This is a genomic window from Empedobacter sp. UBA5036 (genome assembly GCF_002415215.1).
GTDB classification, from domain to species: domain Bacteria; phylum Bacteroidota; class Bacteroidia; order Flavobacteriales; family Weeksellaceae; genus Empedobacter; species Empedobacter falsenii_B.
Genome location: NZ_DICC01000052.1, coordinates 1 through 57,671, shown reverse-complemented (window position 1 = coordinate 57,671; position 57,671 = coordinate 1). Strand labels below are relative to the sequence as shown.

The 57,671-nt window shown below is 32.9% G+C and carries 47 protein-coding genes (1 of these 47 running past the window's edge); 14 read left to right on the top strand and 33 right to left on the bottom strand.

Annotated elements, in window-relative coordinates; genetic code table 11:
• From B4J88_RS09450 to mfd, 18 genes are all read right to left on the bottom strand, one after another.
• On the bottom strand, window positions 1-454 hold the 5' end (the start) of the coding sequence (locus tag B4J88_RS09450; RefSeq protein WP_291067425.1) for a M1 family metallopeptidase. The gene continues 1,400 nt to the left of window position 1, outside the view; the window shows 454 of its 1,854 coding nt (coding positions 1-454); the start codon lies at window positions 452-454; the stop codon falls past the left edge of the window.
• A 549-nt stretch (window positions 455-1,003) separates the two neighbouring features.
• Window positions 1,004-1,651 carry a DUF6266 family protein gene (locus B4J88_RS09445; RefSeq protein WP_219034520.1) on the bottom strand — a complete coding sequence of 216 codons (648 nt, stop codon included), beginning with the start codon at window positions 1,649-1,651 and terminating at the stop codon, window positions 1,004-1,006.
• A 441-nt stretch (window positions 1,652-2,092) separates the two neighbouring features.
• Window positions 2,093-2,302 (bottom strand): helix-turn-helix domain-containing protein, encoded by a 210-nt coding sequence (locus B4J88_RS09440; RefSeq protein WP_219034519.1) that lies wholly within the window; start codon window positions 2,300-2,302, stop codon window positions 2,093-2,095.
• 272 nt (window positions 2,303-2,574) lie between these two features.
• Window positions 2,575-3,963, bottom strand: coding sequence for an NADH-quinone oxidoreductase subunit N (locus B4J88_RS09435; RefSeq protein ID WP_038333340.1), 1,389 nt, complete (start codon window positions 3,961-3,963; stop codon window positions 2,575-2,577).
• A gap of 20 nt (window positions 3,964-3,983) precedes the next feature.
• Window positions 3,984-5,402: a complex I subunit 4 family protein gene (locus tag B4J88_RS09430; RefSeq protein ID WP_038333343.1), complete on the bottom strand. Its 1,419-nt coding sequence runs from the start codon at window positions 5,400-5,402 to the stop codon at window positions 3,984-3,986.
• Between the two features lie 7 nt (window positions 5,403-5,409).
• Entirely contained in the window at window positions 5,410-7,302 is a 1,893-nt protein-coding gene (gene nuoL / locus B4J88_RS09425) for an NADH-quinone oxidoreductase subunit L (protein WP_180905457.1), read from the bottom strand.
• 2 nt (window positions 7,303-7,304) lie between these two features.
• Window positions 7,305-7,631 carry an NADH-quinone oxidoreductase subunit NuoK gene (gene nuoK, locus B4J88_RS09420; protein ID WP_026357457.1) on the bottom strand — a complete coding sequence of 109 codons (327 nt, stop codon included), beginning with the start codon at window positions 7,629-7,631 and terminating at the stop codon, window positions 7,305-7,307.
• Window positions 7,632-7,647: 16 nt separating this feature from the next.
• The gene (locus B4J88_RS09415) at window positions 7,648-8,166 is read right to left on the bottom strand and encodes an NADH-quinone oxidoreductase subunit J (RefSeq protein ID WP_180905458.1); all 519 of its coding nucleotides are present in this window, start codon (window positions 8,164-8,166) and stop codon (window positions 7,648-7,650) included.
• On the bottom strand, window positions 8,166-8,666 hold the full coding sequence (gene nuoI / locus B4J88_RS09410) for an NADH-quinone oxidoreductase subunit NuoI (protein WP_038333352.1): 501 nt from the start codon (window positions 8,664-8,666) through the stop codon (window positions 8,166-8,168). Before nuoI ends, B4J88_RS09415 begins: the two co-directional genes overlap by 1 nt.
• Before the next feature lie 22 nt (window positions 8,667-8,688).
• A complete protein-coding gene (nuoH, locus tag B4J88_RS09405; protein WP_038333358.1) occupies window positions 8,689-9,738 on the bottom strand; it encodes an NADH-quinone oxidoreductase subunit NuoH in 1,050 nt (349 codons plus the stop codon).
• A gap of 24 nt (window positions 9,739-9,762) precedes the next feature.
• Window positions 9,763-10,845, bottom strand: a complete 1,083-nt coding sequence (locus B4J88_RS09400) for a 2Fe-2S iron-sulfur cluster-binding protein (protein ID WP_115002357.1) — start codon at window positions 10,843-10,845, stop codon at window positions 9,763-9,765.
• A 7-nt stretch (window positions 10,846-10,852) separates the two neighbouring features.
• The gene (gene nuoF, locus B4J88_RS09395) at window positions 10,853-12,211 is read right to left on the bottom strand and encodes an NADH-quinone oxidoreductase subunit NuoF (RefSeq protein ID WP_115002289.1); all 1,359 of its coding nucleotides are present in this window, start codon (window positions 12,209-12,211) and stop codon (window positions 10,853-10,855) included.
• Entirely contained in the window at window positions 12,211-12,702 is a 492-nt protein-coding gene (gene nuoE / locus B4J88_RS09390; RefSeq protein WP_115002287.1) for a complex I 24 kDa subunit family protein, read from the bottom strand. Before nuoE ends, nuoF begins: the two co-directional genes overlap by 1 nt.
• A 15-nt stretch (window positions 12,703-12,717) precedes the next feature.
• Window positions 12,718-13,959, bottom strand: a complete 1,242-nt coding sequence (locus B4J88_RS09385) for an NADH-quinone oxidoreductase subunit D (protein WP_038333370.1) — start codon at window positions 13,957-13,959, stop codon at window positions 12,718-12,720.
• 2 nt (window positions 13,960-13,961) lie between these two features.
• Window positions 13,962-14,501 (bottom strand): NADH-quinone oxidoreductase subunit C, encoded by a 540-nt coding sequence (locus tag B4J88_RS09380; RefSeq protein ID WP_038333373.1) that lies wholly within the window; start codon window positions 14,499-14,501, stop codon window positions 13,962-13,964.
• Between the two features lie 9 nt (window positions 14,502-14,510).
• Window positions 14,511-15,083: an NADH-quinone oxidoreductase subunit B gene (locus tag B4J88_RS09375; protein ID WP_038333376.1), complete on the bottom strand. Its 573-nt coding sequence runs from the start codon at window positions 15,081-15,083 to the stop codon at window positions 14,511-14,513.
• A 29-nt stretch (window positions 15,084-15,112) separates the two neighbouring features.
• Entirely contained in the window at window positions 15,113-15,478 is a 366-nt protein-coding gene (locus B4J88_RS09370) for an NADH-quinone oxidoreductase subunit A (protein WP_115002285.1), read from the bottom strand.
• A 227-nt stretch (window positions 15,479-15,705) separates the two neighbouring features.
• Window positions 15,706-19,074: a transcription-repair coupling factor gene (gene mfd / locus B4J88_RS09365; protein ID WP_291067419.1), complete on the bottom strand. Its 3,369-nt coding sequence runs from the start codon at window positions 19,072-19,074 to the stop codon at window positions 15,706-15,708.
• A gap of 482 nt (window positions 19,075-19,556) precedes the next feature.
• Between mfd and ilvD the strand changes: the two genes are divergently transcribed.
• From ilvD to ilvA, 5 genes are read left to right on the top strand one after another with little or no spacing between them, the layout of a single operon-like run.
• Window positions 19,557-21,248 (top strand): dihydroxy-acid dehydratase, encoded by a 1,692-nt coding sequence (ilvD, locus tag B4J88_RS09360; protein WP_221854713.1) that lies wholly within the window; start codon window positions 19,557-19,559, stop codon window positions 21,246-21,248.
• Complete coding sequence (ilvB, locus tag B4J88_RS09355; protein ID WP_219034513.1) at window positions 21,181-22,941, top strand: biosynthetic-type acetolactate synthase large subunit; 1,761 nt, start codon at window positions 21,181-21,183, stop codon at window positions 22,939-22,941. Before ilvD ends, ilvB begins: the two co-directional genes overlap by 68 nt.
• A gap of 6 nt (window positions 22,942-22,947) precedes the next feature.
• A complete protein-coding gene (ilvN, locus tag B4J88_RS09350) occupies window positions 22,948-23,541 on the top strand; it encodes an acetolactate synthase small subunit (RefSeq protein WP_180905464.1) in 594 nt (197 codons plus the stop codon).
• A 41-nt stretch (window positions 23,542-23,582) separates the two neighbouring features.
• Window positions 23,583-25,064, top strand: a complete 1,482-nt coding sequence (ilvC, locus tag B4J88_RS09345) for a ketol-acid reductoisomerase (RefSeq protein ID WP_221854716.1) — start codon at window positions 23,583-23,585, stop codon at window positions 25,062-25,064.
• A gap of 34 nt (window positions 25,065-25,098) precedes the next feature.
• Complete coding sequence (gene ilvA / locus B4J88_RS09340) at window positions 25,099-26,382, top strand: threonine ammonia-lyase IlvA (RefSeq protein WP_125348893.1); 1,284 nt, start codon at window positions 25,099-25,101, stop codon at window positions 26,380-26,382.
• 73 nt (window positions 26,383-26,455) lie between these two features.
• Here ilvA and thrC read toward each other — a convergent pair whose 3' ends face one another.
• From thrC to B4J88_RS09315, 5 genes are all read right to left on the bottom strand, one after another.
• Window positions 26,456-27,763, bottom strand: coding sequence for a threonine synthase (gene thrC / locus B4J88_RS09335; protein ID WP_291067417.1), 1,308 nt, complete (start codon window positions 27,761-27,763; stop codon window positions 26,456-26,458).
• Window positions 27,764-27,765: 2 nt separating this feature from the next.
• Window positions 27,766-28,749, bottom strand: a complete 984-nt coding sequence (locus B4J88_RS09330) for a homoserine kinase (protein ID WP_291067416.1) — start codon at window positions 28,747-28,749, stop codon at window positions 27,766-27,768.
• A 3-nt stretch (window positions 28,750-28,752) separates the two neighbouring features.
• Window positions 28,753-31,206, bottom strand: a complete 2,454-nt coding sequence (gene thrA / locus B4J88_RS09325) for a bifunctional aspartate kinase/homoserine dehydrogenase I (RefSeq protein ID WP_221854720.1) — start codon at window positions 31,204-31,206, stop codon at window positions 28,753-28,755.
• Between the two features lie 216 nt (window positions 31,207-31,422).
• Window positions 31,423-31,851 (bottom strand): hypothetical protein, encoded by a 429-nt coding sequence (locus B4J88_RS09320; protein ID WP_147280028.1) that lies wholly within the window; start codon window positions 31,849-31,851, stop codon window positions 31,423-31,425.
• Between the two features lie 154 nt (window positions 31,852-32,005).
• Window positions 32,006-32,797, bottom strand: coding sequence for a DUF2797 domain-containing protein (locus B4J88_RS09315; protein ID WP_291067414.1), 792 nt, complete (start codon window positions 32,795-32,797; stop codon window positions 32,006-32,008).
• A gap of 52 nt (window positions 32,798-32,849) precedes the next feature.
• On the opposite strand from B4J88_RS09315, the gene B4J88_RS09310 reads away from it, so the two are divergent.
• From B4J88_RS09310 to B4J88_RS09295, 4 genes are all read left to right on the top strand, one after another.
• Entirely contained in the window at window positions 32,850-34,361 is a 1,512-nt protein-coding gene (locus B4J88_RS09310) for a GH3 auxin-responsive promoter family protein (RefSeq protein ID WP_291067412.1), read from the top strand.
• 180 nt (window positions 34,362-34,541) lie between these two features.
• Window positions 34,542-37,013, top strand: coding sequence for a phosphoenolpyruvate carboxylase (locus tag B4J88_RS09305; RefSeq protein WP_291067410.1), 2,472 nt, complete (start codon window positions 34,542-34,544; stop codon window positions 37,011-37,013).
• Window positions 37,014-37,043: 30 nt separating this feature from the next.
• The gene (ruvC, locus tag B4J88_RS09300) at window positions 37,044-37,592 is read left to right on the top strand and encodes a crossover junction endodeoxyribonuclease RuvC (protein ID WP_038336282.1); all 549 of its coding nucleotides are present in this window, start codon (window positions 37,044-37,046) and stop codon (window positions 37,590-37,592) included.
• Between the two features lie 54 nt (window positions 37,593-37,646).
• The gene (locus B4J88_RS09295; protein ID WP_291067407.1) at window positions 37,647-38,705 is read left to right on the top strand and encodes a glutaminyl-peptide cyclotransferase; all 1,059 of its coding nucleotides are present in this window, start codon (window positions 37,647-37,649) and stop codon (window positions 38,703-38,705) included.
• Window positions 38,706-38,811: 106 nt separating this feature from the next.
• On the opposite strand, the gene B4J88_RS09290 is transcribed toward B4J88_RS09295, so the two are convergent.
• The 4 genes from B4J88_RS09290 to B4J88_RS09275 all read right to left on the bottom strand — a co-directional run bounded on the left by B4J88_RS09290 (window position 38,812) and on the right by B4J88_RS09275 (window position 41,509).
• Window positions 38,812-39,309: a hemerythrin domain-containing protein gene (locus B4J88_RS09290; protein ID WP_221854727.1), complete on the bottom strand. Its 498-nt coding sequence runs from the start codon at window positions 39,307-39,309 to the stop codon at window positions 38,812-38,814.
• Between the two features lie 60 nt (window positions 39,310-39,369).
• Window positions 39,370-39,804 (bottom strand): RrF2 family transcriptional regulator, encoded by a 435-nt coding sequence (locus tag B4J88_RS09285; RefSeq protein WP_038336279.1) that lies wholly within the window; start codon window positions 39,802-39,804, stop codon window positions 39,370-39,372.
• Window positions 39,805-39,943: 139 nt separating this feature from the next.
• Entirely contained in the window at window positions 39,944-40,528 is a 585-nt protein-coding gene (locus B4J88_RS09280) for a 50S ribosomal protein L25/general stress protein Ctc (RefSeq protein ID WP_038336278.1), read from the bottom strand.
• A 45-nt stretch (window positions 40,529-40,573) separates the two neighbouring features.
• A complete protein-coding gene (locus B4J88_RS09275; RefSeq protein ID WP_038336277.1) occupies window positions 40,574-41,509 on the bottom strand; it encodes a ribose-phosphate pyrophosphokinase in 936 nt (311 codons plus the stop codon).
• A 222-nt stretch (window positions 41,510-41,731) separates the two neighbouring features.
• Between B4J88_RS09275 and B4J88_RS09270 the strand changes: the two genes are divergently transcribed.
• The 4 genes from B4J88_RS09270 (at window position 41,732) to B4J88_RS09255 (ending at window position 48,182) form a co-directional block, all read left to right on the top strand.
• Complete coding sequence (locus tag B4J88_RS09270) at window positions 41,732-42,994, top strand: OmpA family protein (RefSeq protein WP_291067405.1); 1,263 nt, start codon at window positions 41,732-41,734, stop codon at window positions 42,992-42,994.
• A 106-nt stretch (window positions 42,995-43,100) separates the two neighbouring features.
• Window positions 43,101-45,041, top strand: a complete 1,941-nt coding sequence (locus B4J88_RS09265; RefSeq protein WP_291067403.1) for a polysaccharide biosynthesis protein — start codon at window positions 43,101-43,103, stop codon at window positions 45,039-45,041.
• Complete coding sequence (locus B4J88_RS09260; RefSeq protein ID WP_125348880.1) at window positions 45,031-45,792, top strand: polysaccharide biosynthesis/export family protein; 762 nt, start codon at window positions 45,031-45,033, stop codon at window positions 45,790-45,792. The genes B4J88_RS09265 and B4J88_RS09260 overlap by 11 nt, the downstream gene beginning before the upstream one ends.
• Before the next feature lie 2 nt (window positions 45,793-45,794).
• Window positions 45,795-48,182 carry a GumC family protein gene (locus B4J88_RS09255; RefSeq protein ID WP_291067401.1) on the top strand — a complete coding sequence of 796 codons (2,388 nt, stop codon included), beginning with the start codon at window positions 45,795-45,797 and terminating at the stop codon, window positions 48,180-48,182.
• Window positions 48,183-48,238: 56 nt separating this feature from the next.
• Here the strand turns inward: B4J88_RS09255 and B4J88_RS09250 are convergent, their stop codons facing one another.
• Window positions 48,239-48,934, bottom strand: a complete 696-nt coding sequence (locus B4J88_RS09250) for a hypothetical protein (RefSeq protein ID WP_291067399.1) — start codon at window positions 48,932-48,934, stop codon at window positions 48,239-48,241.
• Window positions 48,935-49,120: 186 nt separating this feature from the next.
• Between B4J88_RS09250 and B4J88_RS09245 the strand changes: the two genes are divergently transcribed.
• Complete coding sequence (locus B4J88_RS09245; RefSeq protein ID WP_125348877.1) at window positions 49,121-49,972, top strand: HAEPLYID family protein; 852 nt, start codon at window positions 49,121-49,123, stop codon at window positions 49,970-49,972.
• A gap of 137 nt (window positions 49,973-50,109) precedes the next feature.
• On the opposite strand, the gene B4J88_RS09240 is transcribed toward B4J88_RS09245, so the two are convergent.
• The 5 genes from B4J88_RS09240 to B4J88_RS09220 all read right to left on the bottom strand — a co-directional run.
• A complete protein-coding gene (locus tag B4J88_RS09240; protein ID WP_291067396.1) occupies window positions 50,110-53,304 on the bottom strand; it encodes a DEAD/DEAH box helicase family protein in 3,195 nt (1,064 codons plus the stop codon).
• 5 nt (window positions 53,305-53,309) lie between these two features.
• On the bottom strand, window positions 53,310-53,744 hold the full coding sequence (locus B4J88_RS09235) for a hypothetical protein (protein WP_286474575.1): 435 nt from the start codon (window positions 53,742-53,744) through the stop codon (window positions 53,310-53,312).
• Window positions 53,745-53,749: 5 nt separating this feature from the next.
• On the bottom strand, window positions 53,750-54,190 hold the full coding sequence (locus B4J88_RS09230; RefSeq protein ID WP_286474573.1) for a helix-turn-helix transcriptional regulator: 441 nt from the start codon (window positions 54,188-54,190) through the stop codon (window positions 53,750-53,752).
• A gap of 1 nt (window position 54,191) precedes the next feature.
• Window positions 54,192-54,719 (bottom strand): hypothetical protein, encoded by a 528-nt coding sequence (locus B4J88_RS09225; RefSeq protein ID WP_286474569.1) that lies wholly within the window; start codon window positions 54,717-54,719, stop codon window positions 54,192-54,194.
• 34 nt (window positions 54,720-54,753) lie between these two features.
• Window positions 54,754-57,671, bottom strand: a 2,918-nt coding sequence (locus tag B4J88_RS09220) for a DNA methyltransferase (protein ID WP_291067393.1), incomplete at its 5' end; no start/stop codon positions are given.

Here is a 57,671-nt window from a genome sequence, read left to right as displayed (position 1 = left end):
TTTGTCCTTCTGCAATTGGTTTTGCTAATGTAACTTCTAAGATTGTTCCGTCTACTTTATATGAAACGGCTTTACCATCTTGTTTAAGAGATGTTACTTTTTGATAACCAATTTGATCTGGTTTTAATTCAGAAATACGGCTAACATATTTAGGATTTTCTTTTGTTCCGATATTTGTTGCCATTCTTTTATCAGGATCTGAAATGTTTTGTAAACGATTATCCATCATACTTCCTGGTTGAAAAGCATTAAAATATAAATGAAAATAAACTTTATTCAGGCTTTGACCTGAATTGTTGGTGTATTTCAATTGCATTTTTCCATCGTATTGATATGATTTTTCTTTCATATCAACATCTATTTTATAATCTACCTTTTGTTGCCAATATCCTTTACGTTGTGCAAAAGCTAATTGAACCAAACATAAGCAGATTAGTAAAGTGAATTTTCTCATTTCTAACTAATCATTAAACTTTAACTTCAAAAATACAAAAAAGATTGAGATTAAGGTGAAGGTTGGGGGTTGGTTGTTTTTATTTAGTTAACAACCTTCTGTTACTTTTTTTATTCATTGAATATCTATTTTAATTAATTGGTATTCATATGCCCTTCGGGGAACAGTCAAAAAAAGTAACCAAAAAAGACTTGGCTGTAAATCGATTGGACTAAAAATGGTTTTCGCTTCGCTAAAGATTTTAAAAACTCTACGAGCTAAAATCTTTTTAACGCTGCTCTTCAATCATTTTCTTAACGTCATCGATTTAATGCCAATTTTTTGATTTGGAATTTGATTAGAAAATAATGTGAAGCTGAAATGAATTTAGCTTGATAAGTTAGGGTTTACACTCTTCTATGCCCTCTCGAGAGGGATTTTTTTTTGTGTCTTTGGTGAAGTTTTTTCTTTTGATAAAAAAAGAAAAACCGTTTGTATCTTGGACATCAACTTATGTGATTTGTTATGATATAAACGGTTTTTTCTCTCTTTTCTGAATCATAGTCAATGTTAGTTTACTATGATTTTTCCTACGTAAACAGAATTAGATGCAAATAGGTTTTCTGGATTGACAAAGGCAATCCATATATGTAATTCTTTACCTTGATATCTTGGTAATAAACTTAGTTGATATGTTAAGTCTACACGGATTGCATTGGTTTGAAAAAACTGGGTTCCTACATTAAGGTCGTTGTCTTCTGCAAGTAATGCCACCATGTAATCTGTTTCGCCATTAGAGCCCATGGAGTTGTTTTCCCAATCGATCTGAATTGTTAACGGAGTTGGAGAACTGATGGCTAAGGGTTGTAGATCTATTCCTTTTCCTTTTGAAAATTGAATTTGATGATAATTAGGTAGTATTTGTAAATTATCCATATCACAGACTAATGCATTCATGACATTGCTCATTGCAGAATTGTATGTGGAACGTAATCCTACTTTTGTTCCGAAAAATGCTTTTGCATATTCTTTGTAACTCGCAAGAAATAAGACTGATTTGTTGAAACGTTCTTTGATTAATGCTTGTTTTGGAGTTGGTGCTTTTGATAATTTTTTAGGACGAATGCGTGATATTTCGTAACCGTTGACATTTGCGACTACTATTCGACCTGTACGACCGGATGTACCTGAAATGATACTGTCAATAACTTTACCCATACTTTTTGGTTTTAAATGTTTTACTTGATTTTTAATTTCTATGGTGAAGTTCGTAATGGATATCCGTATTAATTCAATTATTGCATACAAATGGAAACATTTGGAATGATTTGCAATGCTTTGGAATGAAATGTACTTATTTGTATTCGTCTGTATATTTCTGTGGTTGTGCTGTGGTTGTTCTGTTGATAAGTACCGCAGCGCTTCGGTGTTTGTTCGGTGTTTGTGTGGTTGTAGTGGTTTTGTTTTACATTTGATTTACACTCTCCTGACCTCTTTCAAACGGGGAAGTTTTTCTTTTTGGTTAAATCTTCTGTCTCTTTTTTTGTCTAAAAAAGGATTCAAAAAAAGAATTGGTTGTTAATTGTTATCTTTAATGATGATCTTATTGAGTATTATTAAATTTATTATAAATAAAAAGAGGCTTAAAAGCCTCTTGATTTATTTGAGTAATTGATTGATTATTGCTTGGTAAACTTCGTGTCTTAAGTAGACGTTTCGACCAAAATAATTGTAGGCTTTTAAAAGGTTTTTCTTTCTGTAATTGTATAATGTACTTTTGCAAATTTTTAGGTATTGCAATACATCCTCCTCTTCCATTAGGTACAAATCTAAAGAACTAATGTTTCCTTCTGCAAATGCTTGTTGCATTTTATTGATTTCTTCTGCTAATTGTTGAAACTAATTGACTGAGTTAAACGCTTGACTTTTCATCTGAAGAATCGTAAGATTTACTCTAAAGATAAATTGATTATCGAAATGATTTTATGGGTTTTAACTTTATTTATCAATAATGTGTTGTTGATAAGTTAGGGTTTACACTCTTTGCAAAATAATCCCATATAAAAAAAGCTCGTGTCAAGTACTTGACACGAGCTTTTAAATAATAAATAATAAAAAACTATATAATAATCATTCTACAATTACCACATTGGCGTTTGCAAAAATGAAGATAATATTCCTGGAAAAATTCCCATCACAATTAAGATTACCATTCCGATGATTAAAAGGAAATTCGTTAATCCATCTTGTGTTTTTAATTTGTTTTTCCCTTTTTTGAAATACATGTAGTTGATGATTTTGAAGTAATAATACATACTCAAAACTGCCATAACCAATGCAATTACAATCAAAAATAGGTTTTTATCGTTTGTTCCTCCAATACTTAATGCCATAAATTTTGCGAAGAAACCTCCTGTTAATGGAATACCTGCTAATGAAATTAACGAAATTGTCATGGCTGCAGCTAAAACTGGATTTGCTTTTCCTAAACCAATGAAACTTTCAAATTTTGGATTTTTGAATTGATCAATCGTATAGAAAATAATGAAATTCGCAACCGAATAAGCAATCGTATAGAACATCAAAGCCTCTTTAGAAGCTGAATTGATGTTGAACAAAACAAATAACATGAAACCTGCTTGCGCGATTGATGAATAAGCCATCAAACGTTTGACAGATTTTTGAGAAACTGCTCCGAAGTTTCCGATAAATAACGTCAAAATGATGATTGACGCAAATAATAAACGGTAATATTCGGCATATTCTACATTTGTTGGGAATGATTTTAAGACTAAAATAAATCCTAAAAATGATCCTCCTTTGATGATTGTCGACATAAACGATGTAAACACAGTTGGTGTTCCGTCGTAAACGTCTGGTGTCCACGCATGGAAAGGAGCTGCAGAAACTTTGAAACAAAATGCAAAGATGATTAGACACCATCCTGCGTAATAAATTGTTTCGAAATCTTTGTTATAGTTCACCAATTGATCAACCATAAAAGTTCCTGTTGCGCCATACAAAAACGTTACACCCAACATCAAAATCCCTGTTGAGAAAGCTCCCATCAAGAAATATTTTACAGAAGCTTCTGTACTTCTAAGACTTTCTTTGTTTGTTCCTGCAATAATGTACATTGGAATTGACATTAATTCGATTCCTAAGAACATAATTACTAAGTTATGGAATTGTGCTAAAACTGCGATTCCTGTAAAAGAGAAGAAAATTAAGGCATAATATTCTGCCACATGTTTTCCTACTTTTCCAAACGAATCTTTGTTCAACAATAAGTAAAAAATTGCCAATCCCGCCAATGCGATAAAGAACGAAACGCCGTAAAGCGACTGTCCAATCATGTTATCGAATTTTCCTGCGAACATTGAGCAACCTTTCAAATCAAAAATTCCTCCTACAATCATTCCGAAAAACAGAACAACAGAAAGTATATTTAAGGCACGATTATTTTTGATGTAGAATCCACTAAACATCAAAATAATACCTGAAAGTGCTGATAAAATAATCGTATTCATATCTATTTATTCAAAAATGATTAATGTGCTAATAAATTAAAAATTGGTGTTGGATAAACTCCTAAGATAATCACAATGATTGCGATTACTGATAAAACTGCAATTGGTCCAAAACCTCCTTTTTGAGCATCTTTTTGTTTGATGTTTTTCACTTCTCCAAACAATAATGCGCTTGATAATCTCAACGTATAAACGGCAGATAAAATAACACCTAAACAAGCTACAACACATAAAACTGGATTGTGTGTAAACAATGCTGAAAGCATCATAAACTCTCCGATGAATGAACTTGTCAATGGTAATGCAACGTTTGCTAAACCGAATATCATGAATAAGATAGATAATGTTGGATCAACTTTCGCTAAACCACCAATCGATTTGATATCTGTCAAATCATATTTTCTTTCCATAATATCTACACATAACCATAATCCTAAAACAACTAAACCATGTGAAAACATTTGAAAATAAGCTCCTGTTACACCATTTGCTAATTCTGAAAATATTGAAACGAAGATTAAAGCCAAGTGAGCAATCGAGCTATATGCAATAATCTTCTTTACATTTTTTGCACTCAATGCGATTAACGAAGCGTAAACTAATCCGAAAATTGCGATATACGTAATGTATTTGAACAATTCTGAAATTGTTGGGAACATTCCCAAATACCAAGTAACCACTGCAAATAATCCCATTTTCGCCATCAAAGCTGAAAGTACAACTGTTAATGGAGTTGGAGATGTTTTGTAGATGGTTGGTTGCCATGTGTGAAATGGAAAGATTGGAATTTTAATCACAAAAGCGATTAAGAATAACAATGCCAACGCTGTATTTGTTGAATAATGCGGTCCTGTAACTTGTACAACATCTGTTAATAAAAATGATGCTGGTTGTAAGAAAAATCCGATGTAAATAATTCCTCCTAACATAAACATCGATCCTAAAATCGTGTATAAGAAGAATGTCATATTTGCGCGAATTTTGTCTTTTCCAATTCCGAATAATCCGATTAAGAAATAAACTGGAATTAAAACAACTTCCCAGAAGAAATAGAATAAAATTAAATCTTCTGCTAAGAAAACTCCGTTTAATCCTGCTAAAGTGATTAGCAATAACCCATAGAATGTATTGCTATATTTTTGTTTTGTTGTTGATAAATAAACAAAAAGAGCTAAGTAAGTAAGGTTAGTTAATAAAATCATTAATCCTCCCAAACCTTGAGCATTTAACGCGAAATAAGTTTTAACGCTGTTGAAATTGAACCATTGTGTTTGAAACGTTAACTCGTTGTTTCCTCCTTTGCAAGTGATAAACAAGTACAACGCCAACAACGCTCCACCAACGAATGCTCCTAACCATCTTTGTGGTTTTTGACCTTGCATTAATAGCATAAAAACTCCTACTATTAATGGTAAAATGATAAATAAAGATAAAAGCATTACTAACCTATTTTGAAATTAAATACCCCATAAAAAAGATTGCGATACCTGCCACGATTCCAACAACCATTAGCATAATATAGAATCCTACATTTCCGTTTTGTAGCTGACGTACATTTTTTGATGCGCGACCAGAAACAGTTCCAACTCCTAAAACAAAAGCTGCAATTCCTGCTTTTTCTACATATTTTTTCAAGACATCACCTAACTCGAACAATGGTTTTACAATTGCATTGTCGTATAATTCGTCGATGTACCATTTATCCTCAAAGAATTTTGCAATTCCAGTTGCTTCACCATCTACATGATTTGTGTATTTCTTGATGGCATAATAAATTGCGCCAAGCACACAAAGTAATAAAGCTCCCATCATCATCCATTCTGTTGCATGAGAAACATGATGAGCTTCTCCGATTGATACAACTCCACTTAAGAAAGTTTGAAGTTTGTGTCCGTCTTGCATAAACAACGCTGGAATTCCTACATAACCTGCAAAAACAGAAAGAACTGCTAAGATGATTAATGGAATTGTCATTGCTGCTGGACTTTCGTGCGGATGAGCATCTTTATCTCTTAAATCTCCTAAGAAAGTCATCGCGTATAAACGGAACATGTAGAATGCTGTCATCACAGAAACGATAAATCCGATTCCGTAAACAACTGGATTAGAAACAAACATTCCTAATAACATTTCGTCTTTCGAGAAGAAACCTGATAATCCTGGAATACCAGCGATTGCCAAACATCCAATCAAGAAAGTGATATGTGTAATTTTCATGTATTTCTTCAATCCCCCCATTTTGCGCATATCTTGCTCGTGGTGCATTCCGTGAATCACAGAACCTGCTCCTAAGAATAATAATGCTTTGAAAAATGCGTGCGTCATTACGTGGAAAACTGCTGCGATATACGCTCCAGAACCAATTGCTGCGAACATTAATCCTAATTGAGAAACTGTAGAATAAGCCAATACTTTTTTGATATCGTTTTGGCGCATTGCAATAGTTGCAGTAACAAAAGCTGTTGCAATTCCTACGTACTGAATAACTTGTAATGTGATCGGTGCTGCCGAAAATAATTCGTTGCAACGTGTAATCATAAAAATACCTGCCGTTACCATTGTTGCAGCGTGAATAAGTGCTGAAACTGGCGTTGGTCCTGCCATCGCATCTGGTAACCAAGTGAACAATGGTAATTGAGCCGATTTACCCGTTGCTGCTAAGAATAACAATAATGTGATTCCTGTTAATACAAAACCTGTAAATGCAGATGAATCAATTGCTAATTGGCTGAATACTTTTACATATTCTAACGTTCCAAATTCTTTGAAAATCCAAAACATCGCCAATAAAAATCCAACATCTCCGATACGGTTCATGATGAAGGCTTTCTTCGCTGCTTTGATATATTCTGGATTTGTAAACCAAAAACCAATTAACAAGAATGAACATAATCCTACTCCTTCCCATCCAATAAACATCATTACAAAATTGTTTCCCATAACAAGAATCAACATGAAGAAGATGAATAAATTTAGGTAAGAAAAGAATTTTGCAAATCCTTTGTCTTCGCTCATGTAAGCCGAGCTATACACGTGAATTAAAAATCCAACTCCTGTAATAATTAACAAGAACAAACTCGTTAATGCATCAATTTGAAATGCAAACGGAACTTGTAAAGTTGGAATATTGATAATATCAAATGCCTTAAAAATTAATGGTTGTGCATCTGCTCCTGATGGAACTGACATAAAAACCATGATTGATAAAATGAAACTTGCCAAAACTGCTCCACTTCCAATGAAAGTCACTAAGCTTTTAGAAAGTACATTTCGTCCTAAACCGTTAATTAAAAATCCGATGAATGGAATCAAAGGAATTAACCATATATACTGCTCCATTCTTAACCTTTTAAACGATTTAACACATTAATATCTACCGAGTATACTTTGCGGAACAATAAAATTATCACTGATAATCCTACAGCAACCTCAGCCGCAGCCACAACCATAATAAAGAATACTAAAAGTTGTGCATCTGTTCCTTTTTCTAATGCTGGATTTGCGTGATAGTGCATTTTTGAGAACGCTACTAACAACAAATTCACAGAATTTAACATCAATTCTATACACATAAAAATGACAATTGCGTTACGACGAATCATTACGCCAGCCATTCCTATTCCGAATAGGATTAATGATAAAGTAATATAATAACTGATTGGTAACATCTTTTACTTTTTATATTTAATCCAATAATTCTTCGTCCTTTTTCGATAACATCACCGCTCCAATCATTGCAGAAATAAACAAAATACTGCTCAACTCGAATGGTAAAACATATTCTGAATACAACAATGATCCTAAATTGTGAATCAATCCTAAATCACCTGTTCCCATTTCTACAGCTGTGTTTGCAGAAGCTTGATTTTGTGAGAAAATACTAATTGTCAAGGCAATAAATAATAAAGAGATTAAACTCGCTGCTAATATTTTTGCTGGTCGACCAAATGATTTCTTTTCACTATTCAAGTTCATCAACATCACCACGAATAAGAACAATACCATAATTGCTCCGGCATAGACAATGACGTTTACAATTGCCAAAAACTGTGCGTTTAGCAATACATAATGTCCGCTGATGCAGAAGAATGTTACGATTAAATATAAAATGGAATGTACAGGATTTTTACTGAACACCATTAGTAGCGCACTTAACACCGTTAAGCTCGACAAAACATAGAATAAAATGATAGGTAATTCCATTAATTTGTAGCTTTTTTCGGGATTAATAAATCTTCTTTCGAATAGATAAAGTTTTGACGTTTGAAACTTGCTGGTGGAACTGTTTGCGATAAATAAACAGCATCTTTTGGACAAGCTTCTTCACAGAATCCACAGAAAATACAACGTAACATGTTAATTTCATATTTCGCTGCATACTTTTCTTCACGGTAAAGGTTTTCTTCACCAGGAAGTCTTTCTGCCGCTTCCATTGTAATCGCTTCTGCTGGACAAGCCAAAGCACAAAGTCCACAAGCCGTACAATTTTCGCGATCTTCTTCGTCTCTATTCAAAACGTGTAATCCTCTAAATACAGGACTAAACGGTCTTTGTTTTTCTGGATAACTAATTGTTGCTTTCTTCGAAAAGAAGTGCTTCAATGTAATCATCAACCCTTTTGCGATAGAAATCAAATAGATACTTTCCCAAAAAGTAAGGGGTTTACGTTCTACTTGTTTTACTCTATTTGTAATTGGTTTCATACTTTTAATGATTTTGATGATTCTACTTGTTTAATAATAAAATCACTAAGCCTGTAATTAACATATTGATTAATGCTAAAGGCAATAATTTTTTCCAACCTAAATCCATTAATTGGTCATATCTGAAACGAGGAATCGTCCAACGCACCCACATATAGAAGAAGATGAAGAAACAAGCTTTACCGAATAATGAAAGGAAATTAAGAATTGCCGTTCCATTCACTCCGATAGAGTTTACTAATGTTGCATCGTCTACAAATGGGATATCGTATCCACCAAAATATAAGGTAGAAATTACTACAGAACTGATAAACATGTTGATGTATTCTGCGAATAAGAAGAATCCCATCTTCATCGAAGAATATTCTGAGTGATAACCTCCAATTAACTCATTTTCTGCTTCTGGTAAATCGAACGGAGTACGGTTAGTTTCTGCGAACGAACAAACCAAGAAAATAATAAATCCTAATGGTTGTAATAAGATAAACCACGCATGCTCTTGTTGATAATGTACAATATCACTCAATTTTAAAGAACCTGTCATCATCAAAATTGTGATTAACACGATTCCCATCGGTAATTCGTACGAAATAATCTGCGAAGCTGCACGCAAACCTCCCATTAAAGAGTATTTGTTGTTCGATGCCCAAGCACCAATCATAATTCCATAAACACCTAAACTTAATACACCTAAAATGTATAAAAATCCGATGTTAACATCTGCAATTTGAGGAACAACTACACGATCTCCAATCTCGAAAGCTGTCGACCATGGAATAACTGCACCTGTCATACAAGCTACAATCATTGCCAAAGATGGACCTAAGATGAATAAAAATTTATTCGAATCTTTTGGTGTAATTTCCTCTTTCGAGAATAATTTTAAACCATCGGCAAGCGGTTGTAATAAACCAAAAATACCTGCACGGTTTGGTCCGATACGATCTTGTAAGAATGCTGCAACTTTACGCTCAGCCCAAGTAGAGTACATGGCAACAACTAATGCAAAACCAATCATTACGCCTACTAAAGCTAACTTTTCTAATGCATCAGCAATAAATTCTTCTGTCATTTTGTTAATTTTATTTACGAATGATTAATCTTTAAAATCTTTACTTGTTGCTGGTCCATCAATTTTAGATAAATCACGATTTGGTTCATTTACTTCTGAAACCGAGTGAATATCTAATAAAATCTTTGGATCGCGTTTGATTACTTTCGGAAGTGTTTCTTTTGGCTCCACTTTATTCTCAAAGTAATGACCTTGACGAACAACAGAATCTTTAGAAATTTCTGATGGTTTTTCTAACGTCCAATCGTTGATATCTTTTTTATCGAAACGACATGTGTTACAAATCCAATCTTTTACTTCGTTAAATTCATCTTTGCGAGCTGTTACACGGAAAACTTCGTTTCCACGGAACCACACTTGTGCTTTACCAGAACAAGTCGGACAATCGCGATGTGCATCAACTGGTTTCAAGAACCAAACACGATTTTTGAAACGGAACGTTTTATCTGTTAGAGCTCCAACTGGACAAACATCAATAATATTTCCGATGAATTCGTTATCTAAACTTTTGTTGATATGAGTTGAAATTTCTGCGTGATCTCCACGATTCATTACACCATGCTCACGACAACCTGTGATTTGATCCGCAGTTTTTACACAACGATAGCATAAAATGCATCGGTTCATGTTCAACTGAATATTTGGACCTAAATCTTCTTTTGGGAATGTACGACGATCAAATTCGTAACGCGTTGCTTCTGCTCCGTGCTCGTAACTTAAATCTTGTAACTTACATTCTCCTGCCTGATCACATACTGGACAATCTAAAGGATGGTTGATTAATAATAATTCAACAATACCTTTACGTGCCTCAACTGTACGCTCAGACGTTTTATTGCCTACAACCATTCCGTCCATAACTGTTGTACGACAAGACGGAACCAATTTTGGCATTGGACGAGGATCTGCTTCACTTCCTTTTGATACTTCTACCAAACATGTTCTACAGTTTCCTCCTGTATTTTCTAATTTACCGTAGTAACACATCGCTGGAGGTGCTACTTCTTTACCAACCATACGAGCGGCTTGAAGGATCGTTGTTCCCGCAGGTACTTCAATCGTTTCGTTATCGATGGTAACTTTAAATAATGGTGTTTCTTCTGCCATCTTCGTATTAATTTGCGGTTTCTTTAATTTCGATTGGATCAGCATAATGTGCTAAACCAAAATTACGCATCAAACATTCTTCCGGATTATTAATATGCCATTCAAACTCATCACGGAAGTGACGAATTGCCGCTGCTACTGGCCAAGCCGCTGCATCTCCTAATGGACAAATTGTATTTCCTTCGATTTTACGTTGAACATCCCATAACAATTCGATGTCAGACATTTTTCCTTTTCCTTCATCGATTCGTTTCAAGATTTTTTCCATCCAACCTGTTCCTTCACGACAAGGTGAACATTGTCCACACGATTCGTGACGATAGAAACGAGCTAATGTATACGTGTGGTAAACAACATCTTGATCTTCATCTAAAACAATAAATCCTCCGGAACCCATCATTGTTCCTGTTTGGAAACCTCCTTCTGATAAACTTTCGTAATTCATGTAACGAGGTTTACCTTCTGCAGTTTTTAACAATAAGTTTGCTGGAACAATTGGCACAGAACTTCCTCCAGGAATACATGCTTTAAGGCGTTTTCCATTTGGAATACCTCCACAATATTCGTCTGAATAAATAAATTCTTCAACCGTAATTGTCATATCAATTTCATAAACGCCTGGTTTATTAATATTACCACAAGCTGAAATTAATTTTGTTCCTGTTGAACGTCCAACTCCAATTTTAGAATATGCTTCTCCTCCAATCTCAATAATTGGAACAATAGCTGCAATTGTTTCTACATTGTTTACAACCGTTGGTCTTCCCCATAAACCTTTAACAGCTGGGAAAGGTGGTTTTAGACGTGGATTTCCACGTTTACCCTCTAACGATTCTAACAATGCCGTTTCCTCTCCACAGATATAAGCTCCACCTCCACGTTGAACATAAATTTCGCAATCGAAACCTGTTCCTTGAATGTTTTTACCTAACCAACCAGCAGCTTTTGCTTCGTCGATTGCTTCTTCTAAAATTTCTGCAACCCACGCATATTCTCCACGGATATAAATAAATGATGTATTAGAACCTAAACAGAATGATGAAATCAGAACTCCTTCAATTAATAAATGAGGAATATATTCCATCAAGAAACGGTCTTTGAACGTTCCTGGTTCAGATTCGTCTGCATTTACCACTAAGTGTCTTGGAACACCTTCTGGCTTTGCCAAAAAGCTCCATTTCATTCCAGTTGGGAAACCTGCACCACCACGACCTCTTAAACCAGAAGTTTTTACTTCTTCTAAGATTTCATCAGTTGTCATTTTAAATGCTTTTTCAGCATTTGCATAACCACCGTTTTCGCGGTAAGCTTGATACTGACGAATTCCTGGAACATCAATATTTTTTAACAGTAATTTTTGTCCCATTATGCTAATTTTTTCAATTCCTCGATTAATTCGTCTACTTTCTCGATCGTTAAATTCTCACGATACGTTTTTCCTAACTGTAGCATTGGCGCGTAACCACATGCTCCTAAACATTCGGCTGGTTTTAATGTAAATAAACCATCTGCCGAAGTTCCACCAGCTTCAATATTTAATTTTGTTTTGATGTGTTCAATAATTTTGTCTGAACCTCTTAACATACAAGGTCCTGTTTGACAAACTTCTAACACAAATTTCCCTACAGGATTTAAGTTAAACATCGAATAAAATGAAGCTACTTCGTAAACTTCTACTGGTAAAATTTCTAATACTTCTGCAACATAATCTAAATGAGGAGTGTCTAACCAACCACCAAACTCAGCTTGTGCGACATGAAGTAAAGGAATCAATGCACTTTGTTTTTTATCCGATGGATAACGTGCAATGATTTTATCTACTTTTTGTTGTGTTTCTTCTGAAAATTGAATTGCCATTTTTAATAATTTTTATTAAGCATCTAATTCTCCAGCAATCAAATTCAAACTACTCATTGTGATAATGGCATCTGAAATCATTGATCCTTCAATCAATTCTGGATAAGCTTGATAATAAATGAAACAAGGTCTACGGAAATGTAAACGGTATGGCGAACGTCCACCATCAGAAACGAAATAATAACCCAACTCACCATTTGCAGCTTCGATTGAATTATAAATTTCTCCTTTTGGCATATCTACCTCTCCCATAATAATTTTGAAGTGATAGATTAACGCTTCCATTTTTGTGTAAACATCTTTCTTTAGTGGTAAATAAAAGTCTGGAGCATCAGCATGATATTGCGTTGCTTCTTCTCCTTCTAATGCATCAATTTTTGCAATTGCTTGTTTAATGATACTTAAACTTTGCCACATTTCTTGACCACGAACTAAGAATCTATCGTAACAATCTCCCGTTGTACCAACTGGAATATCGAATTCGAATTCTTCGTAACGAGAATATGGTTTCGCTACACGAACATCATAATCTACACCAGCCGCACGTAAATTTGGTCCTGTGAAACCATAATTTAATGCACGTTCAGCCGAAATTCCTCCTACTCCTTGCGTACGATCCATAAAAATACGGTTACGTAAAAATAAGTTTTCAAACTCTGTTAAGACATCTGGAAACTCTCTCACGAAACGATGGATTTTTGTCCAAGCAACTTCAGAAAAATCACGTTCGAAACCACCGATACGACCAATATTTGTTGTTAAACGAGAACCACAAATTTCTTCGTAAATCTCATAAATCAACTCGCGGTATTTCATCATATAAAGGAATCCTGTAAATGCTCCTGTATCAACACCCATAATCGAGTTACATACAATATGATCTGCCATACGAGCCAATTCCATAATGATAACACGCAAATAAGAAACACGTTTTGGAACTTCAATTCCAACGAATTTCTCAACTGTCATGTGCCAACCTAAGTTATTTAACGGCGCCGAACAATAGTTCAATCGGTCTGTTAAAGGTGTAATTTGGTACAAAGGTTTGCGTTCAGCAATTTTCTCAAAAGCACGGTGAATATACCCAACTGTAGGAACCGCAGATTTGATGATTTCACCATCAATCTCTAAAATATTTTGAAATACCCCATGTGTTGCAGGATGCGTAGGTCCTAAGTTTAAGGTAATTGTGCTTTTTTCTAACGAACCATCTGGAAGATCAAGATGCTTTAATTTTTTAGTTTTCTCTTTTCCCATGGTTAATTTGCTTTTACATTAAAACCTCCGTAATTAAAATCTCCACCACGACCAAACATATCGTCGTCTTTGTCTTTACGTGTTTGATCCTCTAATGGGAACTCTTTGCGTAACGGATGATAATCCATTTCTGGAACATTCATGACACGAATTAAATTTGGATGTCCTACAAAATCAACTCCATAGAAATCATACGCCTCGCGCTCTAACCAGTTAGCTGTTTCGAATAATTTAGTTGCGGTAAAAATCGAAGGTTTTTCGATTGGTAAAGCAAATTTTAATCGAACCTCAACTCCTTCATATAGATTATAAACTAAATAGGTTACAACCAATTCTTCTCCAACATTATTAGGATAATGAATAGCAGTTAAATCCTTCAAAAATTTGAAAGATAATTGCTCATCATCATATAAATATTGTAAAATCTTTAGATTGAAATCTTTGTTAGCGTATAAAGTCAATACACCGAAATGCTCTTCGTATCCGTATATATTTTCTTGAAACTTCTGAACCAAACGGTCTTTTATAAATGAATTGTCCATTATTTCAACTTATTTAATTCCATAACTTGCTAAAAGTTGTTGATATTCTTCGCTACTTCTGCGACGAACACTTTCGCTCTCTACCAACTCCTGAATACGCATTACACCATCGATAATTGCTTCTGGACGAGGCGGACAACCTGGCACATATACGTCTACTGGAATTACTTCATCAATTCCTTGTAAGACCGAATATGTATCAAAAATTCCTCCCGAACTTGCACAAGCGCCAACAGCAATCACCCAACGAGGTTCTGCCATTTGGATGTAAACTTGCTTCAGAACTGGTGCCATTTTTTTAGAAATTGTACCCATTACCATCAACAAATCGCACTGACGAGGCGTAAAAGCCAAACGCTCAGATCCAAAACGTGCCAAATCGTATGTCGAACCCATAGTCGCCATAAACTCGATTCCGCAACAACTTGTCGCAAATGGTAAAGGCCAAATAGAGTTTTTACGCGCTAATCCAACTACTTTTGATAGTTGCATCGCCATAAAACCTTCACCTTCAAAACCTCCTGGAGACTCTACAATCTTCACATTGGTATTGTGTGTTACTGGTCTTTTATTATGAATCATTATACTATTATTTTAGAATTTTAATCGCTCTATTTTTCCCAATTAAGAGCTCCTTTTTTGCGTACATACAAGTACATCACAAAGAATAATCCAACGAATGTTACAACTGCTGCAAAACCTTCCCAACCTAACTCTTTAAAATTCGCTGCATATGGGTAAAAGAAGATTACCTCTACGTCGAATAACACGAATAAAATGGCTACTAAGAAGTATTTAATTGCAAATGGCTGTCTTGCATTTCCAACTTTCTCAATCCCAGACTCGAAATTCTCTAATTTTTCGTCTGTCTTTCTCGATGGCCCAAGAAAATGCGTCGCAACGATAGTACCCGCTACAAACGCAAAAGCAATCACAAAAAGAATGAGAATAGGAATATAACTTGATGCTGTTTCCATAACTACTTTACTATTTTTCCAACTAATATTTTATCGATAAAAATAATAATAAAATATCATATTATTTATGTGAATTAGTTTTCAGTAAGTTGTAGTTCTTTATATGATAAATTATATATTATTTATTTATATCGGAAGTTTGATAATTGAATAAAAAAAGGAGAACTAACAACTTGGTCAATTCTCCCTATGTATTTTATTAGATTACTAATTAAAACTTAAAAAAGTTAATGAATTAATAAATTTTGTAGACCTTGTAGTGCTTCATTCACAGTTTTAATATGTTCAAATCGTACTAACAATGTTGGGTACTCTTCTCCTTTTTTGGGTGATTTTTCCTTAAAACTGATGTTTTTAGGGTTATTTTGAACGTAATTTAAAATTAATCTAAATTCATCTGACTGATAAAATTCGCTTTGTGGTTTATTAATAAAATAAGCCAATAAAACACCATTTTTCATCACCAAACGTTCGAAACCTAATTTTTTACTGATCCATTTCAGTTGAATTGATTCCAATAAATTTTCGGCTTCAATTGGTAATTTTCCAAAGCGGTCAATCAAATTATTTTTAAACGTTTGTAAATCTGTTTCAGTTTCGACATCAGCTAATTCTTTGTACAGCAATAAACGCTCTTCCGAACTTTCAATGTATTCGTCTGGGAACATAATTTGTAAATCCGAATCAATTTGCACATCCGACACATACGATTTTACTTCTTCCGATTTTTGATCTTCGAACAAATCTTTGAAATCCGTTTCTTTCAATTCTTCTATCGCTTCATTCAAGATTTTTTGATACGTTTCGAATCCAATATCCATCATAAATCCTGTTTGTTCAGCACCTAAAAGATTTCCAGCTCCACGAATTTCTAAATCTTTCATCGCAATATTGAATCCTGATCCTAAATCAGAAAACTGCTCAATTGCTTGCAAACGTTTACGCGCTTCGTCCGTTAAAACCGAAAGTGGTGGCGCAACCAAATAACAAAACGCTTTGCGGTTACTACGACCAACACGTCCACGCATTTGATGCAAATCTGCCAAACCGAAATTCTGCGCATCATTAATTAAAATCGTATTCGCATTCGGAACATCTAAACCAGATTCGATAATAGTTGTTGACACAAAAACATCATATCGACCATCAATAAAATCGAGTAAAACGGCTTCTAATTCTTTCCCATCCATTTGTCCATGACCAATCGCCACACTCGCATCAGGAACTAATCGTTGTACCATTCCAGCAATATCTTTTAACGATTGCACACGATTGTGAATGATATAAACTTGTCCACCACGTTGCATTTCATACATAATCGCATCACGGAAAATCTCTTCATTAAAACCAACCAATTGCGTATCGACAGGTTGTCTATTTGGTGGAGGAGTTTTGATAACCGATAAATCACGCGCAGCCATCAACGAGAATTGAAGTGTACGCGGAATTGGCGTCGCAGTCAAGGTTAATGTATCAATATTTTCGCGAAGTGTTTTCAATTTATCTTTTACACCAACACCAAATTTGTGTTCCTCATCCACAATTAATAATCCCAAATCTTTGTATTCAATTTTTGGATTAACCAATTGATGCGTTCCTATCACAATATCAACTTGACCAGATTTTAAACCATCTAAAACAGCTTTTTTCTTTGCTCCTGTTACAAATCGATTGAGATAAGCAACTTTCACAGGCAAATCTCGTAAACGCTCTGAAAATGTCTTGAAATGTTGAAAAGCTAAAATCGTTGTTGGCACTAAAACAGCAACTTGTTTTCCATCAACAGCTGCTTTCATCGCCGCACGAATCGCAACCTCTGTTTTCCCGAAACCAACATCTCCACAAACCAAACGATCCATCGGTCGTTCAGATTCCATATCCGTTTTTACATCTTGCGTCGCTTTGTACTGATCGGGCGTATCTTCATAAATAAAAGATGCTTCCAACTCATTTTGCAAATACGTATCAGGCGAATACGCAAAACCTTTTCTGGCACGGCGTTTCGCATATAATTTAATCAAATCGAAAGCAATTTCTTTTACTTTAGCTTTGGTTTTATTCTTTAAATTTTTCCAAGCTGGAGATCCAAGTTTTGAAATTTTTGGCTCAGCGCCATCTTTTCCTCTAAACTTTGCAATTTTATGCAACGAATGAATATTAACATACAGAATATCATTATTTTGATAAATCAATTTGATTGATTCTTGCGTTACGCCATTATTATTCAATCGTACCAAACCTGCAAATTTTCCGATCCCATAATCTATATGCGTCACAAAATCTCCAACTTGCAACGAATTGATTTCCTTTAGCGTAATCGCTTCTTTTTTGGAAAATGAATTTCGAAGATTGAATTTATGATAACGTCCAAAAATCTGATGATCGGTATAACATGTTAATTTGATTTCTTCGTCAATAAACCCCTGATAAATAGAACCTAAAACTGGAATATACGAAACCTCTTTTCCGATATCTTCAAAGATTTCTTCGAAACGTTTGATTTGATTTTCATTTGAGCAAATCAGTGCGTTTTTGAAACCTTCGGTTTTGTGTTCATTCAAATCATCAATTAATAATTCGAATTGTTTGTTAAAACTTGGTTGAGGTTTGAATGGTGATTCTATTTCTTCAACAGTTTCAAAATAAGATTTCATCGAACATTCAATCACACCAAAAGATGAAATTTGTTGAAGAAAACCATTTTCATTCAAAAATAATTGATTCGGTTCCGCTTGTTTAATTTCTCCTTTTAATTCAGCAAAAGCAGTTTCAGCTTGTTCAAAATTCTTAGTAATTTGTTTCGCTAAAACAGAAATATTTTTCGCGATAACTAAACTATCTTTCGAAATATATTCTAAGAAACTTTCTCGTTTTTCGTTAATCGATTTACTCTCAAGATTTGGAATAATCGTAATTTCTTTTGTCGTTGCAATGGACAATTGATTCTCGATATCAAACGTTCTGATGGTTTCCACCTCATCACCAAACAACGAAATTCGATAAGGATGCTCATTCGAAAACGAAAAAACATCTATAATTCCACCACGAATCGAGAATTCTCCCGGTTCAGAAACAAAATCAACACGATGAAAATTATAAGAAGATAAAACCTCCGTTAAGAAATCAATTCCTAAATCATTTCCAACCTTCACTTTAAGTGTATTCGTAGAAAGCGCTTTTTTTGTCACTACTTTTTCAGACAAGGCTTCCGCATATGTCACCACAATTTTTGGGCGTTTCGAATGCGATAATACATTTAAAACCTCTGTTCTAATAACAACATTTGCATTATTTACTTCCTCAATTTCGTAAGGACGCTTATAAGAAGACGGAAAAAATAGAATTTGTTCTTTATCAAACAAAGTTTCCAAATCATTTAACACATAAGCCGCTTCTTCTTTATCATCAAAAATTAGAATCGTAGGACGCGCAACACGATCATATAAATGACCAGTTATAATGCTCAATCCTGAACCTAAAAAACCTTTGATATTGACTTTATGCTGTGGATTATTTTTAAAATTGACAATAAGCTTCTGTACGAAATCTGAAGAATCGTATAAGCTAAAAACGTTGTGAATAGTTTTCTGTTCCAAAGTTTTGCAAATATAAAATTTTATAAACTTATTTTTAAACAATCTTTAAAAAAAGCAATGTTAAAATGCGAATTTTCAATTAATGAAAATTTTTCGGAAAATTTATAAAAAAAGTTGAGCTAAGTTAAAAAAATTAATCCTAGCTTTGGCTTATCAAAAAAAGAAAATGAAATTAGTTCACAACATTATCAACTTGATTATTTTAGTCATTCTTATCCCAGGGAGTGGTAATTAGTTGTGTACGTACAAAATAACAATTAAAGCCACTTCTTAACGAGGTGGCTTTTTTTATGGAGAAAAATTAATTAAACAATATTATGCAAAACAATTTCGTCATTATTATCATTATTATTTTAGTCTTGGTCTTACGATTAGGAAAGGTGGTTTTATGACAAATTTTTTGAACGATTTTTTATGAGCCACCTTTATTCAGGGTGGCTTTTTTTTATGTTTTTAATACAAACAATGTCAAATAAATAGTGATGAAAAACAACAACAAAGCACTAAACAAACATAGTCGAACCGTTACGCAAGATGACACTTTACCCGCGTCACAAGCGATGTTACATGGGATTGGCTTAACAAACGAAGACCTTAAAAAACCATTAATCGGAATTGCAAGCATGGGGTACGATGGAAATACTTGCAATATGCACCTAAATCAATTTGCACAGTTGGTACAAGATGGAATGAAAGCCGAAAACCTAATCGGATTGAAGTTCAACACTATCGGAATTAGCGATGGAATTACCAACGGAACTTCAGGAATGCGCTACTCTTTAGTAAGTAGAGAAATCATTGCAGATTCTATCGAAACTGTTTGTGCAGGACACTTTTACGATGGCGTAATTACTATTCCTGGTTGTGATAAAAACATGCCAGGATCGATTATGGCAATGGGACGTTTAAACCGTCCTTCGATCATGATTTATGGTGGAACAATTGCTCCGGGACATTACAAAGAAGAGGAATTAAACATTGTTTCTGCTTTCGAAGCATTAGGAAAAAAATTAAACGGAAATCTTGATGACAAAGATTTTTGTGGAATCATTCAGAATGCTTGTCCTGGTCCAGGTGCTTGTGGCGGAATGTATACAGCAAACACAATGGCAGCGGCGATTGAAGCAATGGGAATGAGTTTACCTTATTCTTCGTCTTACCCTGCTCTTAGTCAAGAAAAGAAAAACGAATGTACAACTGCGGCACATTATCTAAGAATTTTATTAGAAAAAGATATTAAACCAAGTGATATCATCACGAAGAATTCTTTAGAAAATGCAATCAAAACAATTGTTGTTTTAGGCGGAAGCACAAATGCTGTTTTGCACTTATTAGCAATTGCAGCGACTATGAATATCAAATTATCATTAGACGATATACAAGCAATTAACGATAAAACATCAGTAATAGCAGACTTAAAACCTAGTGGAAAATACTTGATGGAACATTTGAGTAAAGTTGGTGGAGTTCCTGCTGTTTTAAAGTATATGTTACAAGAAGATTTAATCGATGGAAGTTGTTTAACGGTTACTGGAAAAACATTAGCCGAAAATTTAGCATCGGTTCCTGATTTAGATTTCTCTAAACAAAATATTATTCGTCCATTATCTAATCCCATAAAAGAAACTGGACACTTACAAATGCTTTACGGAAACCTTGCTCCTGGCGGATCGGTATCTAAAATATCTGGAAAAGAAGGTTTTTATTTTAAAGGAAAAGCACAAGTTTTTAATAGCGAAGTTGAAGTTTTAAAAGCAATCGAAGATTTACAAATCAAAGCTGGAAGCGTTATCGTCATCCGAAACGAAGGTCCGAAAGGTGGTCCTGGAATGCCAGAAATGTTGAAACCAACATCTGCCATTATTGGAGCTGGATTAGGAGATAAAGTCGCTTTGATTACAGACGGACGATTTAGTGGCGGAACGCACGGATTTGTCGTCGGTCACATAACACCAGAAGCTTTTGAAGGAGGTCCAATCGCATTAGTCGAGAATAATGATCTCATCGAAATTGACATCAACAAAAATGAATTAAACCTTTTGATTGATGAAAAAACATTAGAAAATCGAAAAAATAACTGGAAACAACCCGCATTAAAAGTAAAAAATGGAGTCTTATACAAATACGCAAAGCAAGTCGGAAACGCTTCAGAAGGATGTCTTACTGACCAATAAACCAACTCAAATTTCAGGTTCACAAGCGATTATTAACGCTTTATTGTCCGAAGGAGTTACAACAGTCTTTGGCTATCCTGGTGGCGCAATTATGCCTATATATGATGCTTTGTATGATTACAAAGATAAATTAGAACACATTTTAGTTCGTCATGAACAAGGAGGCATTCACGCTGCGCAAGGTTATGCAAGAACTTCAGGAAAAGTAGGTGTAGCTTTTGCCACGAGTGGTCCAGGCGCAACGAATTTAGTCACTGGAATTGCAGATGCCATGATTGATAGCAATCCTATTGTATGTATCACAGGGCAAGTTTTCGCTTCTCTTTTAGGAACGGATGCTTTTCAAGAAACTGACGTTATCAATATTACTAATCCTATCACGAAATGGAATTATCAAATTACTGATGCAGAAGAAATAAATGATGTTCTAGCAAAAGCATTTCATATTGCTCGCTCTGGAAGACCAGGACCTGTCTTAATTGACATTACAAAAAATGCTCAAATACAACTTATCGAAAAGAAAAAGTATGAGAAATGCACGCATGTTCGCAGTTATAGACCAGAACCAGAGATAAGAACTGAATATATAAAAGCTGCTGCTAAACTTATTAATCAAGCAAAAAAACCATTTGCGATTATTGGTCAAGGAATATTACTTGGAAAAGCTGAACAAGAATTAAACGATTTCTTAGAAAAATCTGGAATTCCTGTAGCAACAACTTTGATGGGATTAAGTTCTTTAGATACTGATCATCCACAATATGTAGGTTTATTAGGTATGCATGGTAATTATGCACCTAATGTTAAAACAAATGATTGCGATGTATTAATTGCCATAGGAATGAGGTTTGATGATCGCGTAACTGGACGCTTAGACAAATATGCAAAACAAGCCAAAGTGATTCATCTTGATATTGACCCAGCAGAGATTGGTAAAAATGTAAAAGTTGCTGTCCCTGTTTGGGGAGATTGTAAAAAAACACTTCTGTTATTAACAAATTTGATTCATCCTAATGATCATTCTCAATGGTTAAAAGAATTTAGAGATCTCGAAAAAGAAGAACGTACAGAAGTTATTAATAAAGAATTCCATCCAACAACTGATGTGATATCTATGGCTGAGGTTATCAATACCTTAAATGAATTAACTAAAGGAGAAGCCGTTATTGTGACAGACGTAGGACAACATCAGATGTCGGCTTGTCGTTACGCGAAATTCAAAGATTCTAAGCTTTTGGTTACATCAGGAGGATTAGGAACAATGGGATTTGGTTTACCTGCAGCAATTGGAGCATGGTATGGAGCACCAGAAAAAGACATTGTCATGGTTTGTGGAGATGGTGGTTTCCAAATGACGTTACAAGAAATGGGAACGATTATGCAATTTGGAGCTAAAGTAAAAATATTAATCCTAAACAATAGCTTCCTTGGAATGGTGCGTCAATGGCAAGAATTATTCAACGACAAACGCTATTCTTTCGTAGATATTACAAGTCCAGATTTTGTAGCACTTGCAAAAGCCTACCAAATAGAAGGTCAAAAAATAGAAGCAAGAAACGACTTGAAAAATGCTTTAAAAGAGATGTTAGAGCATGATGGTTCTTATCTTTTAGAAGTTATGGTAGGAAAAGAAAACAATGTATTTCCTATGGTAGAACAAGGTACAAGTGTTTCTGAAATTAGATTAAAATAAATTATTATGGACTCAAAACAAGAATATACAATTACGCTATATACAGAAAATTCCATAGGAATTTTGGGAAGAGTTGCAGGAATTTTTACTCGACGAAAAATTAATATTGAAAGTTTAAGCACTTCTCCATCAGAAATAGAAAATGTACACCGATTTACAATTGTAATTGAAGAATCTGAAGAAGTCGTTCGAAAACTTTGCATGCAAATTGAAAAACAAATCGATGTTCTTAAAGCTTATTTCAATAATAATGATGAATTAATCTGGCAAGAACAAGCTTTATACAAAGTACCCACTAACATTATTGCTGAAAAGGCATACGTTGAACGTTTATTACGTCAATATGGCGCGAATACAGTTGTGATTCGCAATGATTATACAGTTTTTGAAACAGCTGGTCATCGTGAGGAAATTGATAATCTAACACAAGAGCTGACTAAATATGGCTTAATAGAATTTGTTCGTGGAGCTAGAATAGCCATTATAAAAGCAAGTGCTGGTTTCCATGAAAAATTATTACAATTCGAAAAAGACGAGCCATCAAAAGAAGTAATCGAAAATGAATTCCTAAACGAAGGAACCTCAGTTTTCACAATGTAAAGACGAATAATTCAACAAATAATTTTATTAAAAAATCAAAAATGACTAATTACTTTAATTCACTATCATTAAGAGATCAATTATATCAACTAGGACAAGCAGAATTTCTAAATAACTCAGAATTCGCAAAAGGTACAGACGCATTAAAAGACAAAAAAATTGTGATTGTAGGCTGCGGTGCGCAAGGGTTAAACCAAGGATTAAATCTACGAGACAGCGGTTTAGATGTTTCATACGCGTTACGCAAAGAAGCGATTGAACAACAAAGAGATTCTTGGAAAAATGCAACAAGTCATAATTTTACAGTAGGAACTTTCGAGGAATTAATCCCAAATGCTGATGTTGTTGCGAATTTAACGCCGGATAAACAACATACGCAAGTTATCAATACTGTTCAACCACTTATTAAACAAGGTGCTACACTTTTATATTCTCATGGATTCAATATCGTAGAAGAAGGTGTGCAAATTCGTAAAGATATTACAGTAATAATGGTTGCACCAAAATGTCCAGGTTCGGAAGTTCGTGCAGAATATTTAAGAGGATTCGGAGTTCCTACATTAATTGCCGTTCACCCAGAAAATGATCCCGAAGGAAAAGGTTTTGATCAAGCAAAAGCATATTGTGCAGGAACTGGTGGTCACAGAGCGGGAGTTTTAAGATCATCATTTGTTGCGGAAGTAAAATCAGATTTGATGGGAGAGCAAACCATTTTATGTGGTCTTTTACAAACAGGTTCTATTCTTTCTTTCGAAAAAATGATTGAAAACGGAATTGATGCTGGTTATGCTTCAAAATTAGTTCAATATGGTGTGGAAGTAATTACAGAAGCCTTAAAACATGGTGGAGTTAGCGGTATGATGGATAGATTAAGTAATCCTGCTAAAATTAAAGCTTTTGAACTATCAGAGGAATTAAAAGATATTATGCGTCCATTATTCCAAAAACATCAAGACGACATTATTTCTGGTGAGTTTAGTAAAACAATGATGGAAGATTGGGCGAATGATGATAAAAACTTATTAAAATGGAGAGCTGAAACTGAAGAAACTGCTTTTGAAAAAACACCCGCTGGAGATGCAAATATTACTGAACAAGAATATTTTGATCATTACACTTTAATGGTTGCTTTTGTTCGTGCTGGAGTTGAATTAGCTTTCGAAACTATGGTGGAAGCAGGTATTAAACCTGAATCTGCTTACTACGAATCATTACACGAAACACCATTGATTGCAAATACAATTGCTCGTAAAAAATTATTCGAAATGAATCGTGTAATTTCTGATACAGCAGAATATGGTTGTTATCTTTTCGATCAGGCTTGTAAACCTTTGTTAAAAGATTTTATGACAAAAGTAAACGTAGACGTTGTCGGAAAAAATTACAACGAAGGAAAAGACAATGCTGTTGACAATGCGACATTGGTACACATAAATGATGTTTTACGTAATCATCCTGTCGAAACTGTGGGAAAAAAACTTCGTAAAGCAATGACTGCTATGAAAACCATAAAAACGGCATAATCAAATATTAAAATAACTAAGAAAATAGTGAATTATGACAAAGGGACTTAGAAGTGAGAAAACTGAGACCTTAGGCGTTTCGCTTGACGAAGTAAACTTAGCACAAATGAATTTGAAAGGAGTTGCCAAAAACACTCCTTTCGATTTCAATGAAAATTTAAGTCGTCAATTTGATGCGAATGTCTATCTAAAACGAGAAGATTTACAAGTCGTCCGTTCATACAAATTACGTGGTGCTTATAATAAAATCGTTCAGTTATCAGAACAAGAAAAAAATAATGGTGTAATCTGCGCAAGTGCAGGAAATCACGCACAAGGTGTGGCGTATTCGTGTCAACAATTAAATATCAAAGGTAAAATTGTGATGCCAACGACGACACCTCAACAAAAAATAAAACAAGTAAAATGGTTTGGGAAAGATCAAATCGAAATCATTTTACATGGTGATACATTTGATGATGCATCGGCTTTTGCACATCAATTATCCCAAGAAGGAAATATTACATTTATTCATCCTTTTGATGACGAAAAAGTAATCGCAGGACAAGGAACTGTTGCTTTAGAAATTTTGAATCAATGCAATCAACCAATCGATTATATTTTCGTGCCAATTGGCGGTGGAGGTTTAGCATCTGGCGTTATTTCTGTGATGAAAACACTTAGTCCAAACACCAAAATTATTGGCGTAGAACCGAGTGGCGCAGCAAGTATGGCAGAAGCTATCAAACAAAAACAATCTGTTGCATTAGCGAAGATTGACCCTTTTGTAGATGGCGCAGCTGTAAAAAAAGCAGGTGAAAAAACCTACAAAATCTGTGCAGAAGGTTTAGAAACAACTTGTGCTGTTCCAGAAGGAAAAGTTTGTTCGAGCATTTTGCGTTTGTACAATGAAGACGCAATTGTTGTAGAACCAGCAGGCGCTTTGAGTGTTTCGGCTTTAGATTTTTTCAAGGAAGAAATCAAAGGAAAAAATGTGGTTTGCGTGCTTAGTGGAAGCAACAACGACATTACGCGAATGGAAGAAATAAAAGAAAGAAGTTTGCAATATGAAGGTTTGAAACATTATTTCATTATCAATTTTCCTCAACGTGCCGGTGCTTTAAAAGAATTAGTGAACGAAGTTTTGGGTGAAAATGATGACATTACCTATTTTCAATACACACAAAAAAATAACAAAGAAACAGGTCCAGCAGTAGTTGGCATTGAACTAGACAAAAAAGAGGATTTAGATGGTTTAATTTTTAGGTTAGAAAATCATCATTTCGAATATCAATATCTTAACACAGACAACACACTTTTTTCGTTAATGATTGGATAATTTTTCCATCATTAATATACTATTCAAAAAAAGCAAAGCTTCTATTTAGTTAGAAACTTTGCTTTTTAATTTATTAATTATTCAACAACCAATTTTTCAACTCATCAAAATTATTGCTCATTTCAACTTTATTCGATTGTTTCGATTTCAATTCTTCTACTTCTTTTGGATAGACAATTTTATCTTGTATTTCTTTCGGAAAAACTTCAGGAAATTTACATGGATGTGCCGTCGATAAAAATACTACCAACTCTTTTTCATCTTGCTTTTTCGCTTGATATTCCTTCGCTGCCAACCACGCAATCGACGTATGCGGACAAGCAATATAATTGTATTCTTGATTAATTTCTACGATTGCATTTATTGTTTCTACATCTGAAAAAGCTTTCGAAATCATTTTTGATTTTAATTGCTCCACATCTTGCTCAAAAAACTCCATCACGCGAACCCAATTACTCGGATTTCCAACATCCATTGCATTCGATAACGTTTGTACAGAAGGTTTTGGTTGATAATTTTCGGTTTCTAAAAATGAAGGAACAGTATCATTCGCATTTGTAGCCGCAACAAATTGTTCCACTTCCAATCCTAATTTTGAAGCTAAAATACCAGCCGTAATATTCCCAAAATTTCCACTCGGAACAACAAAAGAAACTTTCTCAAAACCTTTTCTTTTTGCTTGGGCAAATGCCTCGAAATAATAGAAAGATTGCGGAATTAAGCGAGCAATATTAATTGAATTTGCTGAGGTTAAGTTTAGATTTTTCATTAAATCTTTGTCTAAAAAAGCTCGCTTGACCAATGCTTGACAATCATCAAAAGTTCCGTCGATTTCTATGGCACGAATATTTTTTCCATTCGCCGTTAATTGCAATTCTTGTATCAGCGACACTTTTCCTTTTGGATACAAAATCGTTACTCTCGTTCCTTCTACTCCCAGAAAGCCAAGTGCTACAGCGCCTCCTGTATCGCCAGAAGTTGCGACCAAAACATCTAACAATTGATTATCTTTTTTTGAATAATGTGCCATCACGCGACTCATAAATCTTGCTCCAAAATCTTTAAAAGCAAAAGAAGGTCCGTGAAATAATTCCAAAATAGCTAAATCATCTTCTAAAAACACCAAAGGCGCAGGAAAATTAATTACATCATCAATTAAATTATTAATCGTTTCTTCAGAAAAATCATCTTTTAATAAGTGATTTGTCACCTTTTTCGCAATCTCTTGAAATGAATAATTTTCAATAGAATTCAACCAATTTTCATCTAATTTTTCCAACGACAAAGGCATATACAATCCTTTATCTTCTGGCAAAGATTGGAAAACCGCTTGTTTAAAATCGACTCTGTTATTATGATTATTTGTACTATATAATTTCATTTTTAGTGTTTTATGTAAGGTCCTTGTTGATTAATTTTAGAGACAAATGATAAATGTTCAATTTCTTTTATCGTCAAAAAATTATTTAATTTTTGTTCGATATTTTCTGCATCCAATTTACTTTTAGATAACGCCATAACTGTTGGTCCAGAACCAGAAATACCGAATGTTAATGCATTATTTTCGAGCGAAATACTTTTCATTTCATTAAAATACGGAATCAATAAAGAACGATTTGGTTCGACAATATCATCCTGCATCGAACGACCAATTTCTTCGTAATCATTCTCATAAAGCGCCGCAACCAAACTTGCAATATTCCCCCATTGTTTTATTGCTTTACTCAATTGCACTTTATCTTTAATTAATTTGCGCGCATCCTTTGTTGGCACTTCTACTTTTGAGTAAATCAGTGTGACATATAAATTTTCAGGAACAGGTAAAGAACGCACCAAAATCGACTCATAAGAAGGAATCAACGTAATTCCACCAAACAACGATGGCGCAACATTATCCGCATGAGCAGCACCACAAGCCAATCGTTCGCCTTCCATACAATAAGGTAAAAGCTCATTTTTAGAAAGTGGTTTTCCTAATAATTCATTCAATGCAAAAAGTCCAGCAACTGTACTCGCCGCGCTTGAACCTAAACCACTTCCAATTGGCATTTTTTTGTGTAATTCTATCGATAATCCAAAAGAATCTTGTAGACCTAAATCACAAAATAATTTCCATGCCGAATGAGAAACTGTATTTTTCATCGCATCCAAAGGCAATTTCCCCTCGTCACCTGTAATTGTCAGAATTTCGATTCCTAACTTTTCTGTCTTTTTCATGATTACCTCATCACCTGGATAATCCACCGCAAAGCCCAAAATATCATATCCACAGATCATATTGGCAACTGTTGCAGGAGCAAAAACATGTACTTTATCTAAAAACTTCGCTTGATCAAGCTTATATTTATTTTCGATTATTTGATTCATCTTTTATCGTATTGAACTTATATTAACTAAATCTGCAAAAACGCCAGCTGCTGTAACTTCTGCACCAGCTCCAGGTCCTTTCACAACCAAAGGACGTTCCTTGTAACGCGCTGTTGTAAAAGAAATAATATTATCGCTTCCAGACAAGGCATAAAACGGATGTTGATTATCCACCAATTCTAACGAAATTGATATTTTTCCATCTTCTAAAATCCCGATGTAACGAATCACTTTCTGCTCCTCATCTGCTTGATGTTTTATCTTTTCGAAATAATCATTTTCGTTGACTAATTCTTGATAAAAATCTTCTACAGTTGCAGCTTCTAAACAAGATTTAGGCAAAATAGAATCGATTTTTACATCTCCCGCTTCAATTTCGTAACCATTGTCACGAGCAAGAATCAACATTTTTCGCATAAAATCTATTCCACTCAAATCATCGCGAGGATCTGGTTCTGTATAACCTAATTCTTGCGCTTTTTTTACAATTTCGGCAAATGTATTTTCACCTTTAAAATGATTAAATATATACGAAATTGTTCCTGATAAAATTGCTTCAATTTTTAAGATTTGATCTCCACTCATTCTTAAATCTTTCAACACGCTAATAATTGGTAAACCTGCTCCAACATTTGTTTCGTAAAGAAAATCAATACCATATTTTCGAGCAGTTTCTTTCAATTTTTTATACTCTTGATAAGAAGATGAATTCGCAATTTTATTACATGTCACAACCGAAATACTGCTTTCAAAAATTTGTTTGTAATAATTTGGCAAATCAGAACTCGCAGTATTATCTACAAAAACACAATTTGGTAAATTATACTGTTTCATTTTTTGGATAAATTCATTCAAATCAGCTGGAGAAGAAGAATTTTCTAATTCATTTTTCCAATTCGATAAATTAATTCCGTTTTCATCAAACATCATTTTTTTTGAATTTGATAATCCAACCAATTTAATCTCGATATCATTATTTTTTGCTAAAAAATCTTTCTGTTTTTCTAATTGATTTAAAAATGTCGACCCAATATTTCCTACTCCAACATTGAAAACATGAATTGTTTTTTTCAAATGATTAAAAAACGCATCATGTACCGCATTTAAAGCTTTTGACAAATCATTTTCGTTAATCACAACCGAAATATTATACTCCGAAGAACCTTGCGCAATCGCTCTGACATTGATTCCATTTCGTCCTAATGCATAAAATAACTTGCCCGAAACACCAACCATTTTCTTCATGTTTTCTCCAACAATTGCAATAATTCCGAGATTTTCTTCAATTTCAATTGGTTCCAACCATTTTGCTGCAATTTCCAAACAAAACTCTTCTTCAATTAATTGCTTTGCTTTTTCGACTTCATTATGATGAATGGCAAGCGTGATACTATGCTCTGACGAAGATTGCGTAATCAACACAATGTTGATATGATGTTGCGCTAAAAGTGAAAAAAGTTTTCCACTAAAGCCCAATTTGCCAACCAAGCCGCTTCCTTTTATATTGACTAATGCAATATCTTTGATCGACGAAATTCCTTTAATTGGATAATCTGTTGGTTGCGAATCGAACTGAATTTTTGTTCCCTCAAAATCCGGTTGAAATGTGTTTTTAATTAAAATCGGAATTCGAAGTTTAAAAGCTGGAGCCATTGTTGGCGGATAAATCACTTTCGCACCGAAATACGACAATTCCATCGCTTCTGTATACGATAAATTTTCTAACGAAAAAGCTTTGTTCACAAAACGAGGATCCGCCGTCATCATTCCATTTACATCTGTCCAAATTTCAATTTGTTCTGCATGTAAAGCCGCACCAATCAAAGCCGCAGTGTAATCAGAACCTCCTCTTCCCAAAGTTGTCACTCGTCCTTCTTCATTAGCAGCAATAAACCCTGTTACAACTAATAATTTATCCGAATAATCTTTTGCTAATTGTTGAATATTCTGAAACGATTTTTCCTCGATAACATTCGCTTGACCAAAATTATGATCAGTCAAAATATAATCTGATGCATTAATCGCCAATGAATTTCCAACATGCTCTTGCATTACTTTTGCTATTAATAAAGCACTACATCTTTCGCCGAAACTCAAAATCAAATCTTTTGTTTGAGGGCTTAATTCTTTCAGAATTTCCACCCCTTCTAATAATGCTTCCAACTCATTCATCAACAATTTTAATTTTGTTAAAATCGGATTTTGATTCGGCACATCGATTAAAGCTTTTACAATTTCGAAATGTTTGTCTTGAAAAAGTTTTAAATCATTTTCATCAAAATTTCCTGATGAAGCTTCTTCAGACATTTTGGTTAATAAATTGGTCAAACCAGAAATAGCAGACACAACCAAAATAATCGAGTTATTTTGTTGCTTTTCCTGTTTAACAATTTCTACGACCGCGCGGATACCTTCTACCGATCCGACTGATGTTCCTCCGAATTTTAAAACTTTCATAATTTAAATTTTGATCATAAAAAAAGCATCTTCCTTTTGAGAAGATGCTTTTGCATTATTTTTTTAGAATTAAATACATAACAAAACTCCTCTAAGTGTGAACACTAGAAGTCGTCGTAATTGAAATGATTGTATTTAATCCGTTTTGTTTCATTATTGATAACGAATATACAAACTTTTTCAATAAATCATTACGTATTTATTATTTTTTTATATTTATTTCACCGAATCCTTTTTTACAGCCAATGAATCATTTGGTTCAGCAACAGGTTTTACATCACTTGCATAGCCAACAACAATTCCGTCTAGTTTATCAATTTTTCGTACTTTAAAAGTTTCTGTACCTTCTGCTCCTTTAAAAGATACTTTATAAACTGCTTCGTAAACTGTTTTGTCACCATCTTCAAGAGGCGTCATTTTCTCAAAGTTGTAGACATCAACTGGCCCATATTGTTTAACCACCGCATTCAAATCATCCACATTTACGCCTTCTACTTTCGAAAAAAGTGAATCAGGCTTATCTGCTCTGTATTTGTAAACATCTAAAACTGCTTCTTTCACCTTATAATCTGGCAAATCTGATTTTTTATTACATGCTGTTAAAGCCAAAATACCGCCAACCATAAGTAATGCACTTGCTTTCATAATTCCTATTTTTTGTGTTAATTGATTATAACTAATGTAAAAATAAATAAGATAAAAAACAAGTATTTTTATTGAAATCAAATAGATAGAAACAAAAAAAGTCGATTCTGTAACAGAATCGACTTTTGAATATCTTTTATTGTAAAATGATTTTTTACACTTCAAAATTCACATAAAAACCTTCGTGACCTCGAACATTGAAAACTGTATTATCTTCAAAAATCAAGTATTGACCTTTTATTCCTTTCAAAACACCTTTTATTTCTGGCGTTTTTTTCAGGTTTAATGATTTTACTTTTTCTGGATAAGATAAAACTGGATAGTCTAACTTCCAAACTTCTGGCTCATCAACCAAAAATTGTTGAAAATCTGGATTCACTTCATTTCTGATTTCGTGATACTTTTCGAATAGATTAATTTCTGGTACATCATTTTTTAACATTCTTTGCCAATTCGTTTTATCAGCAATAACATTTTTCAACGAAACCTCTATCATTCCAGCTTCGTAACGGTTATCCGTTCGTGCAATAATAATAGCTTCTGAAGCTCCTTGATCGATCCAACGTGTCGGAACTTGCGTTAAACGTGTTACACCAACTTTTATTCCCGATGAATTTGCCAAATACACAATATGCGGTTGCAATTCGAATTTCGTTTCAAACTCTAAATCACGTTGTGCAATTCCTAAATGTGCTGTTGAAAGTTCTGGATTGATGATACTTGGATTAGCTTCTGGAACAGTAAAAAAACAATTTTTACAATATCCCATCTGATAAATCTCTTTGTCCTCGTGACAGTTTAAACATTCGTAATGATCAAAGTTAATCTTGATTTTTTTCCCTAACAATTGATTCATAACGATAAAATCATTCTTGAAATTCCAATAATAATTGATTGGCGTTCCATTTTCAGTTGTCATTTTACGAATTTGTCCTTCAAACTGCATCTTGCTAAAAAAGTTTAATTAATTTTGTGTAAATCTACAAAACTTTTAGCGGATGGGAATAGTCAATAAGATTATGGAAATTATGATGCGTAGCCGAATGAATGTCATCGAGGAAAGCATCAAAAATCCAGTTGGTACGCAAGAACGTGTGTTATTTGAGAATATCAAAAAAGCCAAATCGACTATTTACGGAAAAGAATTTCATTTTGACGAAATCAAAACGACACAGAAATTTCAAGAGCAAGTTCCTGCGGTGCATTACGAGGATTTTCAACCTTATATTGAATTAGCGAGAAAAGGTGAAAAAGATGTCACTTGGCACGGCAAAATAAAGTGGTTTGCGAAATCTTCTGGAACAACAAACGCGAAAAGTAAATTTATTCCGATTAGTAATGAATCCTTAGAAGATTGCCATTACGCAGCAGGAAAAACAATGTTTGCGTTGTACTTAAATGCTTATCCCGAAACGGATATTTTCATGCACAAAAACCTAAGAATTGGCGGAAGTAGTGAACTTTATCAAAAATATGATACGCGTTTTGGTGATTTATCAGCTATTTTGATTGATAATTTGCCTTTTTATGCAGAAATGAAAAATATTCCGAATCGTGAGATTTCTCTAATGTCTGATTGGAATGTAAAGATGAATGCTATTATTAATGCAACAAAAAATGAAGATGTTGGTTCTTTAACTGGTGTTCCTTCATGGATGTTAGTCGTTTTGAATAAATTATTAGCCGAAACTGGAAAGAATTATTTGGACGAATTATGGCCAAATCTCGAAGTGTTTTTTCATGGTGGAATCAGCTTCAAACCTTATGCAGAAAATTATAATTTAATTACTCAGAAAAAATTAAATTATTTCGAATTATATAATGCTTCCGAAGGTTTTTTTGGAATTCAGGATCAATTAAATAGTAAAGAGTTGTTGTTATTATTAGACAACGGAATCTTTTACGAATTTATTCCAATGGAAGAATTTGGTTCAGAAACTCAACGATTTTTAACAATTGGAGAAGTTGAAGTTGGTAAAAATTACGCCATGGTAATTACAACAAATGGAGGTTTATGGCGCTATATCATTGGTGATACGGTTCGTTTTACCTCAATTAATCCACACAGAATTGTTGTTTCTGGACGAACAAAACATTATATCAATGCATTTGGAGAAGAATTGATGATAGAAAATGCAGAAGAAGCTTTGAAACGTGCTTGTATGCAAACAAATTCGATCGTTTCTGAATATAGTGCTGGTCCAATTTTTATGCAAGGAAAAGAAAAAGGCGCTCACGAATGGATGATAGAGTTTGATAAAGATCCTGAAAATTTTGAGCAATTTATTGATTGTTTAGATAAAGGTTTGCAAGAAGTTAATTCCGATTACGAAGCAAAACGTTACAATAATATGACACTTAATCGACCGATTGTACACAAAGCACGCACAAAATTATTCATCGAATGGATGGCTTCAAGAGGTAAATTAGGTGGACAAAATAAAGTTCCTCGTTTATCAAATACAAGAGAGTTTATTGAACCATTAATTGAATTAAATAATCGATCATAATAAAAAAGAGAATCAATACGATTCTCTTTTTTTGGTTTAAAATAAATAGGATAATTACCTCGAAACAAGTAAATTTACTATTAAGAGAAAAAATACCTATTAATGCGAAGTACGAATTTATCTGAACTTAAATTCCACCAAATTGTGGAAAATAAGTTTCAAATTTACAACAGTCTCTTTATGAGTCTGCCCTACGAAAAAATGCAAAACATTGGATCGTTGATTCCGTTTTTGTACGATGAAAGTCAAAAAGGTTTACCAGAAGGTAAATCGCCAAATGAAATCATCAACAATTTTTTTGAGAAATACACCGATTTAAAGACCGAACAAGAACAAATCGATTTGATGTTTCGAATGATACAATACATCGAGCGACAAGTTGTTTTGTTTGATAGTATCGAAGATGCTGCATTTCCGTCATTACATTCCGAAAATGAAAAAGGAAGTTTGGAAAGCATTTACCATATTGCACAAGCGCAAGGTAAAATGGAGCAAGTAAAAACCAGAATCGAAGATTTTGTGACGAGAGTTGTTTTTACAGCACATCCAACGCAATTTTATCCGACAAATGTTCAACAAATTATTCAGGATTTACGCGATGCAATTCAACAAGATTCGGTAAGTAAAATTGATTTATTGTTGCAACAATTAGGAAAAACACCTTTTATCAACGAAGAAAAACCAACTCCTTACGATGAAGCTGTTTCTATTATTTATTATTTGAGAAATGTATATTATCAAACAATTGGACGATTGTATAACGAAATCAACCAATTGTTTTTTACAGAAAGTGAACCTCTAAAATCTCCTGTTATTCAATTAGGTTTTTGGCCTGGAGGCGATCGCGATGGAAATCCATTTGTAACAGCAGAAATTACATGGAAAGTTGCAAGTTTATTGCGTACAAGTATCTTAAAAAATTATTACAATCATCTTAAAATTGTTCAACGTAGATTAACATTCAAGCATGTTACAGAACCTTTGAAAGCGTTGAGTAATTTGATTTACGAAAATATGTTCAATGAAAATGGAACAATTACAATTGATGAAATCAAGACACGTTTACAGACTATTCGTACAATTTTGATTGAACAACACAACGGAATTTTCTTGGATATTTTAGACGATTTTATCACACGTGTTGATATTTTCGGGTTACATTTTGCTTCGTTGGATATCCGTCAAGATTCGCGTGTTCATCAAAAAGTAATTAACCAAATTATTGAAAAATATACTGGAATTAATCTGAAAGATTTAAGCGAAGCAGAACAAATCGAATTGTTAACAAATCCTTCTTTTACAGCTAAGCCTGAAGATTTTGAAGATGATATTGTCGTCGATACAATCAGAAATATTTATCAATTAAAAACGATTCAGCAACGAAATGGTGAATTAGGTGTTAACCGATACATTATTTCAAATTCTGAAACCATTTTCGATGTCTTAAATGTTTACGCTTTATTCAAATTTTGTGGTTACAAAGATGACGAAATTAAGTTTGATATTATGCCACTTTTCGAGACGATTAGAGGTTTAGATGGTGCTGAGAATACGATGAATAAATTGTATAATCTACCAATTTATGCACAACATTTAGAACGTAGAAAACAGCGTCAATCGATTATGCTAGGCTTTTCGGATGGGACAAAAGATGGCGGTTACATCAAAGCGAATTGGGAAATTTATCGCACCAAAGAAATCCTTTCGAATGTTTCGGATAAAAATCAAATCGAAGTTATTTTCTTTGATGGTCGTGGTGGACCTCCTGCACGTGGCGGTGGAAAAACACACGAATTTTATGCTTCTCAAGGGAAAACAATTGCGAATCACGAAATTCAAATTACGATTCAAGGGCAAACAATTACGTCGAATTATGGAACAATGCCGCAGGCAAAATATAATTTTGAACAATTGTACACGGCTGGTATCATTTCGGATGTTTTCTCTACAAGCACAAGTCAGATTTCGCCAGATGAGCGAATTTTGATTGATAAATTAGCCACAATTAGTTATCAGAAATACGAAGATTTGAAAGCGCATCCTTCATTTTTACCTTATTTAGAAAATATGAGTACGCTTAACTATTATGGAAAAACGAATATCGGAAGCCGTCCGAGTAAACGAGGTGGTGATAAAAAATTAGAGTTCGATGATTTGCGTGCTATTCCATTTGTGGGTTCTTGGAGTCAATTAAAACAAAATGTTCCGGGATATTTTGGTGTTGGAACAGCTATAAATGAATTGAAAAAACAAGGTCATTTAGAGGATGTAAAAGATTTATTCAAGAATTCGAGCTTCTTCAAAACATTGATCCAGAATAGTATGATGTCGATGGAAAAAACTTATTTTCCATTAACATCTTATATGAAAAATGATCCTGAATATGGTGAATTTTGGAATATTTTGCACGATGAATTTGAATTATCAAAAGCATTATGTTTAGAAATTTCGGGTTACACAGAATTGATGCAAGACGAACCATTGAACAAATCTTCGGTACAAATGCGCGAAAAAATTGTGTTACCATTATTAACGATTCAACAATTTGCGTTGAACAAAATTCATCATGAAAGTGAGTTCAAATCAATCTATGAGCAAATTGTGATGCGTTCGTTATTCGGAAATATTAATGCGAGTCGAAATTCGGCTTAATTTTCAGAATATCTTAATACCTTCGCAACGATGGAAAAGATTATTTTAGGGATTGATCCTGGAACAATGGTGATGGGTTTTGGTTTGATTGAAGTCAAAAATAACAAAATAAAGTTGATTACTTTAGACGAATTGTTGTTGCACAAACTTCCGAACCAGCAAACTAAATTGAAAAAGATTTTCGAAAAAACTTTAGCCATTATCGATCAATATCATCCTGATGAATTAGCCATTGAAGCGCAGTTTTTTGGCGTTAATGTTCAGTCTATGTTAAAACTTGGACGTGCACAAGGCGTTTGTATTGCGGCTTGCCTGCATCGCGATATGCCTGTGGTAGAATATGCGCCAAAAAAAATTAAGATGGCGATTACCGGAAACGGAAATGCCTCGAAAGAACAAGTTGCGGGAATGTTGCAACATTTACTTGGATTGAAAGAAATTCCGAAGCGTTTGGACGCCACAGATGGTCTTGCCGTTGCGGTTTGTCATTATCTAAATTCGGGTAAAACAACTGGAACATCAAGTTCTTATTCGAGTTGGGATGCCTTTGTAAAAAATAATCCGAATCGAACAAAATAAAATATATTTGTAGTAGAATTAGCAACCTAATTCGTAAAACATAAAACACATCAAATGAAAAAATATTTAATCGCTGCCTCAGTTTGTGCAACAGTTTTCTCTTCAGTGTTATTTTCTTGTAAAGATTCGACAGGAAAAAACAATACTGCAATCACTGAAATTGTTTCGAAAATTGAACAAAATAAATACAAAATTGGCGACAAAATCGATATTCCTTTAACTAATTTGGATGGAATTACGAAAGTTGTAGTTTCGGTGGATGGACAAGAAGTTCCTGCTGATTTTACGATTAACGGAAAAACAATTGGATTAGGAAACCATACGGTTAATTTGAAATTCTTCAAAGGAGAAGAAGAAACAAATTCGCGCGATTTTACGTTTGTGGTTTATGCAAATGAGCCGGCTGCACAATGGAATTATGAAATTGTAGGAACTTATCCACATAATCCAGATTATTTTACGCAAGGTTTTTATTTCAAAAACGGAAATATTTTCGAAGGAACTGGACTTCGCGGAGGAAAAACACGTTTGATTGAATATAAATTGGGGGCAACTGAACCTACAAAATTATATCAAATTAAAGACGATGTTTTTGGAGAAGGAATTACAGAACTGAATGGTTTTATTTATCAATTAACATGGCAAGATCGTGTCATTTATAAATATGATTTGAACTTTAATCAAGTTGAAAAATTTGATATGCCAGCTCAAATTATCGAAGGCTGGGGAATTACTACAATTGGTAAAGAATTGGCTATTACAGAAGGTTCTCAACGTATTCATTTTTTCGACGAGAATTTTAATTATTTAAGAACTGTTCAAGCTTTTGACAGTCAACAACCATATAGTTATTTGAATGAAATTGAATACCACGATGGTTTAATTTATGCAAATGTTTACCTAAAATCTGGACACGCAGATAACAGTAATATCGTGGTAATAGATCCGCAAACTGGCGCTGTAAAAGCTGAGTTTAATTTTGCTGAATTGAAAGGAAAACAAGGAAATCCACAAGCGCAAGAATTGAACGGAATCGCTTTCAAAGACAACGGAAATATGTTAGTTACTGGAAAGCTTTGGGACAAAATCTTTGAAGTGAAGATTAAGAAATAATTTCCTTAACACATAAAAAAGCAAAAAGCTCGACCTGCAAAATCGAGCTTTTCTTTTCAAAAATCATCTAAAAAATTATAAGTAAAAATTTATGGTTACGAAAGATCTATAACCAAAATTGATCTTTCCAATCTGTGTTAGTTAAAAGTGAATTAAATTGTTCTTTAATTACTTTTAACTTTTTTTGTGTTGCATTTTTCTCAAATTCAGGAAACATTTGTTTCTCCTCAAATCTGATATGCAAATCCAATTCTTCTTCGATATAAATCAAACTTTTCATCGGATTTTTTGCATCTATTTTAAACAAGCGTCTCAAACGTCTATGTTCTTTCAATGCTCTTTTTACCAAGTAATGATCTTCATCTAAAAGCGAAAACAAGTAATTTTCTTCTATCTCAAATTTTTTGAATAACACTTTTTCCCCATACCAATTTACATAATCAACAATTCGTTGAATATCGACTCCTTTATCTATTCCAGCACGAATATTCCAACAAAAAAATAATGTTTTATGATGCCTTTCGCACGCTTCATTTAGATTTACTGTTACAGTATAACTCATCTGAGAAGCAGTTGTTTGAGGAAGTTCTATTAATAGGTTCATTGTTGTAATTTTTTAATTCGGATAATCGGATATTTTTATCTTATTTTTAATCAAATTTTTTTAATGCTTAAGAAAAGCAATTCCTTTCTCTAGATCATCAATCAAATTAAACATCGATGTCTTTTCTAGCATTCCTCGCAAATCATTACGAATTGCAAAAACACGGCTATGTAAAGCACAAGGTTTATTAGCATCGCATTCTACTAAACCTAAAATGCAACTGTGATAAAGACCATCTCCATCAATCGCTTTGATGATATTCACTAATTTGATATCTTCTAAATGCGCTGCATCCATTTGGAAACCTCCCATTTTTCCTTTGACAGATGAAATCACATTTGCTTTAACTAATTGTTGAAGAATTTTGGCTGTGTAAGCTTCTGGAGAATTAATCGAATTTGCAATTTGTTTTAAATTGACTCTCTTTCCTTCTACAGATTCTTGTGCAATAAACACACAAGCCTTAATTCCATATTCGCACGCTTTAGAAAACATTAATTTCTTTTATTCATTATAAATTATGAAACAAATATACAACTAATTTTAATTCGGACAAATTTATCTTATTAAATTTTTAAAAATAAAAAAACCACTCAAAAATGAGTGGTTTAATATTATCTGAAAAGAAAATTTCTTAATCTTCGTCTTCGTCTTGATCAGCATCCTTAACAGCGTTACGAGAAGTACGAATAGCTACTACTACTGCGTTATCTGGATGAGCAAATGTGTAGTTATCATTTTTCAATGTTTCTACATACATTTTGTGACCAATTCTCATTGGAGTGATATCGATTTCGATTTCGTCTGGTAAGTTTGCTGGAATAGCACGAACTTTTAATTTACGCATGTTGAAACGTAAAACCCCACCAGCTACTAAACCACGAGCACGTCCTACTAAACGAACTGGAACTTCCATAGTTACTGGTTTGTCCTCGTTTAATTGGTAAAAATCTACGTGTAAGATTTTATCCGTTACTGGGTGAAATTGGATGTCTTGTAAAATTGCTTGAATTTTAGCTCCATCAGCTAACTCGATAGTTGCTGTATGAGCATCTGGAGTGTAAACTAATGATTTGAATGCTTTTTCATCAGCTGAAAAGTGGATAGGCTCTCCAGAACCGTAAACCACACAAGGTACTTGTTCAGCATTACGTAGGTTACGTGTAGCCACTTTACCTAAGTCTTCTCTTTTTACACCTTGAATTGTAATTGACTTCATAATAATATGTATATAATAAAAATAATTTAATATTTAGTTAAACCACTAGATAACAAAACGTTGACTAATAGATTTGTTGCTATGTACTAGATGCATAACATCAGCAAAAAGCGGAGCGCAAGATAATACTTTTATTTTAGATACGGAAGTATTTTTTAATGGAATACTATCAGTTATAGCAATTTCCGTTAATAGAGAGTTATCAAGACGCTCATAAGCTGGTCCAGATAAAACTCCATGCGTTGCAATCGCACGAACAGATTTTGCTCCTTTTTCCATAATCAATTCAGCCGCCTTTGCAAGTGTACCCGCTGTATCAATCATGTCATCCACTAAAATAACATTTTTACCTTCAACCTCACCGATTAACATCATGCTATCAACTTGGTTTGCAACTTTACGTTCTTTGTGACAAATTACGATATCTGCATTAAGGTATTTAGCATATGTATTTGCACGTTTAGCACCTCCCATGTCTGGAGAAGCAATACAAATATTATCTAAGCCTAAACCTTTAATGTATTCAACAAAAATTGTTGAAGCAAATAAATGATCAACAGGAACTTCAAAAAATCCTTGAATTTGATCAGCGTGTAAATCCATAGTCATTACACGAGTTGCTCCAGCTGTCATTAACATTTTTGCAACTAATTTTGCTCCAATTGGCACACGTGGAGCATCCTTACGATCTTGACGAGCAAAACCAAAATAAGGAATAACAACTGTAATACTTTTAGCAGATGCGCGTTTTGCTGCATCACACATTAAAAGTAATTCCATTAAATTGTCTGTTGGTTGCATTGTAGAACCAATTAAGAAAACGCGAGCTCCGCGAATTGGCTGTTCAAAAGCGGGTACAAATTCTCCGTCGCTAAATTCTACAATTTTAGATTTACCAAGTTCTTGACCATATTGATCGGCAATTTTTTGTGCTAATTCTAATGATCCTCTGGTCGAAAAAAGAAATGCTGATTGTTCCATTGTTTGTTTTGGGAAATATTTATGCAAAAATAATTTAAATGATTTAAAAATGATATAAGAAAATCAAAAATTAATTTCGGCACAATTATTGAATATTTTTTAAACAAGTTAAAATAATCATAAAGACATAATCATGACTTTCGTTAGTTATAGTGTTTTTTAACAGTTTTTGATTGATTCGTTTTTAAGTATTTATATAAATTTGCAATTAAATATATCCTCATGAAAAAGATTTCATACCTATTAAGTGTAATTGGATTAGGAATTTTTGCTCACGCGCAAGAAACTACTGAAACAATTAACAACGATTACAACAAATGGTCTATCGAGGCCAATGGAGGTGCGGTAAAAGCAAGAAAAGCATTCGCTCCAGGTTATTATTCAGAAACACCAAGTTTTTTCCATGCTGATTTTGGTGTACGTTATATGTTCAATCCAAAATTTGGTTTAAAATTAGATGGTGGATATGATCGTATCAAAGAAGGCGAAGATGTAGCTCGTTTCCGTTCTAATTATTACCGTGTAGATTTACAAGGGGTTGCGAACTTAGGACGAATCATGAATTTTGAAACATGGACAAATAGAATTGGATTATTAGCTCATGGTGGTGCAGGTTACTCTTGGATGAATAATGATGCGACAAAAGGTGCTGATGGTAAAGTTTTCGACGACAATGATAACATGGTAAATGTTATGGTTGGTTTAACACCACAATTAAGATTAACTGATCGTGTTGTTTTAACAGGAGATGTATCTTACGTAAGAAATATTCGTCAAAATGTAACATTTGATGGCACAGCTAACACATCAGGTTCAGGATTTGGAGGTGAAATTTGGAATGCTACTTTAGGTTTAACATTTTACTTAGGTAAAAACGAAAAACATGCTGACTGGGTTTACGAACCAACTCGTTCTGACTTAGAAGATCGTATTTCTAACATCGAACAAATGTTAAAAGATACTGATGGTGATGGTGTTGCTGATTACTTAGATCAAGAACCAGATTCAGCTCCAGGTGCTGTTGTTGACACTCACGGTGTTACAATTGACCACAATGGAAACGGAATTCCAGATAATATTGAAGAATATATCAAACAAAATGCAGGAGGAAACACAACTATCGTTAACGATGCTGATTTCTTAGAGCAAATGATTAACTCTGGTATTATCAACGTTTACTTTGATTACAATTCTGATAAACCATACCAACAATCTGTAGGAGGTATCAAATTTGTATCTGAGTACTTAAAAGCTAAGCCAAATGCTCAAATTGACATTTTAGGTTACGCTGACCCAGTTGGAAGTGATTCTTACAACAAAAATTTATCTCGTAGAAGAGCAGAAAATGTAAAAGCTATTTTAGTTAGTCAAGGAGCAAATGCTTCTCAATTAACTACAGTTGGTGAAGGTGAAGATAAAGAATTCAAAAATTCTCAAGTTTCTTCTCATCAATTAGCAAGAAGAGTTGTTTTCAGAGTAAAATAATTCTCTCTTAATTTAAGATATTAATCAGGGATAGATTTTTCCATTTTTTGGAGTCTCTATTCCTGATTTTTTTATTATATTTATCACCACTTAAATTACTAAAATATTGAATCCTTTTAACCAACACTTTAATGCTCCTAGATGGGTAGTATTAGTGCTAGACATACTTATAGTTTTCTTTAGCTATGTAATAACCAATTTTATACTTAATAGTTTTCTAAATTCTTTTAGTTTAGAAAAATTATTATTTAAATTACCATTTGTTGTAGCAGCATATACTATATGTTTTTTGTATTTTAAAACATATAAAGGAATTGTAAAAAAAACGGGGTTAAAAGATGCTGAAAATGTATTTGTATCTAATACTACGGCTTTTCTGATTCTTTTCTTCATCTCTTTTATCTATAGACAATTCATTGAATCTAATCTTTCGGAGAACACTCCTGTTTCATATGTTTTCAGAATGTCTTACTCTGTTATCTTTGTCCATTTATTTATTTCAACAGTAATAATGGTTATTGCCAGATTATATTATAAATGGATTTATAATTATTTTTTCTCAAAAAATAAGGAACAACAAAAAATATTAATTTACGGTGCAGGAGATTCAGGATTAATTACTCGAGATATTTTACAAAATGATACTCAGTTTAATTATAAAGTTGTAGGTTTTATTGATGATAAACCTTCTAAAATTGGAACATTTATAGATGGTGTTAAAATTTATTCTATAAATGATATTGATAATAAATTCATTGAACGAAATGATATTTCAGAAATTATTATTTCTATTCAAAATATTAAAACGAATCAATTATTAAATCTATCCAAATCATTAGAAGATTTGAATGTAAACATAAAAATAATTCCACCTATTTCTAATTGGATTGATGGTACATACAAGCCTGCTCAAATCAAACAATTAAAAATTGAAGATTTATTAGGTCGTGAATCAATTAAGTTGAAAAACCCTATTATTAATGAAAATGTACAAGGTAAGGTAATACTTGTTACTGGTGCTGCAGGTTCTATAGGAAGTGAAATTTCAAGGCAACTTGCTATGATGGATTTTGCTCAACTAATTTTGATTGATCAGGCAGAATCGGCTCTATATGATGTTCAACAGTCTTTAAAAAATGAAATTTCTGAAGAAAAACAAAATAGAATAGATTATATCGTTTCGAGTGTAAGAGATCGAAAACGAATGTTAAGCCTTTTTGATAAATATCATCCGCAAATTATTTTTCATGCAGCTGCATATAAACATGTTCCTTTAATGGAAAGATTTCCATATGAAGCAATTAATACAAATATTTATGGAACAAAAATTATTGCTGATTTAGCGAATGAATTTGGTGCCGAAAAATTTGTTATGGTTTCAACAGATAAAGCGGTTAATCCGACTAACGTGATGGGCGCAACCAAACGTGTGGCAGAAATTTATGTAAATTGTACAAATGAAAAATCTAAAACAAATTATATTGTTACTCGATTTGGCAATGTCTTAGGATCTAATGGTTCTGTAATACCTTTATTCAAACGTCAATTAGAAAACGGAGGTCCTTTGACAGTAACACATCCCGATATTACACGTTTTTTCATGACTATTCCAGAGGCCTGCCAATTAGTATTAGAAGCGGCTATTATGGGAAAAGGTGGTGAGATTTTTGTATTCGACATGGGCGAATCAATGAAAATTATTGATCTTGCTAAAAGGATGATTAGATTAAGTGGCTTTAAATATCCTGAAGAAATTGATATAAAAATTGTAGGTTTGCGTCCAGGTGAAAAAATCTATGAAGAGTTATTGGCTAATGATGAAAATACAGTAAAGACCCATCATGAAAAAATAATGATAGCAAAAGTTAATACAAACAAATGTCAAGACAATAAAAAACTAATTGAAGAACTATGCTTAATGTCTTCAACCATAGAAAAACATGAGCAAGTCATGCATTTAGTGGCTAAAATAAAAGAGATTGTACCAGAATTTAAATCTCAAAACTCAGAATTTGAAAAACTTGATAACTTAATTTATGAAAAATAAAATTTTTAATCTTTTAATTGTAATAGTTATACTCACTATTTCTTCTTGTGCATCAAAAAAAGAATTAGTCTACTTTCAAGGAGATCAACAATCTACTACGAAATACGAAGAATATATTCCTAAAATTCAATCTTCTGATATGCTAGCAATCAGTGTAAGTGCTGCTGATATAAAAGCTACAGAACCTTTTAATCAACAAAGTGTTTATCAAGTAAATTCTGGGGTGCAAAATAATCCTTATGCGAAGGTTTATACTGTTGATGAAAATGGTTATATCAACTATCCGTTAATTGGTAATGTGAAAGTAGGTGGATTAACTAGAACAGAAGCTGAAAATGAATTAAAAGCAAAAATCTCAAAATATATCGTTAATCCTGGGGTAAATATTAATTTTACAAATTTTAGAATTAGCGTTTTAGGAGAAGTTGCTAAACCTGGTAATTTTACAATTCCAAGCGAAAGAGTAAGTATACTTGATGCTTTAGGTATGGCTGGTGATTTAACTATTAATGGTGTTAGAAATAATATTATGGTTATTCGTGAACAAAATGGACAAAAACAAACATATAACGTCGATTTAACATCCAAAGAAATACTAAACTCTCCTGTTTATTATTTAGCCCAAAATGATGTTATTTATGTAGAACCAAATAATGCTAAAATTTCATCATCTAAATTTACACCAAACTATTCATTATGGATATCTGTTGCTGGTGTTATAATATCTGTAATTGCTGTTATTTCTAAATAAAAATGAGTACAAATAAAAATAACCTAGAAGACCAATACTTCGATGAGTCTGAAGAAACGATTAATATCAGACAAATTTTAGAACAATATCTTTATTACTGGAAATGGTTTGTATTTGGAGTTATTATTTCTTTAACCTTAGCCTTTTTATATGTTAAATATACTCAGAAACAATATCAAGTTTCAGCTAAAATATTATTAAATGAGAAAGAATCTGCAACAGGTGAATTAGCTGGTTTAATGGATCAAGCTATGCTTGGAGGGGGATCTTCAACAAATGCTGAAGTTGGTGATCAAATTGATGTTTTAAAATCAAAACGACTAATTACTAAGGTTGTAGAAGAAAATAATTTAAATATTCAATATTTTAGTAAAGGTCGTGTAGCTGAAGTTGAATTAACTCAAGAGAAATCTCCTATTAAAATTATTTTTCTAAACGAAGCTGATAAAACCAATGAAGATTTAGAAGCTAAATTTATTGTTCAAATAAAATCTACAACAAAATTTATTTTAACAAACAAAACAACTTCTACAGAAAAGGAATATTCTTTTGGACAAAAAATAAATGATAAGATTGGAAGTTTTGTTATCAGTCCTAATAAAAACTTAGCTAAATCAATTGATAATGAATATCTGATTGTTTTAAATTCTATTGATAAGACTGTAGATAATTACCAAAAGAAACTTGCTATAGATCCTAACAGTGAAAAAAGTTCTAAAATTATTAACTTCTCATTAGTAGGTCCTGTTCCTGAGATTTCTAAAAAAGTAATTAATGATTTAATTATTAATTACAACAAAGATATTGTAGGCGATAACCATAAATTAACTGAAGCTACATCTAAGTTTATTGATTCAAGGTTAGCTATTGTTAGTGGCGATTTAGATGGTGTTGACAAACAATTAGAACAATATAAACAAAGTAATAATATTACAGATGTTACCTCTGAAGCAAATATTTTTTTAGAGAGTGCTGCTGATAATGAAAAGAAATTATTAGATGCTTCTACACAACTACAATTAGTTGAATATATGAATGGAGCTCTTAATACGTCTCGTACAGATTTACTTCCTTCAAATATTGGTTTAGAAGATAAATCTATTTCATCAGAAATATCTTCATACAACGAACTAGTCCTAGCTAAAGAAGATATGTTAAAATCTGTAACAAATGAACATCCAAATGTTATTAAATTACAAGAGCAAATAAATGATGTAAAAAGAAACCTGAAGAATAGTTTAAAATTATATAGAAATAACACACAAACTATTTTAAATACAATACAAGGAAAGCAAAATCAAATTGCTGGAAAAATTAAAAAAGTACCTAGTCAAGAGCGTGGTTTTAGAGATATATCTCGCCAACAACAAATTGTAGAGGCTTTATATTTATTCTTACTTCAGAAAAGAGAAGAAAATGAAATAAAAGCTGCTGCAACACCAGAAAATATTAAAGTAATTGATTATGCTTATGGTATAAAAGAACCTGTTTCCCCTAAAAAAAGTATTATATTTTTAGGAGCGCTTATTGTAGGTCTTATAATACCTTTTATAATAATTTATATATACAAATTATTAAATAATACAGTTAATTCAAAAGAAGATGTAGAAAATGCCGTAGGAGCACCTATCGCAGGACAAGTACCGAAAAGTAATATTTCTATCTTAGAAAATAATGACAATTCAAGTGCTGCTGAAGCATTCCGTATTTTAAGAACGAATGTAAACTTCTTATTAAAAAACTCAACAGATCCTCAATGTATTTATATTACATCTACAACTAGTGGAGAAGGTAAATCGTTTATATCAAGTAACCTTGCTCAGATTTTAACAATGTCTGGAAAATCTGTCTTATTAATTGGTGCTGATATTCGTAGTCCAAAAGTATTAGATTATTTAGGTATCACAGATCAATATATTAGCAAATATGGTGTGACTGAATATTTAATCTCTAAAGATATATCAATTGATGATATCATTATTAATAAGCCTGCTCATTATAAATTTGATGTCATTTACTCTGGTCAGATTGCTCCGAATCCATCTGAATTATTGATGAATGGTCGCTTCGAAGATGTTATCAAATACGGAAAAGAACATTATGATTATGTAATAGTTGATACAGCGCCTGTAAGTTTAGTGACAGATACGTTATTAATTTCTGATAATGCTGATATTACAATGTATGTTGTTCGTGCTAATTATTTAGACAAACGTATGTTAGCTATACCAAGAGATCTTTATAGAGAAGATAGGCTTAAAAATATGGCTATGGTTATTAATGATGTTGACTTTACAAAAGGTTATGGCTATGGTTATGGTTACGGCTATGGTTATGGAGAGAATTTCAGTAACGGAGGATTCTTTAAGAAGCTATTCAAAAGAAAATAATGTAAAAAACCTGAAGTTTAACTTCAGGTTTTTTTGTATTGTAAAAATATGTAAAACTATTTTCCTTCCTTTTCCAATCTCTCTAATGCTTTTTCGTGAGCAGATTTTACATCATTTTTAATCTTTTTATCTTGTGTAGATTTTCTAATCTTTTCTGCATGATAAGCCAAATCATCCAAAGTCATTTTATAACTCACATAAAACCCGCGATTATATCTTGAATATGAAGCTAATCCCCAACCAGCAATTAATTGATTCTTAATTTTTTTGGTTTGATATTCGTTCAAATAACGTTGAAGTTTTGGAGAAATTTCTTCTTTCGCAATTGATTTTACAGAACCATTCATTCGGCTAAACCAATATTTATTATCCAATTTTATATACGATTTTGCACCTAAAATGCTTTTAAAAGCAAGATCCCCAAGCAGTAAAACCTTCTCAAATTCCGATTTTTCATTGGTCATATAATCCCAATACATTTCAGAAGTCATTCCAACCATCGGACTTTTATCTATTGTTGCTTCATACAAATCTTTACCATTTTGATAAGCTGCAGCAACATTTTTAAATTCAATTCCAAAATCATCACAAGCCTTCTGATAACCTGTAAAAGAACCCGAATATTTCTCGAAATTATCTATAAAAACTCTATAAATACAATAATGTGAAATATCAATCAAAACTTTTTTAGAATCATCTAAAAAACCGTTTATCAACTGTATCGGAAAGTTATAATATTCGTAGGAACTCATAATTGTTTGATTTTCTTAAATGTGGTGTTAATTCATCGACTAAGATAAGATAGTTTTTATTATTCTTAAAATGATAAGTATCAAAAAACTTCAAAATTTAATAGGTTAGATTTTTAAAGCGGTAAAACTTCAATTCCTAATTTCTTCCTAAATCTTCTTTGTCCTTTGCTTCAAAATAATAAACAAATGAAGTTTTTCTTAACAATATTGACAACAATTTTCATTACAATTTTCATTACAATTTCAACTAACGCCCAGACAAAAAATGATTCAATCATCACGATTCAATCACAACAAAAAACATTAAAACCTAAAGTTGATCATGCAGAACCATTGTATACAGATTTGATGCGCGATCTGGGAGCAAGAAAAGGAGAAGCTGAGATAAATGTAGGGGTTGGAGTTGCCTCGAAAAAAGGATATAATGAATATAATGGTTTTATTGAGTATGAATGGGCTGTTGCAGATCGTTTGGGATTAGAGGTTGAAGTACCTTTTTCTTTTAATCACAAAAGCGCTGATAGCGATGGTTCTATTTATGTTCCAAACAATAAAATTGAAGGTTTAAAATTAGCTACTCAATATACTTTTTTGGTGAATGAAAAACGAAAAATATCTTTGGCAGTAGCTTATGTTCATGAATTTGAATTCAATAATTTCAAAAAAATAGGACATCAAGGCTCTGTATTTACGGGTATGAAAATGAATCCTGTTTTTATTGGAGCTAAAAACTTTAATAGTTTTAATACATTAATCTATACAGGACCTATTTTCGAACATCATTATAAAGAGCAAAAATTAGATGTTGGAGCAACTATAAACGCAAGTATGATGTATGTTTTACCAAATTCGAAAAACTTTATTGGACTTGAAAATAATATGGATATTGACCGCAATGGATTTCATTATACTTTGAGACCTCAAATTAGATTGGCTATTCAACACAATTTAATGATTGGTTTGGTTACTGGAATTCCTATCAGCAAACATACCGGAACCAACCTTGATGTGATGACACGAATTATTTGGGAACCATAATCTTCTTAATAAAAAACCTCCTTTAAAATTTTTAAAGGAGGTTTGTGGAGCTGGCGGGACTTTCAACAACTCTCTATTTTAAATAAATTATACAGTTAAATTTAAAAAAAACGGATGATTTAACGGATGAAAATAGCTTAATTAACTAAAATCTCACCAATATATCTGCCAACATTCTCCTTTTGAAAATATACGTGGTTCTTGTTAAAATCCTCAATACTTAAAGTGTCCTTCCAATTCACATCTAAATATGATGTATTGGAAACTATATAGGAATCCAACTCAATATTCGCTTTTTGAACTTGCGGTTGAATCTTATCTTTTAGTACTTTATAGAATTGAATTTTTGGATCATTTATTCCTTTTGAATTACGTATTCCTTTAGGATCAATGAACTTAATGATTTGTTTATCACCTTCAACAATCCATACTATAAAATCCGGATAGAAATTATTACCATCTGTAAAGAAACCTAAGCCTTTTTTGCTTTGATTTCTAAGAACATGTATATCCTTACCTTCTAAAGAAGCTGGTTTTGTTCCAACATATGTAATAAGGTCATCTAAAAATTGTTTTTCCGAAGCATCTAAAGGAATTGGACTTACTTGCAATTTCTCCTTATAACCTTTTCCTACATATACTAACGGCTTGTACAAGTGTAATAGATTATCAAATGCATCTATCTCAGATCCAATTTGAACATTTGTAAATGCAGGTTCTACTACATCCAGTTTTAATTGCTCTATCTTGTTTTGATAATCTTCAATTTCTTCCTCTGTATTCAACCTAAAGTCATATTCTAAAACAAAGTTATCATCTGATCCTGTTAATTGAATTGCTTCTACGTGGTCTGAGCTAAACTCATTTTTATAGAATAAATAAAACTGCTCAATGTATTTTTTCAGCAATGTTATGACTAATTCTTGCCAAATGAATGTATTTGAAAACTGTGAGAAATTGACTTTATGCTCTGGTATTAATAATTTATACCAAGACACTTGATGCATAATATCTTGTAATTGCTCTAACTCAATTTTCAAATTATGATATCCTTTATCTGCTTTAAAATTATGAAGTTCTAAATAAACAGAATTCCAATTGATTATCGAAAGATGGGAATCATTCAAAATCGCTTCATTCTTAGTGATTGCAACTCCAGAGTTATTCTTCTCCAACACATCAATTTTAGGATACCAATCTAATTCAACCAACTTCCCATTAAAAATTGAAGCATTATAGATTAAAGGCACAATTACTTTTTGTTTAAAATTTTCAGAATCTTTAACCGCAATCAGTTTTAATTTGTTTTGCTGAACAATCTCCTTTTGAATCGTCGGTACTTTAATCGTTATCCAAGATGAATCATTAATTGGTAGACCTTCTTCTTCCAGAAACTCCTTGAACTTCTCCATATAATCAGCTTTTACACCAAAAATCTGAAGCGTTTCTAAGTGTCTTAGATATTTTTTTAAGATTTTGATATTATTAGGCTTTTGGTATTCATCTAATCCTGTAGAACGTTTTAAGGAAAAATTATATCCTTTTAAACGAACTCCACGTCCGAATAATTGAATAATTTGTGAACCTTCACTTTTCCCTACATTCATCAATCCCATAGACGAAACACGCCAAGACGACCAACCTTCTGAGAATTTTTTAGAACCGATTAATAAATTTATTGATGATGATTCTTCATTAATCATTTTAAATAAAGAATCGGAAAAATCACGTTCAGTACCCAAAACTTTATTGTTAATGGCTAAATCATGTAATTTCTTTTCATCTCCTACATTAATAACTCCAAAATAATCATTATCACCAACACGTAGCCCTAGCTCTCCATCAGCGCCTTTTAAATTATCTAAATATAAATTGGCGCCAATCGTGGTATTATTAAATACCAATTCGTTGATTAAATTGAAAACCGTATTGGCATCTAACTTTTGCTCATTGATATAAGTAAACGAATGTTCAAAAATTGAATAGCCTTTACTGTTTACTAAACCAGCTTTATTATTGATTACAGCATCTATATTTTGAATCGAAACAGATGGGTTCTTTAAGAAATCTGTCAAGAAATAGATGATTTCTAAAACATCTGAAACTTCTTTACCTCCTTCTTTACGAACCGCATTTACTTTACCTCCTACAAAGATCCACAAAGGTTTATGTAATAAAAAATCCCTTAACTCACTTTTCTTTTCTTTATATAACAATTGTTGCTGAAAGAAAGAAACTAAATTTGCAGTAAGATATAATTGCTGATAGTCAGTATTATCTTCTTTTAAATTCAGAATACGATAATCTTTACCATAACCATCTTCATAAAAGTATTTGTACGAATAATCGAATAGAATACTCTTTGCATATTCTTGTGTAAACTCCGTTTTTTTTGCTCCAGAAGCTGCATTAATTGCTTGACCAAATGTTGCGGAATATTCAAAAGCAAAACCTGTTAAACTCAATTGATCACGAAAACGCTTCCAAGAATCACCAGACATTCCACCATGACCTTCGTCAATCAACACTAAATTGTCTGTTTCGAAACTTTCAACGGCTACGGTTTTATCACCGCTATTTTCAGCTAATTTAGTAATTTCAAGAATTTCAACTTGCTTACCAGAGAACATTCCAGAATCATTTTTAGAAAAATTATTAGCGCGTATATCTGATAATTTGAATTCCTCTAAGTGTTGTTTTGTTAATCCTTCGTTTGGCGTTATTAACAACACTTTATTTTGGTGATGCTGGTTGTAATGATTCGCATAATGCAAATATTGCTTGATGTTGATGTGCATCAACAAGGTTTTTCCGGAACCTGTTGCATTCCAAAATGCCAGCTTATTTAAGCTTTCTAAAGTAAAAGGTTGCGCTACAAAAGTATCTTTACCTTTTTTCTTACCCACCTTCGCTTCTGCTTGTTTCAAATTAAATTCATTTACAAATTCATTTAAATCAGCCAAAAGTTTTACTTTATTCTGAAAGTACTTATCCAAATACACTTCGGTAAATAAAAGCGATAGATATTGGAAGTATTTCCAAGTAATCAGTTCGCTTCTCTTTTCAGAAATTTGTTTCGTATATCTTACAATATTCTCATCATACGTTTGCAACATCGTAGCTGTCAGGTACTCCGAGTTGTACATATGACTAATCAACGACTGCAAATATTTTGTATTTCCTTCTTCGGTATAACCTTCGTTGGAAGAAAGTTTGAGATCGGTAAAAATTTCTACACCATTTTTACCTATAATTTTTTTCCCAATGCTATCAATCCCGAAAAGAGATAGCATATATTTATTGAGTACCAGTTTTTCGTGGAAGTTTGCCATATCTTTTAATATTCAATATGAACATCTTCTGTAAACATTTTATCTACATTTACTAAACCAATGATAAACTTATTAAATTCTGTATTCTTTGTATTTGCAAATAATACTCCACGAGCAGTTCCCATAGTAATCATAGCCAAATGCTTTGTCAAACTACAAGGCAATACAACACCATCAGCTTGTACTAATTTTTCTTGAAACTTTTGAGGCTCTATCTCAAAATAACAAGCAATTTCTAATTTAATTAATGGTTGATTTTGTTTGTGCAATACAAATTCCATAGATACTACAACAATTCTGCTTTCAGCATCTATTCCAAAACCAAAACCAATTTGTTGTTGGATAGGTTCTTCTAAAACCAATGTTTCTTCGAAAACCGAAAATTGATTTTCTTCTACCTTAACAATTTTAAACGGTATCGGTAATTCTTTTTTATTCATATCAATTAAGCTGTTAAGGATTCATACTTATGCTCATAAACCCTATCATCGCTCATTGTAATTGCAGGCTTTAAGGATTTGATTGTGTTTAAAATTGCATAATCTTCTGAAAAAGAAACTTTCACATCTTCTCTTTTATTTGTTGAAGATTTTGTAACCACATCAATCAATTCTACACCTAAAACTTCCCCAAGTAACACCAAAGTTTCTAAAGTAAAATTTTCGTTTCCTTTTACCCATTTGTTTACTTGTTGTGGCTTTACCCCTATTTTTTCAGCTAATTCTTTTTGTTTCCAGTTTAACTCGTCTAAACGAACTAAAATAGTTAGGGCTATTCTTTTAGAAAGTCTTGTATATTTTCTACGCTCAGAGCGAGCTTTTGTTCTTTCAACTGTCTTTGTTTCTGCGTTTGAAACTAAAGTCAAAAATTTTTCTTTGTTGGTCATTTTAATTTTCATTTAAAAATTCAAAAAATGAGTCGTCGTCAAAAATCCCATTTTCATTAAGATAGGCTTTTACGTTTTCTAACTTTTGTAATTCGAAACTTGTGTGTGTTCGATCTTCCATCAAATGGTGCAATGGTAATTTTATTGCTCCACCTGTTATTACAAAAGTATCATCGTCTATTCTAACAGCGTAAATTCTAAGGTAGTCTTCTCTACCTTTTTGTAAAGACAAAACTTTTAGTTGATATTCTTGGTTATGTAATGGCTTGAAAAATTGTGATAGTGTCTTGTCTGATGTTTCGGTAATTTCTAATAACGTATCCTCGATAGCATAGGCGTCCTCTATAATATCTTCTGCAATATCCTTTATATTTTTTCCTTTCGGAATATCAGCTATATTCTCCTTTAAAAAATCATAAATATATGCAGCATCGTCCCACAAATCCATCAAACGATCGTATTCATTATACGTCTCATTTTGATAGTGAAGTGCGAACAATCTGTTTGCAAATATATTAACTATTTCCATAAAATCAACTTATAAGTTTATTTTTAGTAAAACTTTACAATTCCGAAATATTAAACATTTGCTTAAAGAAGGTTTCTTCTATCAATTTTACTTTGAATGTATCTTCACCTGTTCGCATATTATCAAAATGGTGATCACCATTGATGTAGATTTGGTCGAACTCTGAAGAGCGTACGCTATCATATATTTTACGGAAACGCTTCTCCGTTTCTTCGTTGGATGTGGTTTCTAGATTACGCCAAATGATTAAGGTTTTTACACCTTCTCTCGTTTTACCTTCTACAAATTTGATGTCGCCTACTCGTTGTATACGCTCTACATATAAACCTATTAAATAATTGAAGGTTTCTACCAAATCTACTTTTGTTGGAACCAACTCGTTGTTTTCAGTTACTTTTAGTTGATAGTTGAATGGATTCCGGAACATCTGAATATTAAACAAATGATCTTGTGTTTCTACATCCAACATATAGTTTAAAAGATACTCTTCTTGCGCTTCCTCTGAAAATTGGAATAAACCATCTTGCACCTTTGAAGCTATGAACAGATTATTTAATGCATCTTCGTAGCTTTCTAGTACTTGGTATTTGAATAGTTGAGAGATACCCTCTTTGTCTTGTGGCTGACCGTTTTTCCAATTGTCAGTGTAAATCACTTTCTGAATGCGTGGTTTGGTAACAGTATTAAAATACGTACCCATTTCTACCAAAATATATTTGCGATTACCACCATCTTCACGATTGAGTTTAATGGTTGCGTGACCTGTTGTTCCTGAACCTGAAAAGTAATCTAAGTACATAGAGCTGGGATTATCAGAAATGGAATCTAAAGAATCTTTTACTGCATAAATACTTTTTGGAAATGAAAAATCTCGACTTCCCATTCCAAAAATATCATTTAACAATTCTGTACCATGCGTGCTACTATCCATTAGATTTCCAACCCAAACAGATTTCCTCATTTTAGCTTTCCCATCTTGATGATAATGAATATGATACTTTCCTTTAATTATTTTAGCCCAAACTGTATCATTAGCCTCAATCTCTACCCTATCTCTACCGTAATACCACCTCCTCTGTATGCCATCATCATCTATTGGATAAATAACAATAGTATTCTGATTATCATGTATTGGTATTTCTTCATCAACATCTAAAGACCTATGAACAGAAACTATTCTTAATGTTTCTTTGTCTACCTCAATTCCATAAAATTGCTTTGGAACGTCTGTACGTAATGAGTCTGTTCCTGTTCTTCTGAGGTTACGTCTGATATCATCTGAAATTTCTCTTTTCTTAGTAATCAAATCTTTGCCTTCGGGTATAGCCCACAAACCATATTCATGAGTGATTGCGAAATTACTTTTTACCCTGCCCCTATGATTATATTCAATAATAGTTGGTCTAATAGTATAATTACTATAAGTAGCTTTCAATATTAGAGATAAGTTATCGACCTCGCATTCATCTATTGTTGTACATGTTATTGCATTTTCACTTAATAAAGATTTCGCTAAAGAAACTCTATTCTCTATCAATGAACACCAAGAAGAATCCTTGAATTCATTTTTATATACTATTTCAGTTGCGTTTGTGTTATATGGCGGGTCAATATAAATACCATTTATTTTGTCTTGATACTTCTCCTGCATCAAATTCAACGCTTGGAAATTTTCTGAATTGATTAATAAACCGTTGGTTTCTTCGTCCAAATTGTCAAACTCAGCTAATAATCTATCTTTGAATTCTTCAGGGAAAAACTTGGTATCTACAACTAAGAAGGGTTCGTTTTTTAGCGCTTCGACTCCGCTCAGCGTGAAACTAAATAATTCTTTCCATTCCGTAAGCTGTGTTTCATTGGAAGCTATTTCAGGATAATATTTCGCTGGGATACGGTCTAAGGTAATACAGTAGTTGGTACTGATGACAAACTTTTTCTTTAGCCATAATTTCTTTTGGAAATTTTCGATTTGTGCTAAGAAGTTGATGATCTTTGATGCTACCAATTTCAAGGCTTTTATCTTCGATAACTGCGCTGTGAAATAGGCAGGATTTTCTGTATTGATATCGTCAATGTATAAGACTTCGTTTTTGATGTAGAAGTCCAGCTCACGCGATAAAAAACCACCTAAATCTTTATGAATAAAGTAATCAAAACTGTTGCGCGAAATAAAATCATTAAGATGCTTTTCTACCAACGTACGATTTTTGTTTTTCTCCGTGGGCGCTTTATCAAAAGCTAATACAAACTCAGCAGGAATATTATTTTGAATAATATCTAAAGCTTGTTTTGCTAGTTCGTCTTGCTTGACCGTTTTCTTATGTTGTTGGTAGGTAAAATTGATAAATAATTCACCGTCTACTACTTCAAACGGTTGCTCCTCAAATATTGCAAAACGACGTTCCGAATCACCTTGCGTTTTGTTATTGTTTTGCTCGGTAGAAGCTTCTTTAAGTTGGAAATATACTTTTTTACCATCACTTAATTTAAAGGCATAATTCTTTAAATATTCAGATGTTTTGATGTAATATTGGTCGTGGTTAGCCCAATGCAATTTCACTTCTTCACCTTCATAAGGAATAGCATACACATCTTTCTTGTATCGACGTAAGGAAATAAAATCACCGTCTTTGTAATAACGTTTGAAAAAACTTGCCAAATGCGAAAACACTTCTTGTTCTAAAGCATTGGTATCAATTGTATTTTCTAATTGGGCTTTTAGTGCTAGATATTTTGGTGCTGATTCACGAGCAACGCCAGCATCATCCAAAGATTTTCCCATTTGATCTAAGTCTGCTTGTATACTTGCAGAATCTTTGGATTGGGTTTGTGATAAGATATCTTTGATGTCTTTGGGTAATTTACGATCAACAAAGTCCATTACTTGATCGCGTTTTTGATTCATAATGCGGTAGATTCCAAAATCTAAATCCGCCAGCTCCACAAACATAA

Coding starts and splice junctions, on each gene's coding strand:
- B4J88_RS09445 (WP_219034520.1), bottom strand. CDS start 1,651: ATGGGTAAAGTTATTGACAGTATCATTTCAGGTACATCCGGTCGTACA.
- B4J88_RS09440 (WP_219034519.1), bottom strand. CDS start 2,302: ATGCAACAAGCATTTGCAGAAGGAAACATTAGTTCTTTAGATTTGTAC.
- B4J88_RS09435 (WP_038333340.1), bottom strand. CDS start 3,963: ATGAATACGATTATTTTATCAGCACTTTCAGGTATTATTTTGATGTTT.
- B4J88_RS09430 (WP_038333343.1), bottom strand. CDS start 5,402: ATGCTTTTATCTTTATTTATCATTTTACCATTAATAGTAGGAGTTTTT.
- nuoL (WP_180905457.1), bottom strand. CDS start 7,302: ATGGAGCAGTATATATGGTTAATTCCTTTGATTCCATTCATCGGATTT.
- nuoK (WP_026357457.1), bottom strand. CDS start 7,631: ATGTTACCAATCAGTTATTATATTACTTTATCATTAATCCTATTCGGA.
- B4J88_RS09415 (WP_180905458.1), bottom strand. CDS start 8,166: ATGGAATTACCTATCATTTTATTCTATGTTTTGTCGAGCTTAACGGTG.
- nuoI (WP_038333352.1), bottom strand. CDS start 8,666: ATGAAACCAATTACAAATAGAGTAAAACAAGTAGAACGTAAACCCCTT.
- nuoH (WP_038333358.1), bottom strand. CDS start 9,738: ATGACAGAAGAATTTATTGCTGATGCATTAGAAAAGTTAGCTTTAGTA.
- B4J88_RS09400 (WP_115002357.1), bottom strand. CDS start 10,845: ATGGCAGAAGAAACACCATTATTTAAAGTTACCATCGATAACGAAACG.
- nuoF (WP_115002289.1), bottom strand. CDS start 12,211: ATGGGACAAAAATTACTGTTAAAAAATATTGATGTTCCAGGAATTCGT.
- nuoE (WP_115002287.1), bottom strand. CDS start 12,702: ATGGCAATTCAATTTTCAGAAGAAACACAACAAAAAGTAGATAAAATC.
- B4J88_RS09385 (WP_038333370.1), bottom strand. CDS start 13,959: ATGGGAAAAGAGAAAACTAAAAAATTAAAGCATCTTGATCTTCCAGAT.
- B4J88_RS09380 (WP_038333373.1), bottom strand. CDS start 14,501: ATGGACAATTCATTTATAAAAGACCGTTTGGTTCAGAAGTTTCAAGAA.
- B4J88_RS09375 (WP_038333376.1), bottom strand. CDS start 15,083: ATGATTCATAATAAAAGACCAGTAACACACAATACCAATGTGAAGATT.
- B4J88_RS09370 (WP_115002285.1), bottom strand. CDS start 15,478: ATGGAAACAGCATCAAGTTATATTCCTATTCTCATTCTTTTTGTGATT.
- ilvD (WP_221854713.1), top strand. CDS start 19,557: ATGAAAAACAACAACAAAGCACTAAACAAACATAGTCGAACCGTTACG.
- ilvB (WP_219034513.1), top strand. CDS start 21,181: ATGGAGTCTTATACAAATACGCAAAGCAAGTCGGAAACGCTTCAGAAG.
- ilvN (WP_180905464.1), top strand. CDS start 22,948: ATGGACTCAAAACAAGAATATACAATTACGCTATATACAGAAAATTCC.
- ilvC (WP_221854716.1), top strand. CDS start 23,583: ATGACTAATTACTTTAATTCACTATCATTAAGAGATCAATTATATCAA.
- ilvA (WP_125348893.1), top strand. CDS start 25,099: ATGACAAAGGGACTTAGAAGTGAGAAAACTGAGACCTTAGGCGTTTCG.
- thrC (WP_291067417.1), bottom strand. CDS start 27,763: ATGAAATTATATAGTACAAATAATCATAATAACAGAGTCGATTTTAAA.
- B4J88_RS09330 (WP_291067416.1), bottom strand. CDS start 28,749: ATGAATCAAATAATCGAAAATAAATATAAGCTTGATCAAGCGAAGTTT.
- thrA (WP_221854720.1), bottom strand. CDS start 31,206: ATGAAAGTTTTAAAATTCGGAGGAACATCAGTCGGATCGGTAGAAGGT.
- B4J88_RS09320 (WP_147280028.1), bottom strand. CDS start 31,851: ATGAAAGCAAGTGCATTACTTATGGTTGGCGGTATTTTGGCTTTAACA.
- B4J88_RS09315 (WP_291067414.1), bottom strand. CDS start 32,797: ATGCAGTTTGAAGGACAAATTCGTAAAATGACAACTGAAAATGGAACG.
- B4J88_RS09310 (WP_291067412.1), top strand. CDS start 32,850: ATGGGAATAGTCAATAAGATTATGGAAATTATGATGCGTAGCCGAATG.
- B4J88_RS09305 (WP_291067410.1), top strand. CDS start 34,542: ATGAGTCTGCCCTACGAAAAAATGCAAAACATTGGATCGTTGATTCCG.
- ruvC (WP_038336282.1), top strand. CDS start 37,044: ATGGAAAAGATTATTTTAGGGATTGATCCTGGAACAATGGTGATGGGT.
- B4J88_RS09295 (WP_291067407.1), top strand. CDS start 37,647: ATGAAAAAATATTTAATCGCTGCCTCAGTTTGTGCAACAGTTTTCTCT.
- B4J88_RS09290 (WP_221854727.1), bottom strand. CDS start 39,309: ATGAACCTATTAATAGAACTTCCTCAAACAACTGCTTCTCAGATGAGT.
- B4J88_RS09285 (WP_038336279.1), bottom strand. CDS start 39,804: ATGTTTTCTAAAGCGTGCGAATATGGAATTAAGGCTTGTGTGTTTATT.
- B4J88_RS09280 (WP_038336278.1), bottom strand. CDS start 40,528: ATGAAGTCAATTACAATTCAAGGTGTAAAAAGAGAAGACTTAGGTAAA.
- B4J88_RS09275 (WP_038336277.1), bottom strand. CDS start 41,509: ATGGAACAATCAGCATTTCTTTTTTCGACCAGAGGATCATTAGAATTA.
- B4J88_RS09270 (WP_291067405.1), top strand. CDS start 41,732: ATGAAAAAGATTTCATACCTATTAAGTGTAATTGGATTAGGAATTTTT.
- B4J88_RS09260 (WP_125348880.1), top strand. CDS start 45,031: ATGAAAAATAAAATTTTTAATCTTTTAATTGTAATAGTTATACTCACT.
- B4J88_RS09255 (WP_291067401.1), top strand. CDS start 45,795: ATGAGTACAAATAAAAATAACCTAGAAGACCAATACTTCGATGAGTCT.
- B4J88_RS09250 (WP_291067399.1), bottom strand. CDS start 48,934: ATGAGTTCCTACGAATATTATAACTTTCCGATACAGTTGATAAACGGT.
- B4J88_RS09245 (WP_125348877.1), top strand. CDS start 49,121: ATGAAGTTTTTCTTAACAATATTGACAACAATTTTCATTACAATTTTC.
- B4J88_RS09240 (WP_291067396.1), bottom strand. CDS start 53,304: ATGGCAAACTTCCACGAAAAACTGGTACTCAATAAATATATGCTATCT.
- B4J88_RS09235 (WP_286474575.1), bottom strand. CDS start 53,744: ATGAATAAAAAAGAATTACCGATACCGTTTAAAATTGTTAAGGTAGAA.
- B4J88_RS09230 (WP_286474573.1), bottom strand. CDS start 54,190: ATGACCAACAAAGAAAAATTTTTGACTTTAGTTTCAAACGCAGAAACA.
- B4J88_RS09225 (WP_286474569.1), bottom strand. CDS start 54,719: ATGGAAATAGTTAATATATTTGCAAACAGATTGTTCGCACTTCACTAT.